Genomic DNA, 57671 nt, shown 5'->3' on the forward strand with positions numbered 1-57671 from the left:
CGCAGAGCACCGGCACGACCCAGATGACGGCGGGTCCCGCCGACAACTCCGCCGACTCCGACGCCCTGGCCGCCGGCGGCGACCGGCTCACCTCGGTGAACGTCAAGCCGGGCGCGGTCCGTACGTTCCTCTTCGCCATCCCCACCACCTGGCTGTCCGTCGCCGAGGTACGGCACCACGTGAAGGACAGCCGGCTGGGCAGCGCGGCCCGCAGCGTCTTCGGTCACCCCCGCCGCGGGCCGCAGGCGAGGGAGACCGACACCACGGTCCTGGCCTGGGTCCGTGAGGACGTCGCCCGCACCCTGGGGCTGATCGACGACTCGGGCTTCCCGAAGCAGGTGGCCGAGGCATGGGACGCGGTCACCCAGGCCGACAAGGAATGGACCGCCGCCGACAAGAAGTACTGGGACCTGCGCCGGGACAACGGCGACCGGCACGACAGGGAGCTGAGCGCGGCCGAGCAGCGGTCGACGGCGGCGCAGTCGGACGTGACCGCCGCCGAGGAGGCGATCGCCCGCCTCGACGCGGAGGACGCGGCGGGCGCCGAACCCGCGCACGGGGACAGGGCCGACCTCCACGACAGCGAACGCCGGAGCGCTCAGGAGCGGCTGGCGGACGCGCGGCGGGAGGCCGCCGACGCCTCGGCCGTCCTGGACACCGCCCTGGCCCGGCAGGCCGCCTTCGCCGACAGCCTGCGGGCCCACCGGGACTTCGCCGAGGCCCTCGCCGAGGAGTACGCCCGGGTGCGCGAGGCCACCGACCGACTGACCCGCTGGCACCAGCTGCACGCCACCGCGGACGGCCGCGGACGGCTCGGCAGCACGCCCGAACCGGATGCGGTGGCCTTCGAGCCGCCCGCGGCCCCGAAGCCGGAGGAGCAGACGGAGCAGGAGAAGCCGGAGAAGCAGGAGAAGCAGGAGAAGGACGGCGGCGAGGGCAGCGCCTCCGGGAAGGGGAAGGCGCGGGAGGAGACGGCCCCGGAGGAGAAGGCTCCGGAGCAGGAGTCGCCCCGGGCGGAGACCGCGACGCCCGGTCCGCGGCACGACGACGGCGCCCCGCGGCCGGAGGCCGAGCCGCTGCCCGCCCACCACCGCCCGCCGTGGCAGCCCGGCGGTGCCGTGGGCACGGGTGCGCGCCGCTTCGACACCGTCACCGACCACCGCACCCTGACCGCCACCGACCCCGACGGGAGCACCCATGTGTACGACCTGTTGGCGCCGGACGACGACGGCAACGGCTTCTACGCCGCCGTCCAGGGCGCCCGGGGCCGCGACGCCGACCGGACGCAGGGAGCCGACCTCGCCCGTCTGGTGGCCTTCGGCCGGCTGCCTGCCCGGGCGGCGCTCGACCCCGGGGCCACCTTCCACGTCGGCGAGCTCACGGAGCGGCTGGACCGAGGCTTCCGGAGCGACCTGGCACTGCAGGCCGCGATCGAGGAGCGGGGCGGTGTGCTGCCCGGCGACCTGCACGCCGGTCTCACCGGCCCGCAGCGCCGGAACCTGGTGCGGCTCAACCTCCGGACGGCCCGCCGGTGGGACACCGCGACGGCCGGCCTGGCCGCCTCGCTCACCGCGCGAGCCCTCCGCATCGGCCTCACCGTCGTCGACGAGGACGGCGGCTACCGGTACTTCTCCGGTGCCGGGCCGGACACCGACCGCGCGCTGCCGCAGGTGACCGTGTACCGGCGGGGCGACGACTACCTCGCCGCCCGCCCGCGCGGGACCGCCCCGGTGCCGGCTCCCCCGGACGCGCCGCTGCACCCCGACATGCTGGACGACAAGGGCGAGTTGACCGAGCCAGGTGAGCCGACCGAGCCCGGCGAGCCGACCGAGCCCGGCGAGCCGGACCCGGCGGACGGACCGCGGGCCCCGGCCGGCCCGTCCACGGTCGCCGACCGTATCGTCGAGATCCTGACGGGCCTGGAGCCGGGGCCTTCGGAGACCGCCGGGCACACCCGGCCCGGCATCCCCGACTGACCACCCGGCCCGCACCGTGCGGCAGCGACACCCGCAACCACCAGCACAGAGAACCACCGAGAACCGAGGAGGACCGGCCCGTGGCACGCCAGCTTCTGACCGTAGGCCAGGACGGCACGGGCGAGTTCCCGACGATCGGGGAGGCGCTGGCCCGGGCCCATTCCGGCGCGGTGATACGGATCCTGCCCGGGAGTTACGCGGAGGCGCTGACCGTCCGGACCCGGGTGACGCTGGTCGCCGAGGGCCCCCGTGCCTCGGTGCGGATCGAGCCGGTGCGCGGCAGCGCGATCACGCTCGCCGCCGACGCCGTGCTCCTCACCGACCTGGTGCTGCGGGCGGGCGAGGGCGACCTGCCGGTGGTGGACGCGGTGCGCGGCCAGGTCGCGCTGGACGGCTGCGAGGTGACCGGCGGCGGCTGGACGGCCGTACTGAGCCGCGGCACCGGCTCGCTCGCGATGCGCGGCTGCCGGGTCACCAACCCGGTCGGCGCCGGCATCGTGGAGACGGCCGCCGCGGGCAGCATCATCGAGGGCTGCCTGGTGGAGAACCTGGGCACCTCGGCGATCGTGATCAGCGAGCAGGGCCGGGCCACCGTACGGCACTGCACGCTCCGCGACGCCCGGGGCAACGGCCTGCTGGCGAACGGGAGTTCGCGCGGCTCGGTGGAGGACTGCGAGATCTCCTCGACGGACAAGCCGGCGCTGGCCCTGGAGGGCGGCACCGCGCTGTCGGCGGCCCGGGTCCAGGTGCACGGCGGTGCGATCGGCGTCTATGCGGCGAGTTCGGCGCGGGTGTCGCTGACGGACGTACGGGTCGACGGCACCCGCGGGCACGGTTTCGTGGTGGCCGCCGGCAGCGACCCGCAGCTGCGGGCCTGCGGCAGCGCCCGCACCGGGGGCGGCGGTCTGGTGGTCACCGAGCGGTCCCGGGGCACGTACACGGACTGCGAGTTCACGGGTGCGGCCGAACCGGGCGTGTACGTGGGCGAGTCGAGCGCGCCGGTGCTGGTCGGGGTGCGGGTCGCCGACTGCGCGGGGATCGGGGTGCAGCTGGTGGACGAGTCGGCGGCCGAGTTCGACCGGCTGACGGTCGCGGACAGCGGGGGGATCGGGGTGTCGATCCGCTCCGGTGCGAATCCGCTGCTGCGGCGGGCGCTGGTGACCGGCGCCCGGGGTCCCGGTGTGCTGGTCGCGGAGGACGGGCGGGGCCGTCTGGAGGACTGCACCGTCGAGTCGGCGGGCGGGCACGGGCTGCGCACGGAGGGGCACGGCAACCCGCACGTCGGGGACTCGGTGATCCGCGGGGCGGGCAAGTCCGGTGTGTCGGTGGGCGCCCGCGGGCTGGGCTCGCTGCGGGACTGCGAGGTGAGCGGCTCGGCCGACTCCGGGGTGACGGTGGAGGAGGGCGGCGAGGTGGCGCTGGTACGGCTGCGGGTCGCCGGTTCCGGCCGGCACGGGGTGCTGGTGGCGGCCGGGGGGCGGGCCGCGCTCAGCGGCTGCGAGGTCTCGGAGAACGGCGCGGACGGTGTCCGGATCGACAGCGGCGAGCAGGTGTCGGTGACCGGGTGTGCGGTGCGCGGCAACAAGGGCGCCGGGCTGCGGGCCGGGAAGCCCGGACCGCGGCTGTCGGTGTCCGGGCTGACCAGTACGGACAACCACCGGCCGGACGCCTGGCCGGGCGCCGAGCCGGGACCGCTCGCGGAGGGCGCGGAGGGCGCGGAGGAGGAACCCGCCGAGCCGCAGGGGCCGTTCGCGGAACTCGACAACCTGGTCGGGCTGGCCGGGGTCAAGCACCAGGTCAACACCCTGGTGAACCTGGGCCGGCTGGCGCAGCGCCGGGCCGAACTGGGCATCCCGGCACCGCCGATGAGCCGCCACCTGGTCTTCGCCGGTCCGCCCGGCACCGGCAAGACCACCGTGGCCCGGCTCTACGGCAGCATCCTCGCCGACCTCGGCATGCTGTCCTCCGGGCACATCGTCGAGGTGTCCCGCTCCGACCTGGTCGCCCAGGTCATCGGCGGGACCGCCATCAAGACCACGGAGGTCTTCGAACGGGCCCTGGGCGGTGTGCTGTTCGTCGACGAGGCGTACACGCTGCTGTCGGACAGCAAGGGGTCGGGCGCTGACTTCGGGCGGGAGGCGATCGACACCCTGGTGAAGCTGGTGGAGGACCACCGCGACGAGGTCGTGGTGATCGTCGCCGGGTACTCGAAGGAGATGCAGGACTTCCTGGCCGCCAACCCGGGCCTCGCCTCCCGGTTCACCCGCACCATCGAGTTCGCCAACTACTCGGTGGACGAGCTGGTCACCATCACCGAGAACATGTGTGCCGCGCACCGCTATGTCCTCGACCCGCTGGCGATGCAGGCGCTGCACCTGCACTTCGGCCGGATGCAGCGGGACGCGACCTTCGGCAACGGCCGTGCCGCGCGCCGGGTGTTCGAGGAGATGGTGGACCGGCAGTCGTTCCGGCTGGCGTCGCTGCCCGAGGCGACCGAGGCCGACCTGCTGCTGATCCTGCCCGAGGACGTGGGCGAGGCGGAGGCCGCCGAGGTCCGCGGCGGCGGCACGGCGGCGCCCGGCGACTCCGACGTGCTGGCCCGGCTGAACGGCATGATCGGTCTGGGCGCGGTCAAGCGCGAGGTGCGCGGCATCCTGGACCTGCTGACCACCACCCGGCAGCGGCAGGCGGTCGGGCTGCCCACCCCGAAGGTCAGCCACCACCTGGTCTTCTCCGGCCCGCCCGGCACCGGCAAGACCACCGTGGCCCGGCTCTACGCCGACCTGCTGCGCTCCTTCGGGATCCTGCCGCGCGGCCAGCTGGTCGAGGTGGCCCGCGCCGACCTGGTGGGCCGCTACATCGGGCACACCGCGCAGCTCACCGCCGAGGCCTTCGAGAAGGCCCTCGGCGGGGTGCTGTTCATCGACGAGGCGTACACCCTCACCCCCGAGAACGCGCCGCAGGACTTCGGCCGGGAGGCGGTCGACACGCTGCTGAAGCTGATGGAGGACCACCGCGACGAGGTGGTGGTGATCGTCGCCGGCTATCCGCGGGAGATGGGACGGTTCCTGGACTCCAACCCCGGTCTGGCGTCCCGGTTCTCCCGGCATGTGCGGTTCGAGGACTACACGACGGCCGAACTCCTGGAGATCGTCGGGGAGATGACCGCGAGCGCCGGCTACAAGTGCGCCCCGGCCACCCTGGAGGCCCTGCACGCCCACCTGGACGCGGTTCCGCGCGACCGGTCGTTCGGCAACGCCCGGCTGGCCCGCCGGCTGGTCGAGTCGATGATGACCCGGCAGGCGGGCCGGCTGGGCGGCATCGCCAGCCCGGACCTGGAGGCCCTCACCCTGCTGCTGCCGCAGGACCTGCCGCACACCGAGGAGCAGGGGGCGCAGGCCGGTCTGCCGGGCTGACGCACAGGTCCGCGTCCGCCCGGCCCCGGACGGCGGACATGTGTCCCGGGCGGACCGGGAGCGGTGTCAGGCTCCGGCCTCCGGTGCCGACAGGGTGTAGAAGACCGCCCGGCCCTGCTTGGTGCGCCGGACCCGGTTCCTGGCGACGAGGTTCTCCAGCGTCGTACGGATCACCGTCGTCTTGATGGTGCGGCCGGGCTGACCGGCCCTGATCGCCTCGGCGACGTCGGTCGCGGAGCGCGGCTCGCGCTGCTCGGCGAGATAGGTGTGGACGGCCTCGACGAGGCTCGGCTTCGGCCCCGCGGGGCTCGGCTGCGCGGAGTCGGCGCGGTGCGGCGCGGGCTCGGTCCGCTGGTGCGGGACGGCGGCCTCGACGGCATCGGTGACGTCGGCCGCTTCGGCGATCCCGGCGGCCCCGGCGGCCCCGGGTACGGAGGCGGTGGCCTGCGGAGTGAGCGCCTGCTGCAGCCGCTCCAGCACCACCCTGTTCTCCCGTACCGCGCGCAACCGCTCTTCCAGGGCGGCGATCTCGGTGGCGAGACGGTCCTGTTCCGCTGTGTTGAGTTCCAGGTCCTGCGCGATCCGCGCGCTGTACTCGGACGCCAGCTCGGTGCCGGATGACTCGGACATGCGGTCGTGCCTCTCGTCGATGTGCGCCACGCGGGGACGCCGTTGTGCTCCGCGCGGGGCTACAGCGTACGCACACGGAGCGTGCCAGGGGCGTGACTCGGGCCGACGGGTGTCTCAACCGGTGGCGGTGGCCCGCTCGATGACATCGACGACCACCTCGGGCCGCGACACATAGATGGCATGGCTGCCGGGCACCTCGACGACCGTGGCGCCCGCGCGCTCGGCCATCGACCGCTGGGCCAGCGGCGGGATCATCCGGTCGTCGGCCGCGACCAGGTACCAGCTGGGCCTGGTCCGCCACGCGGGTTCGCCGACGCTCCCGCACAGCGCCTCGGATCCCCACGGCACCTGCGAGTCGGCCATGAACCGCGCCCGCGCCTCGGGCAGGTCACCGGCGAAGGAGGCGTGGAACCGGTCGCGGTCGAGCAGCACATAGCCGTCGCGCATCGGCAGGAACGGCGGCACCGACACGCCCGGCGGCGGGTCGGCGATCAGGGAGTCGACGGACTCGCCGCGGTCCGGCGCGAACGCGGCGACGTAGACGAGGGCGGACACCTTGGGGTCGACACCGGCCTCGGTGGTGACGACACCGCCGTAGGAGTGCCCCACCAGGGTCACCGGCCCGTCCTGCAGGGCGATGAGCCGCCGGACCGCCGCGACGTCCTCGGCGAGGGACCGGGTGGCGTTCTGCGCGACGGTGACCCGGTATCCCGCGCCGACGAGGCGCTCGTGCACCCCCGCCCAGCCGGATCCGTCCACGAACGCGCCGTGGACGAGAATCACGTTCCGCACAGATCTTCCCCTTGTCGTGACGGGCCGTCGGGCTCCGCACCGTGTCCGGGCCGCTTCGCCGTCCTCACTGTACGAGGCCGTGACATGCGCCGTACCGACAAGATGACCTGATCGCCCGCACGGGCAGGCAGGACAGCCCGTCTGTCACTGTGACGCACGCCACTACGGCACGTCCGAACTTTCGGCACCGGTCCACCATCCAGTCGCAGAGCCCGAACCCGAACCCGAACCGAACCCGGCCCGACTCGATCCGGTCCGACCACGATGGGAAGCTGTTTCATCATGTCGTCCCCCACACCCCCGGCCGCGGAAGACGGCGAACACCTCGCCGGCGACCCCGGCGTACCAGGCGGTCCCGGCGTACCAGGCGGTCTCGTCGGGCGTTCGGCGGAGCTGGCGCTCCTCGACGGGTTCTTCGGTTCCGTCGCCGCGCGGGGCCGGGCGCTGATGCTGACCGGTGAGGCGGGGGTGGGGAAGACCGCCCTGCTGGACGCGGCGGCGCGGCGGGCGCGGGACGCGGGTTTCCAGGTGCTGCGGGTGGTGGGTTCGCAGTTCGAGGTGAGTGTCAGCTTCGCCGCCCTGAACCAGGTACTCCAGTCGCTGACGGCGGAGATCGCCGATCTGCCCCCGTGGCAGGCGGAGACGCTGCGGGCGGTGCGCGGGGTGTCGGACGAGCAGCCGACCGAACTCCTCGCCGTCGCGGGCGCGGTGCAGGTCCTGCTGTCCCGGAAGGCCGCGCGCAGCGGGCCCGTGACGATCGTGATCGACGACGTGGCGTGGCTGGACCGGCCCAGCGCCATCGTGCTGGGCACCGTCGCCCGCTACACCCAGAGCGCGCCGGTGGCGCTGCTGGCGGCGTCCCGGACCGGTGACGAGTCCTTCCTGAGCACTACCGGGATACCGGCGCACGAGGTCAGACCGCTGGACGAGGCTGCCGCGCACCAACTGGTGGCGCAGCGGTTCCCGGCGATGGCGCCCCGGGTACGGCAGCGGCTGGTCACGGAGGCGGCCGGCAACCCGCTGGCCCTGCTGGAGCTGCCGGGCACCCTCAACGAGGCGCAGCAGCAGGAACGCGGGCCGCTGCCGGCCGTGCTCCCGTTGCCCGAGCGGCTGAAGAAGGTCTTCGCCGTACGGGTCGGCGCGCTGCCGGACCGGACCCGGGAGCTGCTGCTGCTCGCCGTGCTCGACGGATCGGGCGGGCTGCACATCCTGGAACGGGCCCTGGACGGGGGCGATGTGCTGACCGGGCTGGGCCCGGCCGAGCAGGCGGGCCTGGTGCGGGTCGACTCCGCCACCGGCCGGCTGGCCTTCCGGCACCCGCTGACCCGGTCCGCGGTGATGGAGCTGTCGACGGGCGGGGAGCGGCGGCGCGGGCATCTGGCGCTGGCCCGGGAGTTCCCGGAGGGGTCCGAGCACCGGGCCCGGCACCTGGCCAACGCCGCGGTCGGCCCGGACGACGAGGTGGCCGCCCTGCTGCACGAGGTGGCCTACAGCACGCTGCGCCGCGGGGACGCCGTCGGCGCCATCACCACCCTGCTGCGCGCCTCCGACCTGAGCAGCACGGGCGGGGCCCGGGGGCGGCTGCTGGCCGAGGCGGCCTGCCTGGGCGCCAACATCACCGGTGACCTCCGCAACGTACACGCGCTGCTGGACAACGCCCTGCTCGCGGACCCGGTGGGCAGCGGTTCGCTCGCCGCCGCGACCGCGGCCGCCAGCCGGCTCATCAACAGCGAGGGCGACGTGGACACCGCCCACCGACTGCTCACGGGGGCGGTCCGCAACCACGCCGGGACGGGCGGTGCCGACGACGACATCCTGAACGAGGCACTGCTCACCCTGCTCATGGTGTGCTTCCACAGCGGCCGGCCCGAGCTGTGGCGGCTCTTCGACGCCGAGGTGGCCAAGGCCCAGCAGCTCTCCCCCGACCACCTGCTGTGCGTGCTGCGCGGCACCTTCGGCGATCCCGCGCACGTGCCGCCGCACGTCCTGGACCTCCTCGACGACATGGTCGCGGACCTGCACCGGGAGACCGACCCCCGGCGCATCGCCCGTACGGCGGTCGCCGCCGCCTATGTCGACCGGCTGCCCGGCTGCCGCAGCGCGCTGCGGCGGGTCGTCGACGACGGCCGGGACGGCGGCGCCATCACCATGGCCATCGAGGCGTTCTTCCTGCTCGCCAACGACGCCTACTTCAGCGGCCAGTGGGACGACCTGCCCAAGCTCACCGAGGAGGGCCTGCGCTGGTGCACCATGTACAACTACCGTCTGACGGCGGAGCCGGGCCGGTTCCTGCGGGGGCTGCTGGCGGCCGCCCAGGGTGACACCCACACCGCCCAAAGGACCGCCGACCGCCTCGTGGCCTGGGGGAACCCGCGGGGACTCGGGCTGCTGCGGGTGTACGCCGCGCACATCCGGGCGCTGTCCGCGCTCGGCGCCGCGGACTTCGAGAGCGCCTACTGCCACCTGCGGTCGGTGATCACCCCCGGTGAGATTCCGGCGCACCTCCCCCACGCCCTGTGGCTCTTCCTGGACTTCGCCGAGGCCGCGGCCCGCACCGGCCGGCACGCCGAGGCGGCCGCGCACGTGGCGGCGGTGCGCGGGACCGGGATCCCCGCCGTCTCGCCGCGGCTGGCCATGATGGCCGACGCGGCCCAGGCCATCGCCACCCCCGACGTCATCGACCACGAGCTGTTCCGGCGGGCCGTCGACACCCCCGACGCGGAACGCTGGCCGTTCGAGTGGGCGCGGATCCGCCTGGCCTACGGCGAGCGGCTGCGCCGGGCGAAGGCGGGTGCCGAGGCCCGGGGCCATCTGGACGCCGCGCTCGGCACGTTCCGGCGGCTGGGGGCCGAGCCGTGGAGCGCGCGGGCCGCGAACGAGCTGCGGGCGAGCGGCATCCCCGTCGGCGCCGCGGCCCCCGGCGCCGGCCGGCCCGCACTGCTGACCCCGCAGGAGCTGCAGGTCGCCCGGCTGGCCGCCACGGGGCTGACCAACAAGCAGATCGCCGCCCAGCTCTTCCTGTCGCCCCGCACGGTGGCCGGGCACCTGAGCAAGGCCTTCCCGAAGCTGAACGTCACCTCCCGCGCGGGCCTGCGCGACGCGCTCACCGGCCTGGCCCCGGAACAGACCGCCTGAACCGTCAGGAGGCCAGCGTGGTGCGGGCCAGCTCCTCCCGCGCGGCGTCGAGCATCCGGCGCGCCTCGGTCCGGCTGGCCCGGACCCGTTGCCCGGCGTCGCCGTGCGGGGCGTCCGCGGTGGCGGCCAGCGCGACGGCGAGTTTGGCCCGCCCCTGGCTGAGCCGGCTGCGCACGGTGCCCAGCGGGATCCCGCAGGCGAGGGCGATCAGCTCGTACGAGGCGCCCTCCGCGGTGAAGTAGCGCAGCACCAGCGGCATGCGCAGCACCGGGGAGAGTTCCTCCAGCGCCGCCCAGAGCCAGTCCCGCACCGCGTTGCGCTCCAGCCACTGTTCCGGGCCGGCGTCCTGCGACGGCGCGGCCAGCTCCTCCACCGGCAGCACCAGGGCGGAGTACCGCAGCACGGACCGGCTCCCGTTGCGCACGATCATGCGCAGCCAGGCGCCCACCGCCGCCGGGTCGCGGACGTCTCCGATCCGCAGCAGCGCCGTCAGCGCCGCGTCCTGCAGGACGTCGTCGACGTCCGCCGCCCGCCCCAGCACGCTCAGCGCGACTGCCCGCATGCCCGCCCGGTGCCGCTCCAGCAGCACCCCCAGCGCGGCGACCTCGCCCGACTGGGCCGCCCGCGTCAGCACCGCGTCCTCGGCGCCCGCGCCCTCCGCGGCTTCCCGAACCATGAGATCCCCCTCCTGCCCGGCACCGCTCCCCCGGTCGCGCCGACGCCGGCACCCCGCGGAAACGACCCGGACGGCAGGCCGTGACCGGTCAGCCGGCATCCGGCAGCCACCTGACGGGGAGACCGGCGGCCCGGCACCGGGACGGGCGACCGACGTCGGCTTCGGTTTCGGCTTCGGGGATCACAGGGCCGGTGGTCTCGTCCGGCAGCGGTGCGAGGGGCGGCGGGGTCTTGCTCGTGGTCATGGGAACTGCTCCTTCCGGCGAAGCGGTCGGCGTGGGCGGTGGTCAGGAGGTCGCGGCCTGCCGGGCCCGCAGGGCCTGCACGCGGGCCTGGACGCGGGCCCGGACGCGGGCGGGGTGGCGGGCGGTGAAGACCGCGGGGCCGGCCACCGCTCCCCAGCGCCAGTCGGCGGCGGTCACGAACCCTGCGGCGATCCAGGGGCAGAACCCTCGTGCGTAAGCCACGAAGCCCACGATGTGTGTCCTTGGATTCGAGATTCCAACGTTGACATGTGGAACGTAGAAGTTCCTTCGCCAACATGTCAAGGCTGGAATGTGGGATGCGACCTGTCAACATTGGAATAAGAGAGTTAGAGTGAGGGACATGAGCCTTCGCCACGCCCTCTTGGGCCTGCTTGTCTTCCGCCCCGGCAGCGGCTACGACCTGCTGAAGATCTTCAACACCTCACTGGGCCAGGTCTGGCCGGCCAGGCAGAGCCAGGTCTACGGCGAGCTGACGAAGCTGGACGCCACCGGCCTGATCACGGTGACCGACGAGGGCCCGCGGGGCCGCAAGCAGTACGCGCTGACCCCCGAGGGGCACGCGGAGGCGCGCCGCTGGCTGGCCGAGCGGGAAGAGCACCAGCCGCAGCGCAACCCGATGCTCCTGCAGACGTTCTTCCTGGGGCTCCTGCCCCCCGAGGAGGCCGTGGCGCGCCTCCTGCGGTACGCGGACACCGCGGCCAGGGAGTACGACGACCTGGTGGCGCTGCGGGACGCGGAGCCGTGGGACCGGGACGCGATGGCCGAGTGCGGCCGGCTCGTCCTGGAGTACGGCCTGCGCCAGCGCGCCCTGGAGCAGGAGTGGGCCCGCTGGGCGGCCGAGCGGCTCCGCGAGAGGCGGCTCACCGCGCCGGCCGCCGGGCAGCCGGAGATACCGGAACCCGCCTAGGAACGGGACGGCGCGGTCGTACCCCTCAGGTCACGGGCGGCAGAGCGGGGCCGGTGGTGCCGAGCTGCTCGGCGGCGACCACCTGCGGCACCGGCCAGGTCACCCCGGGCGGCGGCCAGCTCTGCCCGGTCTCCCGGAGGAAGGCGGCCGGCGGCTGGTAGAGCGGCGGCTGGGTGCCGTCGGGAATCATCGACGCCCAGGCGACACCCTGGGTGCGGTCCTCGAACTCCTGCCGCATCGCCGCCAGTCGGTCCGGCTGCTCGATCAGGTCGACGGCGGCGGCCGCCAGGTACCGGGCCGCGGAGAGCAGCGCCTGGTGGCCGATGTTGGTGGCCGCGGTCGCGGTGACGCCCCAGTTGTGGTTGGGGATCCCGGGCGGGTAGGCGGCGGACAGCAGGACGGCGGTGGGTGCCTGCCAGCTGATGTCGGCCGTGTCGGTGGACAGTCCGCCCGTGTACGACGCGGCCGGCGGGGTCAGCGGGGTCAGCTCCGTCGGCATGCCCGTCTCCGGCTTGCCCAGCGACTTCTGCACGGCCTTCGCCAGCGCGTGGTCGGCGTCGGTGAACCGCGGCGCCCCGATCTGCCGCATGTTGTCGTTGAGCAGCTCCGCGCCGGCCTTGTTGGCCAGCAGGTTCCAGGTCGCGGAGTGGAACCTGTGCACCAGCCGGGTCTGGCTGGCCTGGGCGGCGGCCTGCGCACACGCCACGATCTTGTCGTAGAGGACGCGGGCGCGCTCCGGGCTGCCCTCGCGGACGAAGAACCAGATGGAGCACATGTCCGGGGTCACGTTCGGGGCGCCGCCCCCGTTGATGACCGCGTAGTGGAAGCGGCCGGAGGCGGCGACGTTCTTCTCCCGCAGGTACTCCGACATCGTCGCCATCAGCAGGGCGCCGTCCAGGCCACTCTTGTTGCCGAGCGGCGAGCCGCCGTGCCCGGAGGCGCCGAGGAAGGTGAAGGTGGCCGAGATCAGGGCGCTGGTGGTGTTCCAGAACGGCATCGTGACGTTGAAGGGGTGCCAGTCGAGGAAGGCGTCGAGGCCGTCGTAGACACCGGCCTTGACGGCGTACGCCTTGCCGACGAGCTGCTCCTCGCCGGCGCTGCCGAACAGCTTCACGGTGGCCTTCAGGCCGTGCGTGCGGATCGCGTGCGCCGTCGCGATCGCCGCCGCGGTGCCGCCCGCGCCGAGGGTGTTGTGGGCGTCGCCGTGCCCGGCGCCGTACGAGGGGCCGTAGGCGTCGTAGTTGTAGGCCAGCGGGTCGTGGCTGCCTGCGCCCTTCTTCTGGGACAGGCCCGGCAGGGCGTCGTACTCGGCGTTGAAGCCGAGGACCGGGCCGCCCGGACCGCCGTTGCCGTAGGTGGCGACGAAGGCGGTCGGGAAGCCGGCGGGGCCCCAGGTGATGTCGAACCCGTTGGCCTTCAGCAGCCGGGCGGTGGCGAGGGAGGAGTTCCACTCGCGCAGGGACAGTTCGGCGTGCTCCCACACCTCGTCGCTCAGCCGCGTTATCGCGCCCTCGTGGGTGCCGATCCAGTCGAGCGCCGTCCGCTTCGCGTCGGTGTCCTCGGCGAGACCCGTGGGTGCCCGGTAGTCGGCGGGAGAGACCCCGGTCCGCTCGTCGTATCCCAGGGTCGCCGCCAGCACCGGGTCCGCCTGGAGTACGGCGGCCGTGGTCGCGGTGGCACTCAGGCCGAACATCTTCAGCAGGCGTCTGCGGCCCATGGTCACGTCTGTCATGCGGTCTCTCGTTTCACCGGGAGCGTGGGGTGAACCGCCGTACGGCGGGCGTCGGTTCGGGAACGCCGTTGCTCGGCCGACGACCTGCGGCCCATGGCGGACTCCGATGACGTGTGGGGGGATGCCCTGCCGGTATATCAGCCGTCCCGGACCACGCCCCGGGCGTCCCGCACGCCGCTGGCCGAAGGTGAAAGGACTCGGTGCGAAAAGGCACCCGGGTGCCGGTCCCGGCTGCCTGCCCGGTGTCCCCTGCCCGGTGTCCCCTGCCCTGCCTACCCGTCCAGTCGCTCCAGTTGCTCCAGTGCGTCGCGCAGGGCGGCGCGGGAGGTGACGCCCAGTTTGGGGAAGGCCTGGTAGAGGTGGGTCGAGACGGTGCGGGGGGAGAGGAAGAGCCGTTCCGCTATCTGCTTGTTGGACAGGCCTGCGGCCGCCAGGCTCGCGATCTCCCGTTGCTGCGGTGTCAGCGCCGGCAGGTCCCGGGCCCGCGCCGGGGCGCCGCAGGCGCGCAGTTCCGCGTCGGCCCGCTCGGCCCACGGACGGGCGCCGAGCCGCCGGAAGGCCTCGGCGGCGGCCGCGAGTTGCTCACGCGCCCGGGCCGACGACCTGCCGCGGCGCAGCCGTTCGCCGTAGTAGAGCCGGATACGGGCGTGGTCGAAGGGCCAGCGTTCGGCGCCCTCGACGGCCAGCGCCCGGTCGAACCCGCGGACCGCCGCCGCACCGCTCCCGGCGGCCAGCGCGGCGGAGCCGAGCAGCACCATGCGCAGCCGCGGTGACACCGCATCGAGCCCCGCGTCCCGGGCCGCCCGGACATGCTCCACGGCCTCCTGCCGGCGGCCGGTGCGCACCGCGGCCTCCGCCAGGTCCAGGATCGCCCACAGCGCGTGTCCCGCGAACGGCGCGAACGTCCCGGCCGGCGAGATCGTGCACACATGCCGGTAGGCCGCCTCGAAGTCGCCCTGCGACAGCGCGATCAGCGTCCTTGCGTGGGCCGCGTAGCAGCGGACGGCATGGCCCCGGCGGGAGCCGGCCCACTGGTCCATCTGGTCCGCGAACCCGCGCGCGTCCTCGAAGTCACCGCAGGCCGCGGCGGTACAGGCCAGGACGAACTTGCCGGTCCAGGACCGCAGCGGGTAGTCGAGATCCTCGCACCAGCGCAGGCCCTGGTGGGCCACCCGGCGCAGCTCCGGCCACTGGCCGGTGAACCAGGCGTGGCTGGCCCACAGAAACGAGGCCTGGATGGCCGGGAAGATGTTCTCGCCGCGCAGTCCGCCGCGGGCGGTGAGCAGCAGCGGCTCCTCGATCGCGCCGAGCCGGTCCGCGTAGGCGCCGGCCGTGGCGATCCGTACGATCCGCACCGGGTCCGGCGTGCCGGGCAGCGCCCGGACGGCGGCGTCCAGCCGGGCCCAGTCGGCCGGGCGGGCCCGGGCCGGGTCGCCGAAGGTGGCCCGCATCAGCCGCACGGTGTCCGGGACCGAGGTGCACTTCGCCAGCGTCGCGTCGAAGTCCGCCCACAGCTCGGACCGGCCGGCGTGCACGCACACCATGAACAGGGTGCTGAGCGCTTCGAGCAGCGTGACGTCGGAGAGGTCGTACGGCTCGGGCTGCAGGGCGATCGCGCCGGACAGCAGGCGGTGTGCGGTGTCGATGTCGCCGTAGCTGTTGAGGAGGTGCAGCGCGGCGGCCACCGCGACCGCCGGGGACTCCGCGTCCGGGGCGGCCTGCCGGGCGTCGTCGAGCAGCCGGGGTACGTCGCGCACGCTGCCGGTGAGGTTCGCGCCGACGTACGCCGCCTTGGCCAGCCGCCGGGCGTACCCGGAGCCCGCCGGGCTCAGTTCGGCGGCACGCACCAGGGCCGCGACCGCGTTCGGCCCGTCACCGCGATGGGCGGCGACCTCGGCGGTCTCCTCCAGCAGCTCGGCGATCCCCTCGTCGGGTTCGACGGCGGCCTGCGCCAGATGCCAGGCCCGCTGCTCGGGCACCCCGTACCAGGCTTCGGCGAGCGCGCGGTGCACGTTGCGCCGCTGGTCGCCGGTGGACAGCTCCACCACGGCCGAGCGGATGAGCGAGTGCCGGAAGGCCAGCCGCCCGGCCGTCTCGTCGACCCGTACGAGCCGCGCGCGTTCCGCCGGGACCAGGTACTTCAGGGCATGTCCCCAGGCCCCCGCCCGGCGCACGACCACCAGGTTGCCGCTGCCCTCCAGCGCGGCCACCAGCAGCAGGTGCCTGGTGAGGGGCGGCAGTGTCCTGATGCGGGCGGCGAAGGTCGACTGGAGCCGTTCGGTCAGCGGAATGCGGGCCGGCAGGGCCTGGGACGCGATGCGCTGGGACTCGCTCAGCGCGGCCGGGAGTTCCAGCAGCGCCAGGGGGTTGCCCTCGGCCTCGGCGATCAGCCGCCGCCGGACCCCTGACGCCATCTCCGGGAACCGTCGGCCGAGCAGCGCGCCGGCGGCAGTCTCGCCGAGCGGGCCCAGTTCGTGCGACGGCAGCCCGCTGTGGTCGAAGAAGCTCTCCTCACCGGGCCGGGCCGCGCAGACCAGCCCCGTTCCGGTGCCGGCGAGCCGGCGCGCCGCCTGCCCCAGGACGACGGCGCTGGCCCGGTCCAGCCACTGGGCGTCGTCCAGCACGAGCAGCGTGGGCATGTCATGGGAGAGCTCCGCGGCAAGCGCCACCACGGCCTCGGTGACCGCGTCGGGCCCGGGCGCCGTGCCCCGCTCGAAGCCGAGGGCCCCGGCGAGGACGGGGCTCCGCGCCGCCCTCGACTGGATCTCCGGCGCCGACGTCAGCAACTGCTGCAGCGCGCCGTAACCGGTCTGCGCCCGGTACTGCACCCCCGCGGCCTGCAGCACCCGCAGCCCCGCGGCCTCGCCCCGGCGGACGGCCTCGGCAAGCAGCGCGCTCTTCCCGGCCCCCGGGTCCCCCAGCACCACCAGCGAGCCGCCCTGCCGCGGGATCCCGGCGAGGAAGCCGTCCAGCCGCTCCAGGTCGGCCTCGCGTCCGAGCAGAGGCTCTTCGCTGTGGGCAAAGTGCTCGGCGGCCCGGCCGTCGGTCATGCGCGGGCTCCTGACGAAGGGGTGCGGGCAGGGATGTCCCATGATGCGGGACGGGATGCCGATCGCCCTCATCGTTCGTCGTCTCGTCCGTCGTCTCGTCCGTCGTCTCGTCCGTCGTCGCGGACGGGCGCGTGCCGTCCGGTCCGCGGCGCCCGCGGAGCCCGGGGCCGGGCCGACGGCCCCCAGGAGGTGGCGGCGGCCCTCAGGAGGTGGCGGCGGACCGGCCGATCGTCGCCCGGATGTGCTTCATCAGCGGCTGGTCGCTCTGTTCGCTGTAGTCGCACAGGGCGATCAGCACGTTCATCTCGGGCATGTACCCGGCCGCGCAGCCGCGGGGCAGGTCGTACGGAACGGCGAGGAAGCCGTTCAGGACCCGGGTGCTGCCGTCCTTGGCGGTACTGGTGATGTCGACCGGGTCGAACTCCTCGATGCCGCGTTCGCGCATGTCGGCCGCGTTCATGAAGACGAGGGTGCGCAGGTTCCTGATCCCCCGGTAGCGGTCGTCGTCGGAGTAGATGGTGGTGTTCCACTGGTCGTGCGAGCGCATGGTGCCGAGCGCCAGGGTGCCGGGCGCGGGTACGACGTCGGGCAGCGGCGCCGAGGAGAACTCGGCGCGCCCGGAGGGGGTACGGAAGACGAGTTCCCGCGCGGGCTGCCGGATCCGGAACCCCAGCGGCAGCCGTACCCGCCGGTTGAAGTCCTCGAAGCCGTCCAGGACCTGCGCCATGGTGTCGCGGATCCGGTCGTAGTCCTCGACGTACCAGGCCCAGGGCGTACGGCTGTCGGGGAGCGCCGCTCGGGCGATACCGGCGATGACGGCGGGCTCGGACAGCAGGTGCCCGGAAGCCGGCTTCTTCATGCCGACCGACAGATGCACCATGCTCATCGAGTCCTCGACCGAGCTGCTCTGGACGCCGCAGCGCTGGTGGTCCTTCTCGGTACGGCCGAGGCAGGGCAGGATCAGCGCCTGCCGGCCGTGGACCAGGTGGCTGCGGTTGAGCTTGGTGCTCACCTGGACGGTGAGTTCGCAGGAGCGCAGGGCCTCGTAGGTGGCCCGGGTGTCGGGCGCGGCGAGGGCGAAGTTGCCGCCCATGCCGACGAAGACCCTGACGTCGCCGCGTTGCATCGCCCGGATGGTGCCGACGGTGTCGAGCCCGTGCTCGCGGGGCGGATCGATCCCGCACACCTCGGCCAGCCGGTCCAGGAACTGCGGCTCGGGCCGGTGGTCGATGCCGCACGTACGGTTCCCCTGCACGTTGCTGTGCCCGCGCACCGGCGAGGGACCGGCGCCCTCCCGTCCGAGGTTGCCGCGCAGCAGGAGCACATTGACGATCTCCCGCACGGTGTCGACCCCGTGCTCGTGCTGACTGACACCGAGGCACCAGCAGACGATGGAGCGGTCGGCGTCCCGGTATACCCGGGCCGCGCGCAGAATGTCGGCCCGGCCGATCCCGGACTGCCGCTCGATCTCCTCCCAGGGCGTGGCCTCGCACAGCTTCCGGTAGTCCTCGAAGCCGCTGGTGTACCGGTCGATGAACTCCTGGTCGAGTGCCTTGGGATCCGACGTGGCCTGGTCGAGGACGGCCTTGGCGATCCCCCGCAGCAGCGCCATGTCACCGCCGACGCGCACCTGGAGGTCGAGGGTGCCGGTGCGGGTGGAGTGGAGAGAGGCCATGTCCACGAAGTCGTGCGGGATGATCGCCCGCCGCGACGCCGCCTCGATCAGCGGATTGACGTGCACGATCTGGGCGCCGCGCCGGTAGGCGTCAGAGAGGGCGGTGAGCATCCGGGGCGCGTTCGACGCGGCGTTCACGCCCATGATGAAGAGGGCGTCCGTGGCGTCCCAGTCCTGGAGGTCGACGGTGCCCTTGCCGGTGCCCAGCGAGGCGGCGAGGGCCCGCCCGCTGGCCTCGTGGCACATGTTGGAGCAGTCCGGCAGGTTGTTGGTACCGAGTTCGCGGGCCATGAGCTGGTACAGGAAGGTGGCCTCGTTGCCGAGCCGCCCGGAGGTGTAGAAGGCCGCCCGGTTCGGATCGCCCAGCCCCCGCAGCACCTGCCCGACCAGCGCGAACGCGTCACACCAGCTGATCGGCCGGTAGTGGTCCGACTCGGCGTCGTACACCATGGGCTCGGTCAGCCGCCCCTGGTCCTCCAGCGCGAAGTCGCTCCACTCGGACAGCTCGCCGACGGAGTGGGCGGCGAAGAACTCCCGCCCGACCCGCTTCCGGGTCATCTCCCAGGTGACGTGCTTGACCCCGTTCTCACAGAGATCGAGCCGCAGCCCCTTCATGTCGTCGGGCCACGCGCACCCCGGACAGTCGAACCCCTCGCCCTCGTGATTCATCTTCATGATCGCGCGGGGCCCCTCGACGAGCGCCCGCTCCCGCAGCAGGAACTTGCTCACGCTCTTGGCGGCGCCCCAGCCGGCGGCGGGATGGTGATACGGGTGGAAGAACGGCTCGCCCTCCGGCCGGGGCCCGACCTGCTCCCCCTCGTTGCGTCGCAGCCGCTTCTGCTCGTCGTGGGAGGTGCTCACGGCTCTCACCCTTCACCGTCGAGAGCGCACACCGCCGGGCCCGACGGCGTCCTTCCCATGCTAGGCACGCCGATCAGGGGAGGCGAGGCGAGCCGGGAGAGGCCGGACGAGCCGCGAGAGGCGCACGACAGGCGCGTATCACTCTGTGTGAAGGCCGCGTCACGACTGCCGCGGGACGGCGGAGCGGCCGGCCCTCGGGAGGGGTCAGGTGGCGGTCCCGAACTCCGACTGGCCGAGGTCGAAGTAGTCCACCCAGGAGGTGAACTGCCGGAAGTCCGGCGTCAGCTCGAAGACACCGACGATCGGGAGGTCGACGTCGTGGTCGGCGTTCGTGTAGCGGTACGAGTCGACGCGTATCGCGATGACCGTGTTCCGCCAGGAAACGGCCTTCTGGATGTGGAGGGTGGTGTACCGGAGAATCCGGATCTGCTCCGCGAGGGCCTGCTGGATCGCGTCGCGTCCCGTGATGACACCCGGCAGGGGAACGTTCTGGTAGGTGGCGTCCTGGGCGAAGAAGGCGGCCAGTTCGGCGGCGTCCAGGTTCGACCACGCGGCACAGAACCGCTGGACGAGGGCGGTTCCCGGGCCCGGTTCCAGCGCGCCGCCGGTCTCCGGGAGCGACGGCGCCGCCGAGGCGGGCCCCCCGGCCGTCCCTAACCCGATGACGCCGAGGGAAGCACCCCCGGCGGCCCGGAAGAGTCCTCTTCTGGTGGAGCGGATGGCCATGCCGAACTCCGTTGCTCGTGCGGCGGATTGTGCCGCCTGTGTAGCAGCGGGCGGCCATGGCGCCGTGAACGTGACGCGGGTAGCCGACCGAAGGGGAAGAGGCTCCGCCCGAAGGGGAGCCTCTCCGGGCTATTTGACCGACCCCGCCATCACGCCCTGCACGAAGTGCCGCTGGAAGGCGAAGAACACCACCACGGGCACCACGAGGGACAGGAACGCGCCCGGCGCCAGCACGTCGATGTTGCTGCCGAACTGCCTGATCTGCGACTGGAGTTCGACGGTCAGCGGCTGCGAGGAGCTGTCCGCGAACAGCAGGGCCACCAGCATGTCGTTCCAGACCCACAGGAACTGGAAGATGGCGAGGCTGGCGATCGCCGGCCGCCCCACCGGAAGCACAAGGCGGGTGAAGATCCGCCACTCGCTGCCGCCGTCCATCCGGGCGGCCTCCAGCATCTCCTTGGGCATCTCGGCGAAGTAGTTCCGCAGCAGGAACACCGCGAACGGCAGTCCGTACGCCACGTGGAACAGCACCACACCGGGAATCGTGCCGAACAGGCCCAGTTGCCCGAAGAGTTTGGCGACGGGCAGCAGGCCGATCTGCACCGGTACCACCAACAGGGCGACCACCAGCAGGAACACGGGTTCACGGCCCGGGAAGTCCAGCCAGGCGAAGGCGTATCCGGCCAGCGCCGCCACCACGACCACCAGCGTGGTCGCCGGTACCGAGATCAGCACGGTGTTCCAGAAGGCCTGGGTCATGCCCGAGTTCTTCAGCAGGGCCGAGTAGTTGTCGAAGGACAGCTGCCCGGGACTGGTGAACGCCGTCCACCAGCCGCTGCTCGCCGAGTCCTGCGAGGACCGCAGCGAGGACAGCAGCAGCCCGGCGAGGGGGGTGAGCCAGACCAGCCCGACCACCACGAGGAAGGCCTGCACCACGGCGTTGCCCAGGCCGCGCCTGATCACGTTCATCGCTGACTCCTCCGGAAGCGCCGGACGTTGAAGGCCATGGCCGGGATCACCAGGACCAGCAGCAGCACGCCGAGCGCGCTGCCGAGCCCCTGGTTGTTGCCGCCGCCGAAGGACACCAGCCACATCTGGGTCGCGAGGACGGTCGCGTCCTCCTGCACCGGCCCCGGCGCGATGATGTAGACGAGGTCGAAGACCTTCATCACGTTGATGACGAGGGTCACGAACACCACGGTGAGCACCGGCGCCAGCAGCGGCACGGTGATGCGCCGGAAGATCTGCCACTCGTTCGCGCCGTCCATCCGGGCGGCCTCAAGGGCGTCCCGGGGCAGAGCGGCCAGCCCGGCGCCGATCAGCACCATCGCGAACCCGGTCCAGATCCACAGGTAGGCCCCGATGATGGCGGGTGTGACGAGGGCGGGTCCGAGCCAGGAGACGCCCTGGTAGGGCTGGGCGAAGTTGGAGGCGGGCAGCTCGACCCCGTAGGAGCCGGCCGCCAGTCCCGTGAAGCGGAAGGAGCCGTCGGCCGCGGTGCTGGTGCTCGCGACCGTCTTGCCGTCGTCGGCGCGCACCGCCTCGACCTTCATCCGCGGCAGCCCGCTCTCCTTGCGGTCGACCACACCGGGTCTGCCGCCGCCGCCCGGGGTGAAGTCCAGGTAGACCACCCCGCTCAGTTCACCGGCCGCGGCCCGGCGCTGCGCCGCCGGGTAGGCGGGCCGCGCACCGCCCGGCAGGTCCTTCGGTGCGACGCCCACCAGCCCGAGGTTCACCGTGTCGCCCGGTCCGAGGTTCGCGGCCGTGCGGTACGAGCCGTCCTTCTCCGCGGTGAGGTCCTGGCCGGTGCGGGCGCGGGCGGTCGGGTACTCGGCGGTGCCCTTGAACGCGTTGTGCACGGTGACCACGGCCGCGTTGAGCACGCCCTTGTGCGGGTCCTCGTCGTAGGCGAGCCGGAAGATGATGCCGGCGGCCAGGAAGGACACCGCCATCGGCAGGAACAGCAGCAGCTTGAAGGCGGTCGCCCAGCGCACCTTCTCCACCAGCACGGCGAGGATCAGGCCGAGCCCGGTGAGCAGGGTGGGGGCCACCAGCACCCAGATCACGGTGTTGCGGATGGCCTTGAGGGTCGCCGGGTCACTGAACATCTCGGTGTAGTTGTCGCCGCCGACGAACCGGGTGCCGGACGCGTCGAAGAAGCTGCGGCCGATCGAGAACAGCACGGGGTAGACGACCAGCGCGCCCAGCAGGAGCAGGGCCGGGAAGACGAAGAGCAGGGCGATGATCCGCCCGCGGCGCCGGGTCCGCCGGGCGCGTTCGGCCTGCCCGGTGACGGGTGGTCCGGTCTGTGGAGCCACAGTCGCGGTCACGGCCGTCAGCCCTTGTACGCCTTGGCCGCGGCGGTCTCCAGCTGTGCGGCGGCCGCCTTCGGGTCGGACGGGTCGGCGAGGAAGTCCTGGAGGATCTTCCACTCGCCGGCGCCCTTGGTGCCGCCGAAGGCCGCGGGTGCCTGGTCGGACATGTCGAAGCGGACCGAGTCGCCGCCGCCCACCAGGGACTTGGCGATCTCCCGGGTGACGTCGTCACTGTAGGAGGACAGGTCCAGGTTCTTGTTCGGGGACAGGAAGCCGCCCTCCTTCGCCCAGACGGCCGCGGCCTCCGGAGTGGCCAGGTACTCCAGGAGCTTCATGCCGGCCGTGGTGTTCTTGCCGGCCTTCAGGACGACCGCCGCGTCACCGCCGCTGACCACGGGCGCCGTGCCGCCGTCGACGGCCGGGAAGGGGAAGAACGTGGCGTCCGTGCCGATCGTCTTGCCGAACTGGTCGTGCGCGACCCCGGCGACGAAGTCGCCCTCGTAGACCATGGCGGCCTCCGGCTTGGGCCCGAAGACCTTCTCGACGGAGCCCGGGAAGTCGGTGTTGAGGGCCTCCTTCTGGCCGCCCGCGATCAGCTGCTTGTCCTTGAAGAGGGTGCCGAGCGTGCCGAGTGCCTTGACCACGGACGCGTCGGTCCACGGGAGCTTGTGGGCGGCGAGGGCGTCGTACTTCTCGGGGCCGGCCTGGGAGAGGTAGATGTTCTCGAACCAGTCGGTGAGGGTCCAGCCGTCCTCGCCGCCTATGGAGAAGGCGGCGAGCCCCGAGTCGGAGACGGTGTGCCCGGCCTTCAGCAGGTCGGCCCAGGTGGTGGGCGGCTTGACGCCGGCCTGGTCGAGGGCGTCGGGGCTGTACCAGACGGTGGACTTGTCGGCGGCCTTGAAGTAGAGGCCGTAGAGAGTGCCGCCGACGCTGCCGTAGTTCTTCCAGACCGGCGCGAAGTTGCTGTCCACGGACTGCTGGGTGGTCTTGGAGAGCGGCTTGAGCCAGCCGCTCTTCGCGAACTGCTGGAGCACGCCGACCTGCGGGACCATGACGACGTCGGGGGCGTTGCCGCCCTCGATCTTGCTGCCGATGACGGTGGAGACGTTGTCGCCGGTGGAGACGAACTGGGTCTTGGCGCCGGTCTTCGCGCTGAACGCGTCGAGGACCTTCTGGAAGCTCTTCAGTTCGTCGCCGGACCAGACGCCGGCCACGGTGACGGTCTGGCCGCTGAGCGCCTTGTCGCCGCCGCCGGCCGAGACCGGGCCGCCGCTGCCTCCGCAGGCGGTGGCGCCGAGCGCGAGGACGAGGGCGGTGCAGCCGGTGAGAAGGGTGGTACGTCGTCGCATCATCGTTGATGTCCCTTCGGAAAAGCACGAGTTGAACGGGGGCGGGGTCAGAGGTCGTTGATCCACCAGGCGGCGGTGGAGCCGGGCAGTACTCCGGCGGGGCAGGGGCCGCTGGCGAGCAGGGGGGTGCCGGAGACGGGGGCGGGGGTGGGCGCCGTACCGAAGTTGACGGCGCAGACCAGGCCGTCGCCGCGGTTCAGGCCGTCGCCGCGGACGAAGCCGAGGACGCCGGGCGGGGTGTCCAGCCACTCCAGCGCGCCGTCTCCCAACTGGGGCAGCCGGGACCTGAGTTGGAGTCCGTCGCGGTACAGGTGCCAGAAGGAGCGGGTGTCGGCGAGGGCGCGGTCGGTGGCGTACTCGGCGAAGTAGTCGGGCTGCGGCAGCCAGGGCCGGGCCCCCTCGGCGCCGGAGGTGAAGCCGAACGGGGAGGCCTGGCCCGACCACGGAAGCGGGACCCGGCAGCCGTCGCGGATCCGGGCCCGGCTGCCGGTGCGCCGGAAGATCGGGTCGGTGAGCACGTCGTCGGGCAGGTCGACGACCTCGGGCAGGCCCAGTTCCTCGCCCTGGTAGATGTAGGCGGCGCCGGGCAGCGCCAGCATCAGCAGGGCGGCGGCGCGGGCGCGGGCGGCGCCGAGTCCGCTGCCCTCGGGGGTGGGTTCGCCGTAGCGGGTGACCGTGCGGACCTGGTCGTGGTTGTTGAGGACCCAGGTGACCGTGGAGCCGGTGCCGGCGATGTCCTGCATGGCCTCGCCGATGACCTTGCGGAAGGCGTCGGCGTTCCACGGCGCGCTCAGCAGGTCGAAGAAGAAGGCCTGGTGGAGCTCGTCGGGGCGGACGTACAGCGCGTGGTCGCGGGCGGTGGGCACCGACACCTCGCCGACGAGGAGGCGTTCGCGCCCGTCGCGTGCCGTGTACTCCTCGCACACCGCGCGCCAGTGCCGCCAGACGTCGTGCACCTCGGGCTGGTTCCAGGCGAGGGGGTTGACCGAGTCACGGGTGCGGGCGTCGGCCTCCGGGTCCGGGGAGTCGGGCAGTTCGGGGTGCTTGAAGAGGCCGGCGGCGACGTCGACACGGAAACCGTCGACGCCCCGGTCCAGCCAGAAGCGGAGCACCTGGTCGAACTCGGCGGCGACCTCGGGGGTGCGCCAGTTCCAGTCGGGCTGCTCGGGCGCGAACATGTGCAGGTACCACTGCCCGGGCCGGCCGTCCGCCTCGGTGACCCGGGTCCAGGCCGGGCCGCCGAACATGGAGTGCCAGTTGTTGGGCGGTTCGGAGCCGTCGGGACCCCGGCCGTCGGCGAAGTGGAAGCGGCCGCGCTCCCGGCTGCCGGGTGCGGCGGCGAGGGCCTGCCGGAACCACGGGTGCTCGTCGGAGCAGTGGTTGGGGACGATGTCCAGCAGCACCTTCATGCCGAGCCGCCGGGCGGCCGCCGTCAGCAGGTCGAACTCGGCGAGGTCGCCGAAGAGCGGGTCCACGTCGCAGTAGCCGGCCACGTCGTAGCCGTGGTCGTGCTGCGGCGAGGGATAGAAGGGGCTCAGCCAGATCCCGTCGACACCGAGCTTCTTCAGGTACGGCAGCCCGGCCCGGACGCCGGCCAGATCGCCGATGCCGTCGCCGGTGCTGTCCAGGAAGCTGCGGACGTACACCTGGTAGATCACTGCGTCACGCCACCAAGGGTGCCGGTTCAACACGTTGTTCAACCCGTTGACCTGTCTCTGCGAAGGGCAGCAGTTATGCATGCATGTTAAGTAGGCGTGTCGAGAGGGTGTCAACGAGTAGAGCAGAAGCTACTGCCAAGTTGGGCGGCCATGTCAGGAAATATTGCCCCTCGAAGGACACAGAAGAGACCGTCGCGTTACCTAACAAGTAACTAGCGGCAGGTATCTATCGATCGGAGAGGGCGGCCAGTTCCCGTGCCAGTCGGCGCACCGCCGCCGCGGGCGTCTCGTGCCCGGTCATCGCGTCGTGCACGACGGCCTGCACCACCAGGCTGACCTGGTCGTAGCGCGGGCTCTTGGGGCGCGGCCGGGCCGCCTGCACGCTGGCCCGCAGCGTCGGCAGATAGGGGAACTCCCGGATCAGCGCGGGGTCGTCGTACAGCGCGGCGCGCACCGGCGGCAGGGCGCCGCGGGTGAGGACCTGGCGCTGCACGGGCGCGCTGGTGAGGTACGCGATCAGCCGCGCGGCCGAGTCGGGGTGCCGGGCATGCGTGTTGACGGCCAGGTTGGAGCCGCCGAGGACACTGGTCCCCGGCCCGTCGGGCCCGGGCAGCGGTACGGCACCGATCTTGCCGGCGACCGCGGAGCCCCGGGCCGAGGCGCCGACGTACGCGTACGGCCAGTTGCGCAGGAAGAGCAGGTGGCCGTCCTGGAAGGCCTGCTTGGACTCCTCCTCCGTGTACGTCAGCGCGGCCTTCGGGATCCAGCCCTCCCGCACCCCGCGGGTGAGGAACCCGATGCCCTCGCGGGCCGCCGCGGAGTCGACGGTGACCTTGGCGCCCTCGTCCCCGAGGATGGTTCCGCCGGCCGAGTAGACGGCCTCGGCGGCGTTCACGGTGAGCCCCTCGTAGGGCAGAAACTGGCCCGCGTAGCCGCCGAGTCCGTACTTCGGCGCGATGGTCTTCGCGTCCTGCTCCAGCTCGGCCCAGGTGCGCGGCGGGCGCACCCCCTCCTTGGCGAGGATGTCCGCGCGGTACAGGAGCAGGCCGGCGTTGGTGACGTACGGGACCGCGTACAGCCGTCCGTCGTAGGTCGCCGTGTCGACGACCCTCGGCAGGAAGGTGCTCAGCGGGAAGCGGTCGCGGGGCAGCGGCCGGATCCAGCCCGCCGCGGCGAACTCCGAGGTCCAGGCGACGTCGATGTTGAGGACGTCGAACCGGCTGCGGTCGCCGCCGCGCAGGTCGGTGACCATCTGCGCATGGGCCTCGTCGGCGGAGTCGGGGAGTTCGACGAGGGTGACCCGCTCGCCCGGGTGGGTGCGGTTCCAGCCCTCCAGGAGCGGGCCGAGGTAGCCCGTGAGGTCCCCGGCGGTGGCCACGGTCAGCGGGCCGCGCCCCCCGCCGGCCCCCTGTCCGGAGTGTGCGCCGGAGGCGACGTATCCGGTCATGACCACGACGAGAGCGAGGAGGCCCCTACCCGCGGCACGCAACCACCGCATAGGTTCCTCCCTGTGCACCGCGACCGCACGGGGCACCTTCACCCCGAGTCGGAGGCCATGTATACCTGTTAGGTATGGGCGATACTAGGGTGCGGAGCACAATCGGTAGACAGGAGGACTGCACACGTGCGCCTGCCCCTCCTGGCACTCCTCGCGCGCGGTCCGGCCCACGGCTACGAGCTGAAGCAGGACCTTGAGCAACTGCTGGGCTCCGCGTACCCTCAGCCGAACATCGGCCAGGTCTACGTGACCCTGGGCCGCCTGGAGAAGCAGGGGCTGATCGAGGGCGAGGACGTCGAGCAGTCCAGCCGTCCCAACAAGAAGGTCTACCACCTCACCGAGGCCGGGCAGGACGAACTCCGCGCCTGGTTCGAGAAACCCGAGGACGAGCCCCGGGTGCGGGACGAGTTCTTCATGAAGCTGGCGCTCGCTCCGCGGACCGGACTCGCCGACCAGATCGCCCTGATCAACCGGCAGCGTCGGCAGTACCTGACCACCATGCGCAGCCTGTCGAAGCTGGCCGCCGCCGAGAACCGCGACAACCGGATCGCCCACCTGCTGATCGAGGGCGCGATGCTGCACCTGCAGGCCGACCTGGACTGGCTGGAACGGTGCCAGGAGGAACTGGAGGAGTTGGAATGAGCGAGACTCCCGCTCCTGCGCCGCGCGCCGAGGGCCCGGCCACTCCTGTGCTGCGCGCCGAGGGCCTGGTCAAGACACACCACGGCGAGGGCGCCTCGGCCCGTGCCGTACGCGGGGTGGACCTCGCCCTGCGGCCGGGCGAGTTCGTCGCCGTCACCGGTCCGTCCGGGGCCGGCAAGTCGACGCTGCTGCACCTGCTGGGCGGACTCCAGCGGCCGGACGCCGGCAGCGTCTGGCTGGACGGCACCCGCGCGGACGACTGGAGCGAGGCCCGCTGGGCCGTGGAGCGCCGCAAGCGGATCGGGATCGTCTTCCAGTTCTTCAACCTGGTGTCGAACCTGTCGGTCGCCGACAACGTGGAGCTGCCCGCACTGCTCGCCGGTGTCCCCCCGAAGCAGGCGCGCGCCAAACGCATCGAACTCCTGGCCGAACTGGGCCTCGACGGCAAGGACCGCAGCCTGCCCGGCGAACTGTCCGGCGGCGAACAACAGCGGGTCGCGCTCGCCCGCGCCCTGGTCAACCACCCCCCGCTCCTCCTCGCCGACGAACCCGCGGGCAGCCTGGACAGCAAGGGCACCCGCGAGGTGATGCGACTCCTTTCCCGCTTCCACGGCCGCGGCCAGACGATCCTGCTGGTCACCCATGACGCCCGGCTGGCCAGCGCCGCGGACCGGGTGATCAGCTTCTTCGACGGCCGGATAGCCGACGACGCGGAACTGGACGGCATGCCCACCCGCGGCACCGGGATATCCGGCGTGCTGGAACTGACGGACTGACGGACCGACATGCGGACGTACGACGTCCCCCGAAGGGGCTGAGCCGTATGCGGGCGACCTTGCGCTGGGCACACTCCGATCTGCGCACACACCGCGGCGAGGCGCTGTTCCTGGTCCTGGCCACGGTAGGAATCGTCCTCTCCCTGCTCCTCGCAACAGCCCTGTTCGGCTACGCCACCAACCCCTGGCAGCGCGTCTTCGAGCAGAGCCGCGGCGCCCACGTATGGCTGCACACCTCCCGGTCCGCACAGCTGTCGAAGCTCACCGGGCTGGACGGCGTCGAATCCGAGGCCGGCCCGTACGCCACCGAGACCACCACCCTCACCTCCCACGGCACCCGAGCCGCCGTGGAACTCCGCGCCACCCCCCAGCACCTCACGATCGCCCGCCCGCTCCTCCTCTCCGGCCACTGGCTCGACCCGGCGAGCCCCGACGGCGTGGTCCTGGAGAGCCATCTGGCCCGCGCCCTGCTCGCCGAGCCCGGCGACACGCTCACCCTGCTGGGCACCGCCCGGACGGTGACCGTACTCGGCATCGCCGACAGCGCCGAGCCGCGCTACGACCCGGACGAGCAGCCCGGCCTGGTCTGGGCCCCTCCCTCAGTCGTCCACACCCCGAACGGCCAGGTCATCGGCCTGCGCCTGACCAACCCCGACGACACGGACTACGCCGTGCAGCGCGCCGTGACCGTCCTGGGCGCCGGCGTGATCGGCGAGGTCGCCACCTGGCAGCAGGCGCGCGCCGAGGCACAGGGCGACAACCGGCTGCTCGGCCAGGTACTGGGCCTGTTCGGCCTGGGCGCACTGATAGCCGCGGGCCTGGCGGTCCACGGCGCGATCACCACCCGCATCCGCGGCCACCTCCGCGACATCTCCATCCTCAAAGCCATCGGCTTCACCCCGGACCAGGTGGTCCGCGTCTTCCTCCTCCAGCACATCGCCTACGCACTCCTCGGCGCGGTGACCGCAGCCGCCCTGACGCGATCCCTGGGCAGCAGACTCCCCGGCCGCCTCGGCGACGCGATCGCCCTCTGGCAGAGCCTGCCCGGTCACGCGGTGACACTCGTGGCGATCCCGGCCGGCGCGGTCCTGTTCATAGCCGCAACCACAGGCCTGGCAGCCTGGCGCGCGGGCCGCGTCCCACCGGTACCGACACCCCTCCCCTCGGTCCGGGGCGGCGCCGCCACCCCGCAGGCGGGCGCGCGGCTCTCGGCCCTTGCCCGCCGCGCCCTGGGCCTGCGGGTACCCCCCGCACTGGTCCTGGGCTGGCACACCGCCTTCGCCCGCCGCACACGCTCACTGACGACAGTGGCGCGTCTGGCCCTCCCCCTCCTCCTCATCGTCGTGGCGATGAGCGCGTGGACCACGATCAGCCGCTTCCACAGCGAACCCGGCCGGATCGGCCTCCCGGCCGCGCTCACCGTCCACGCGGACGCGGGCCTCGACGACCGGGACACCCGCGCCCTGCTGGCCCGCGACCCACAGGTCGCCGCCGCCTACCCGGGCGTAGAGGTGGCCGCACTGGTCCCGGGCCAGACGGCCACGATCGCCCTGCGCGGCTTCGGCACCCACCAGGCCCCCTACCCGTACGCACTCGCCGAAGGCCGTCCCGCCCGCGGCGCCGACGAGGCGGTGGCCGGCCAGGGCCTGCTCGACCTGCTGGACGTGCGCGTCGGCGACTGGGTACGGATGACCGTCAGCAACCAGCCGCAGATCCTGCACATCGTCGGCCGCAGCATCGAGACGGAGAACGCCGGCCGGGTCATCTCCACGTCCCTGGACACCCTGCGCGAGAACGACCCCACGCTCACGCCCACCCTCTACCAGGTCCGACTGCGCCCCGGCACCGACGTAAGCCAGGCCGCCCACCGCCTGACCACCGCCGGCCACGGCCGCCTGGACGTGCACACCGTGACCAACCCGGCGGACGGCCTCTCCCCCCTGCGCGGAGTGGCGGCCGGCGTGATCGCCGTCCTCGCCCTGATCGGCCTGATCGAACTCCTCACCACCATCGGCGGCACGGTACGCGAGGGCGAACGCGACCTGCTCGCCCTCAAGGCCATAGGCCTCTCCCCCCGCCAGATCACGGCGATCACCGTCACGGCCACCGGCTGCACAGCTCTGGCCGCGGCCCTGGCGGGCACGGCCCTCGGCACCCCCCTCGCCCACTGGCTGATCAACACCCAGGGCAGATCGAGCGGCATCGGCGCGGGCATCGCACAGGGCCCGCCGCTGGTACTGCTGGCCGCGTTCGGCACGGCGGCGGTCGTCGGCGCGGCGGCCCTGTCCGCCCTCCCGGCAACCCGAGCGGCCCGCCGCCGCCTGACGGACACGCTGAGCGCGGTGGCCTGAGCCGCACTCCTAGCGTTACGGCTTCCGCACGTTACGGCTTCCGCGCAAGCCCACCATGCTCGGCAACGACCTCCTGAGTGCCCGAACCGCCCTCACCAGCCTCCGGCCGCCACTCCGTCACCGACACGACACCGGGTTCGACGAGCTCCAGCCCCTCGAAAAACATGGTGATCTCATCAATGCTGCGCAGGTTGTACGGCACGGCACCGCTGTTGTTGTAGGCGTCCTGGGCCTGCTCGAAGACGGGGTCGATGCCACGCGACCCGTCGTTGATGGAGAGGTAACTGCCCGAGGGCAGCGCTTCCATCAGCGTGGCGACAATGGAACGGGCCTGGTCGTGGTCGGCGACGTGCCCCAGGATGTTGCTGAGAATGAGCGCGGTGGGACGACCGAAGTCCAACGTCTTGGCGGCGACCTCCAGAATGCGCCCCGGGTCCGTCACGTTGGCGTCGATGTACGCGGTCGCCCCCTCCTTGCTGGAGTAGAGGAGCGTGCGGGCGTGCGCGAGCACCATCGGATCGTTGTCGACGTACACGATCCGAGCCTCGGGAGCGAGCCCCTGAGCGACCTCGTGGGTGTTCTGCGCGGTAGGAAGCCCGGTACCGACATCCAGGAACTGCCGGATACCCGCCTCGGCCACGAGATACGCGATGTTCCGCCGCAGGAAGGCCCGGCTGGACCGGGCGATGGTGACGATCCCCGGGAACACCTCGGTGTACGCGTCACCGGCCGCTTGGTCGACGGCGTAGTTGTCCTTGCCACCGAGCCAGTAGTTCCAGATCCGGGCGGAGTGCGGCACCGTCGTGTCGATCTTCTGCTGCTCGGCCGGGTCGGGCGTTATCACGTGGTCGGTCATGGGTCGGGCACGTCCTTCGGCCGGGGCGGGATCATTCGCGGCACATCCTACGAGCGAACTCCCTTTCCACGCTTGCTAGTTCATGTCTTCCTTCCGGCTGGCCGGGACAGCGACGCGCGGTCCTCGATCGACCGGGGTTCAGCTCGCTTCGCGGCCACGCCTCTGCTCGGGGCGGGCAGGCGCGATGATGGTGGGAGCCTGTCCGGGAGGCAGGAGGCTGTCCGCTCCAAGTACTTGGCAGCGCGCCAGTCCGTGCCGGGACCACAGTGCGGCTGTCCACGCACAGAGCAGCGCGTCGATGAGATCTTCCCGATGCTTGTAGTCGGCCGCCTTGTGGGGTGAGGGCTCAGAGAGCAGCCGACGGGAGGCCGGGTGGGAGGAGAGCAGGAGGGGCGGATCGGTGGCGGCCAGCCCCGCCACGCGCGCGATCAGCCTGTCGCACTCCGCAGCCCGTACCGCTCGCCACTTCGCCGTCGGAACTCGTGCCGGCCGACGCTTGTACGTAGGGCGTTCCTCCTGGTCGTAGCCCAGTTCGGCGGCTCCGACCAAGGTCGTGTACGGATAGCACTCGGAGAAGACCCGACCGCCGGTCGGCGGTCCGCTCCTGCCGTCGTCGTAGATCCAGCCCGACTCCTGCAGCCATTCCCGTAACAGCACTCCAGCCTGTCGAGGAGAGCTCTGGTTGGTGCTGTTCACGCTCACCTTCCAACGGCCGTACCGCTGGCCGACCTCCCGCTCGCACGTCCGCTGGCCAACCGGGTTGTCGACGACCAGCGGTGCGTCGACGAATGCCAGGGTCGATCCGTCGACAGCTGTCCTGGCCAGCCATGACATCGTCTCTTCGAGTCCGCGGGTCCAACCGCATGCGATCACGATGCCATGCCTGTCGACGGTGGCTACGCTGGTCTCATTGGGCTTGGTACGGGCTCTGCTCTGCGCCCAGGCGAGGTCGATGCCGATGAACCGTTCAATCCCCATGCATCCGTGGTACCAGAGAACCGGCCACCGGCATGGCGTGGTCTTCTTCTTCCTCGCTGATCAGCCGGCACGCACCGCTCCGACGGGATCGCGAGCGGTCCCCAACCTCTGTATCTCGTCAACCGAACGGCGTCCTCCCCCTCAACTGGTGTCGTCGACGAGCCGGGAAGGAACAGAAGTGCGGGAATGGACCTGGCCCTTCCCGGTCGCCGTTACATGATCGACCGTGAGGCACCCGACCCCGATAGGGGCCGACAGTCCCTTCCCGGGCCCGCCGATAGGGCCGAACGGCCCTTCTTCGCGCCGCCGAGCGGACAGGCGCACCTCCCCCGCACCGCGGCCGCACGCTGCCGGGACCCGACCGGCCCGGGAGCGCCCCCCCCCGCCGGCCACCGATCCCTTTACGAACCCATGACGAGCCCAAAAGGTTCTACGGAACCCTCGCATCCGTATGTCTGTGTGTGCGGGATCCGAAGAACCGGATCAGGAGACACGGTGCTCTTTTCACGGAAGGCGGCGGGAACTCTCTTCGTGGGTGGTGCGATCAGCATGACCCTCGGCTCCCTCCTCTACCCCTCCATGCTCGGAGTTCAGAAGGTCAGCAGCGCTCCAGAGCGAGTCGTCGCCACCCCGGCGACCGGACCGCTGACGGAAGCCGACCGGGATTTCGTGGTCAAGGTGCGCTCGGCAGGACTGTGGGAGTACCCCGTCGGTCAGAAGGCATCGAAGAAGGGGACGACGAAGGCAGTCAGGAACGCCGGGAAGCATCTGGTCGACGGGGACGCCTCGTTGGACGCCGCCTGTCGCGATGTCGCCAATCAGCTGGGCATCACGCTGCCCAACCAGCCGTCGCCACAACAGCAGGGCTTCGAATCCCGGTTGAGTGCGGAAAGCGGCAAGCAGTTCGACGCAGACATGGCCACCACGGTGCGCGCGACGAACGGCCAGTTCCTCACCACGATCGCGAGCATCCGCTCCACCACGAGGAACTCGCTGGTCCGCGCACTGGCCGACCAGGCCAACGACACCGTCCTGGACCACATCACGGTCGTGGAGAAAACCGGCCTGGTCGACTTCGCCCAGGCCCTCGCCCAGGAAACCACCTCGCCCAACCTCCCGGCCCAGGACCTGACCCCACCACCCGCGGTCGCGGGCCAGCCACAGGTCGTCCTCACTCCACCGGCAAACAGCACGGCCTCACCGAGTCCTACGGTGGGGTGAGGACCTGGGCCGAGCCCCCTACGCCGGCCAAGCCGCCGCTGTGTTCGGCCCCAGCCTCCCGCCGTCCCCCGGCAGCGCGCTGCTGATCGGCACCTCTCCGGGCGGCGGGTCCACCGCCGTACCGGAGAGGCCCGTCAGGCACGGCCGGCCGATTTCCGCGGCCGCGGAAACAAAGAGCGGCAGACGAGTCGGGCTGTACGCCGGGGAGAGTCACCGCAACACTATGACCTGCACAAACGTGCAGGGAGGGCGCTTGTGTGGCTACCTTGATGGCTACGCAAGACGACTTCCCGCCCCGAAGCACTCCGGACGGGGTCTTCGTCGCTATTGGGGTCAGACAGTCTGCTCGATGCGCTCGACGATGCCCGGGTCCGACTCCATTCGGCCGCCTTCGCATACTGCAGCAAACCCGACGCTGGTCACGTAGACCGCGAGCCCATCAACGGCTGGGCAGAGCGGAGCCTCAGCAGGAGCATGGACACGAGGTGGTTCCCCAGGGGACAAGTGACTCCTGCGGGTGGGGGTATGTCCTCGCGCAGGGGAAGCCTGTCGGTCCGCAATCGGTGCGAGTGTTCTTCGTTACCCATGGACGTGTTGGACAAGCCCGCTACGCGGCCAGGCGGCGGATTCCCGCCCGGCTCGGGGTCGCCGTCGCAGCCTGGATCCCGGTGACCTCGACCGCGACGCCCCACGCCTCAAGGATCTTGGCCGTCTGTACGAGGGTGACCTGTGAAAACGGGAAGAGCGTATCGGCAGTGAGGTCGGTTCCGTTCTTGAGCAGGATCGCGAAGACGACCTTCGAAGGCCGGAAGCCTTCCGGCAGCCCGTTGCCAGGTCGAGCCGCGTCCACCTTCCGAGCGAACCCGTCCACGGCCTCCGGCGAGTGCAGCAGGGTCTGCACCGCGACCACGCCCTGGCCGAACAGATGGCTCAGCGCGTCGGACCCCTTGGCCCGCTTCACCATGACGAGGACGTTGTCCGGGCTCAGGAGGTCGCAGATCTCCACGCCGTTACCCCGGTGCAGCGCCGTCCGGACGTTGTCGCGGTCGAAGCAGACGTATCCGGGCCGCAGGTCGGGCACCGACTCGTTGTAGTCCCGCTCCTTGTCCCCGAGCACCCAGGCCGGAAGGTCGACCGAGGGCGTGCCGGTGATGAGCCGCTCGACCTGCGAACGAATCGCCGCCAGATACGCCTCGCCGATCTCATACCACTGCCCGTCCAGCAGGAAGAACCGGCGGGCGCCGAGCGCCACCTCCGCTTCGATCCAGCGCAGCACGTGCGAGGTCCGGATGACGTCGTCCTTCGCCGCCCGGGTGTGCGAGTGGAGGGTGACCGTGCCGTCCCGGAGCGCGGCGAAGCGCGTTCCGGGCCTCTGCGCACGTGCCCGGTTGAGGACGTACTCCAGGCTGAAGTCGTCGGTGAGGTACGCCTCCGGGCTGTGCACCTTGGTGGCGAACGCCTGGGCGGCAGCGTAGTCGTCCCAGTGGTCGGACGGGACGGCGACGGCGATACGTCCGTCAGGCGGCTCGCCGAGCATGTCGTCGAGCCGCTCCTCCAGCCGCGTGACGAGGTCGCCGTCCTTGACCGGGACGATGTGCTCGACGAATTCCAGTGCCTGACTCGGGTCCTCTTCCCGGAGAACACGGGCGATGGCCCTGATGTCCGCGACCAGGTCCGCGGGGTCGACGCCGAGCCGCATCCGCAGCCCGGTGCCGCCCTCGACGCTGGAGACCTTCGTACGGTTGTCCCGACCGATCGTGAGCTGCATCCGCTCCAGCCGACCGCCCAGCCGACGCACGATCTGCGCGTGCTCGTGGACACCCAGACTCCAGACCGGAGTGCCGCCCGGCACGAGGGTGATGTCGGTCCGGCCGCCGCCCGGCGTATGGGCGACCAGGTCGCGGATCTGGGCGGGGTCCACCCTGCGGATCACGAAACTCAGTCCGAACCGCCGATCCTTGACACGGTCGGGCACCAGGCGGAACCCCTGGTCGTAGCCGATGGCGTACACCTCGCCGTCGACCGCGAGCATCAGCAGCCCCGCCGACCGGTTCACCGGCCGCGACACCTCGCACCCGGTCGTGCGGTTGATCTCGCCGCACCAACTCGCCTCGGACTGCTCGAAACTGCCCGAAACCAACAGTGCCGGAACCCCCAGGTGCTCCTCCGGGAACTGCAGTTCCGCGTCGACAGCTTCGAGCTGCTCGGGGTCAAGAACGTCGAACATCGCGTCGACCGTGGGAGCGACGCCCGTGAGCCGGTACAGGGTGCGCTTGGAGGTGCTGGAGGGACTGGAGGTCCTGGTTGCCATGGTTCTGATCCGTTCGAAGGTGTTGTGGGCAGAGGGATGCCCGGGAGTCCCGGGGAAGCCGGGAGGCCGGGTGAAAGCACTCCCAGTACATCTCCAACAGAAAGCACTGTCAAACGATTCACATCAGTGAGGCGCTGGTATAGAGTGGGACCGTCCAGCCCGCCCACCCCTACGTCACCGGCAGGAGCCCATGAACCAGCAGGCCAGTGCCCTCGTGACCGCCGCCGACATCTCCCGGCTGGCCGGGGTCACCCGTGCCACGGTGAGCAACTGGCGCCGTCGGCACGCGGACTTTCCCGCCCCGGCCGGAGGCACGGACACCAGCCCCACCTACGACGTCGACGCCGTACGCGCCTGGCTCTCGGCCCGTGGCCAACTCCCCGAGGACACGCCGGCGGACGAACTCCGCACCGCGTTGCGCGCCCACCCCGGCGACGCGGACCTGGCCCTCCACCTGCTCCCTGCGGTGCTCGCAGCCGCCCGACTGGACCGGAGAAAACGCGAAGCCCTCCCAGAACTGCGTGACGACGCGCTGCTGCGATGGGCCCGAGCGGTGACGGCCGACAAGGCGGATGACGTTCCCGGATTCGCAGGCCTCGCATACGGCGCCGACGCGGCCGGGCCGCTCAGGGCCTTGCTGCGAAGCGTCGCCGCGGACGGTGCCGAGGCCACGACGGACGTCCTGGCCGAACGTCTGCTGGAGGACGCCGGAGGCACAGGCACTTACCGCACGCCGCGCCCCCTGGCCGACCTCATGGCCCGGCTTCTGATCAACAGCACGGGCGACGACTTCCCCGCGAGCGTTCTCGATCCCGCGTGCGGCACCGGCTCGCTGCTCGCCGCGGCGGCATCCGCCGGGGCGACCGAACTGCGCGGCCAGGACATCCTGGTCGCCCAGGCCGCCCAGGCCGCCGCGAGGCTCCGGCTGAGCGCCCCCGAGGCGGTGATCTCCGTACGTACCGGGGACAGCCTGCGCTCCGACGCCTTCAAGGGCCTGGCCACGGACGCCGTCCTGTGCAATCCGCCGTACGGCGTCCGTGACTGGGGGCACGAGGATCTGGCCTACGACCAACGCTGGGCGTACGGCGTGCCGCCCAAGGGCGAGCCCGAACTCGCCTGGGTCCAGCACTCCCTGGCGCACCTCGCGCCCGGCGGCCGTGCCGTGCTCCTCATGCCGCCCGCCGTCGCGGAACGCACCGCCGGCCGGCGTATCCGAGCGCAGCTCGTACGCGACGGAGCCCTCCGCGCGGTCGTCTCGCTTCCCCAGGGCGCGGCCACCCCGCTCCACATCGGCCTGCACGTGTGGGTGCTCGAACGGCCCGATCCGCAGGCCGAACCTCCGGGGACGGTTCTACTCGTCGACGCCGCCGCTGCCGAGAACCGGGACCTCGACTGGGCGGCCATCCACAACACAGTGCTCTCAGCGTGGCGGCCTTACCTCGCCGACCGGGACGGCTTCACAGGGGTCCCGGGCATCACGGGTGCCGTGCCGATCACGGACCTCCTCACCGAGGCCGTGGACCTGACCCCGGCCCGCCACATCCGAACGGCTTCCCGGCAGGCTCTACGCCCTGCCCTGCTGGCCCGGCAGGCATCGGAGTCGTACGGCCGACTCCGCCGAGCCGCGCAGGATCTGACCGACCTCAGCGCCGACGGCGACTGGCCACCGGCCGACGACCGTCCCCGCGACTGGCGTACGGCGACGGTCGCGGATCTTCTTCGCGGCGGCGCTCTCACTCTGCTTCGCACCGCGCCCGCGAGCCGCCGGACTCGTAGCGTCGAACCGCTGCCGCGGCCCGAACCAGAACCCGGCGGAAGGCCGACGCTCACAGCCACGGATGTCGTGAAGGACCGACCCGCCTCCGGAACGAAAGCGGACCTGCCCGCCGATGCCCCCCTCCCCTCGATCCAGGAAGGTGACGTGCTGCTCACGGAGACGCTCCGCGTAGGACACAGCACCGTGGCCCGGGTCGTCGAGCCGGACGAGTCAGGCTGTTTCCTGGGGCCCCATCTGCTCCTCTTCCGTCCGGATCAACGCCGTCTCGACCCCTGGTTCCTGGCCGGGTTCCTGGCAGCGGAACAGAACGTCAACGCCGCGGCCACCGGTACATCCATCGTTCGGGTGGACCCCCGACGACTCCGCGTTCCCCTGCTCCCGCTCGCCGAACAGCAGCGCTACGGCGCGGCGTTCCGCCACCTGCACGAACTGCGCACCGCCGCACGTCGTGCCGACCAGGCCGCTGAGGACGTCACACGTCTCCTCGGCACCGGACTCACGGGCGGCGCGCTGTTGCCGAACGGCCACGGATCGGCGTGAAACCTTCGGCCCGGCACCGTGAGCAGCCAGACTTGCCCTCTCCGTCCTTCGAGGACGGCGAAACTCCGGAAGGACAGTGTTGAACAGCAGTAAGCACACGGAACTGGCGAACCACGCGTGGTCGGTCGCCGACCTCCTGCGCGGCGACTACAAGCAGTCCGACTACGGCAAGGTGATCCTGCCGTTCACGGTGCTGCGGCGCCTGGAGTGCGTCCTGGCTCCGACCAAGGACAAGGTCCTGGAGGTCGCCGCCCGCTACGAGAACCAGGACATCAACCCCGACCGCTTCCTGCGCAAGGCGTCCGGCCACAGCTTCTACAACACCAGCACGTACACCCTGAAGGCCATCACGGGCGACGCCTCACACGCGGCGAAGTACCTCAACGAGTACTACGGCGCCTTCTCCCCCAACGCGCGGGAGGTCCTGGAGCGGTACGACTTCGCCCAGCAGATCAAGCGACTGGCCGCGGCGGACCTGCTGTACCAGGTGGTCGGGCGGTTCGCCGACCTCGACCTTCGGCCGGTGAAGAGGGACGAAGACGGCGAACTCGTGCTCGGCGAGAACGGCAAGCCGATCGAGATCGTCACCAACCATCAGATGGGCTACATCTTCGAGGAACTGATCCGGCGCTTCGCCGAGCAGTCCAACGAGACGGCCGGTGAGCACTTCACACCGCGGGAAGTCATCAGGCTGATGGTCAACCTGCTCGTCGCACCGGACACCGACGCGCTGGCCCTGCCGGGCACCGTCCGCACGGTCATGGACCCGGCCTGCGGCACCGGCGGCATGCTCAGCGCGGCCGAGGAGCACATCACCGCCCACAACCGGGACGCCACGGTCAAGGTCTTCGGCCAGGAACTCAACCCCGAGTCCTGGGCCATCTGCCGGTCGGACATGATGATCAAGGGCCAGGATCCGGAGAACATCAAGTTCGGCAACTCCTTCAGCGACGACGGCCACGCCGACGCCACCTTCGACTACCTGCTGGCCAACCCGCCGTTCGGCGTGGAGTGGAAGAAGGTCAAGGACGCGGTCGAGGACGAACACGAACGCCTCGGTGACAGCGGGCGGTTCGGGGCCGGCCTGCCGCGCATCAACGACGGGTCGCTGCTCTTCCTCCAGCACATGATCTCGAAGATGAAGCCGGTGGACGCGTCGGGGGCGGGCGGCAGCCGCATCGCGATCGTCTTCAACGGCTCCCCGCTGTTCACGGGGGCGGCGGAGTCGGGTGAGTCCAGGATCCGGCAGTGGATCCTGGAGAACGACTGGCTGGAGGGCATCGTCGCCCTGCCCGACCAGCTCTTCTACAACACCGGTATCTCCACGTACTTCTGGGTGCTCAGCAACCGCAAGGCCAGGGACCGGCGCGGCAAGGTCGTCCTGCTGGACGCGCGCGACTACTGGCGCAAGATGCGAAAGTCGCTCGGCGACAAGCGCAAGGAACTGGGCGAGCAGCACATCTCCGAGATCACACGGCTCTACACGGAGGCGCTGGCGGTCGTCGACGCGGCGAAGAAGGGCGGCGGCCACGACCTGGCCGACCGCGCCGGGAAGGTCAAGGTCTTCCGCAACGAGGACTTCGGCTACCACCGGATCACCGTCGAACGGCCGCTGAAGCTCCGCTTCGAGGTGACGGAGGAGACGCTGACGGCCCTCACCGCGTCCAAGCCGATCACACGGGCCACGGACGCGGAGGCGTTCGCGGAGGCGTTGCGCCCACTGGTCGGCAAGTCCTGGACGACGAAGTCCGACGCGTGGATCGACCTCAAGGACGCGGTCGTCGCGGCCGGCCGGTTGTGGCCGACGGGCGCACCGTTCGGCAAGGCGCTGCGGGAGGTGGTCGGCGTGCGGGACCCGGGGGGTGAGGTCCAGTACATCAAGGGCGAGAAGGAACCCGATCCGGAGCTGCGGGACTACGAGAACGTTCCGTTGGAGGAGGACGTGGAGGAGTACTTGCGGCGGGAGGTGCTGCCACATGTTCCGGATGCGTGGATCGACCACAGCAAGACGAAGATCGGGTACGAGATCCCGTTCACGCGGCATTTCTATGTGTACAAGCCGCCGCGGCCGTTGGGGGAGATCGACGCGGAGCTGAAGGCTCTGGAGGGCGAGATTCAGGCGCTGCTTGGGGAGGTGACGGGATGACTGATCGTCTCCCATTGAGGCGCATTGCCCGCCTGGCGTATGGGGACGCGCTTTCTGCGGACATTCGCGTCGAAGGCAAGTACGCAGTCGTGGGATCAGGTGGCACGTCTGGAACTCACAACTCCCGTAATTTCCGGGCTCCGGGAATCGTCATCGGCCGAAAGGGTAGCTACGGCTCCATTCACTGGGTTCCCGGCGGCGGATTCGCCATCGACACCGCGTATTTCATTGATGAGACATGCACATCGGCGGATCTCCGCTGGCTCTATTACGCACTCCAAGCAGTGGATCTACGTGGAGTGTCGCAAGACGTTGGCGTTCCTGGGCTATCCAGGGAGTCGGCCTACCAGGTACTGCTACCTGCAGCACCGTCACTGGAGGAGCAGCACCGCATCGCCGACTTCCTCGACGCCGAAACCTCCCGCATCGATGAAGTCACCAATGCGATGCAGTCAGAGATTGGTTTGCTTATCCAGCGCCGGGTGCAGACCATCGATCGGATTTGGGGGCACGTCAACAGCGTCCCTCTCATGAGGCTCGGATATGCGACCAGCCTCGTGACAAGCGGATCACGCGGATGGAGTGACTATGTATCCGATTCGGGCGCACTCTTCTTCCGCAGCGCCAATCTTCGACCTGACAGAATCCAACCAAAGCTGACAAATTCAGTCTATGTTCAGATTCCCTCCGATTCTGCAACAGAGGCCACCAGGGCACGCATCACTGACGGCGACGTCCTGGTGGGTATCACAGGCGCAAATTGCGGCTGGGTCGCACTCGCGAATGGTGCGGTCGCTGGCGGATACGTAAGCCAGCATGTCTGTTTGGTACGCCCGGACAGGCACCGAATCAGCAGCAAGTGGCTTGCATACCTCATCGCTTCGCGATCAGTGCAGGACAGACTTATGGGCAGTCAGTACGGCGGGACCAAGACCCAATTGTCGCTTCCAGACATTCGCGATCTACGCGTACCAGTCATTCCTATTGCGGATCAGGAGAAGCTGAGCGGCGAGATCACACTGCAAGTCAACCGGATCGACAGCCTGCGCAGTCTAAGATTCCGTCAGCTCGACCTCCTCGCCGAACGCCGCCAAGCCCTGATCACCGCCGCCGTCACCGGTCAGATCGACGTGTCCACCGCCAGTGGACGAGGGATCGAGGAATGATCGCGCCATGAGTGCCGCCGTGCCCCACCGCCCGTTGCCGTTCATCACCCGTGTCCGGATCGAGAACTACAAATCCATCGCTCATTGCGACGTGACTCTCGGCCGGTTCACCGTGCTGCTCGGGCTGAACGCCGCAGGTAAGTCGAACTTCCTCGATGCCCTGCGCTTTGTCCGCGACGCGTTGGCGAACGGCCCGGCCGAGGCCGTGGCGATGCGCGGCGGGTGGGAGGAGGTGCTGCGCCGGGTCCCTGAGCCGGCAATCTCCTGCACGATCGGGCTGGAGTTTCATCTGCCGACGATCGCCCATGACGGGGAGCCCTGGGTAGGGCGGTACGAGATCACCCTCGCACCGGCGACAGCCACCAGGCGGGGGCGAGACGCGGGGTCCGGTGTCCGTGTCCAGCGTGAGTTCTGCGAAATGCGTCACCCTGGTGCCAAGGGCGGGACTGACGCCGAGCGATTCCTGGTGCGAGACCGCGCGGAAACGGGACGTCGTCTGAAGCTGCTGAGGCTTTCACGAATGTCTGGCACAGAGGCGTTCGGTGACCTTCACGAGACTCTCGCGGAGATGTTTTTCTACAGCCCTGACCTGTCCAGCCTTCGTAAGGCCCGCCCCAACCCCGTGTTCTTCGAAGGCCTGGGCGAAGAAGGCGGCGACCTCGGCCCGGCCTTGGCCGCGCTCGGGGAGCAGGAGCGTCACCGCGTCTCGCAGTACCTGGGGGCGATCGTGCCCGGAGTCGTGGAGGTCGGTCCCACCGACCCCGCCGCCGACTACATCGCGGCGCGGATCAGCTTCGCCATCGACGGCGAGAGCGAACCGCACGTCTTCCGGGCCGAGTCCATGTCGGAAGGGACTATCCGAGCGATCGGTCTGCTGACCGCACTCTTCCAACCCGCTGCCCGCGAAGGCTGGATCCCACTCATCGCCATCGAGGAGCCCGAGTTGGCGCTGCACCCACTCGCGGCCGGAGCCCTCTACGACGCGCTCACGGAAGCAAGTGAGCACGTACAGGTCCTTGCCATCACGCAGAGCGCGGAACTGTTCGACCGTAAGGAGGCCGATCTGTCGGCCATCCGCGTGGTCGCCGCCGAGCACGGGGTGACAGTGATCGGCGAGGTGGACCCCGTAAGCCGGTCGATCGTCGCCGACGGCCTGGCCACCACGGCCGAACTGCTGCGCTCCGACCAACTGCGCCCGGTCGTCGAACCCCCAGCCCGACCGGACGAGCAACCGGAGGCTGAGGAGTGAACCAGCCGAGAGTCACGATCGCCTCCGTCGTCGAAGGCGAGGGCGAGATCAGCGCGCTGCCCGTCCTCCTCCGGCGGCTGATGTACGAGGCGGAGATCTGGGACGCCGACATCCAGCCGCCCTTCCTGGTCGACCGTGGCCGACTCGTCCGGCCAGGCGGCGTGGAAAACGCAGTAGAAGCCCAGGCGCGACGCGTACCCGCCGACCACCCGGGCGGCATTCTGGTCGTGATCGACGCCGACGACGACTGCCCGGCCAGCCTCGGGCCTGCGCTCCTGGCCAGGGCCGAGGACACCCGCTCGGACCGCCGCACGGCAGTCGTCCTCGCGAACCGGGAGTTCGAGGCCTGGTTCCTCGCCTCAGCGCCCTCACTCGGCGGCCGGGCGGGGCTAGCCGAAGACCTGGAGGTCCCGGCCGACAGCGAAACACGACGCGACTGCAAGGGCTGGCTGACCCACCACCGTGAGGACGGGGTGCGGTACCGCCCCCGCGTGGACCAGCCGGCCCTGACCCACGCCATCGACCTCGACCTTGCCCGCGCCAACTCACCGTCCTTCGACAACTTCTGCCGTGACATCACGTTCCTGATCACCGGAAAGCGGGGGGAATAGCAGCTCATGTCCGTCCACGACGAAGCAGCCTTCGGAAACGCCATAGTCGCCGCCTTGCTTGAGCGCGGTTGGACTGAGGGAAACAAGCACGACTACCGACCCCAACTCGGCCTGGACACCGCCCAGCTCACCGAGTTCATCGGCAGGACCCAGGCCGACGACTGGGCCGAACTGATCGCCCTCTACGGCGACGACGCCAACGCCGCCCAGGCCGGGTTCGCCAAGCGCGTGGACCAGGCGATCGGAACCGACGGCGTCCTGGACGTCCTCCGCAAGGGCGTGAAGGACCACGGCATCCTGATCAGGCTCGCCTACTTCAAGCCGTCGCTCGTCGCCTCGGACGCCGTCCTGGACGACTACCGGGCGAACCGGCTGACCTTCGTCAAGGAGTTGCAGTACGCGGCGAAGCAGGCGGACAAGGGCAACGAGTTGGACCTCACCCTTTTCCTCAACGGAATCCCGCTGGCGACCGCCGAGTTGAAGAACGCCCTCACACGGCAGGGGGCGGAGCAGGCCAAGGAGCAGTACCGACTCAAGCGGGACCCCACCGAGCTGATCTTCGCGCGCCGCGTCATCGCGAACTTCGCCATCGACACCGACGTGGTCTACGTCGCGCCCGAGCTGCGCGGCAAGCTCACACGGTTCCTGCCGTTCAACACCGGCTCGGAAGGCCCGGGGAAGCCCGGCGGCGCGGGGAATCCGGAGCCCACCGTCCCCGGGACGTACGCGACTTCCTACCTCTGGGAGCAGATCTGGGAGCGGGACACCTGGCTCGACCTGATCGAGCGGTTCGTGCACCTCAGCAAGGAGAAGGGCCCGGACGGGCGGACGCGGAAGAAGCTGATCTTCCCGCGCTACCACCAGTGGGACATCGTCACGAAGCTCACCGGCCACGCGGCCCGCCACGGCGCCGGTCACAACTACCTCGGCATGGCCTCCGCCGGTTCCGGCAAGTCGAACACCATCGGGTGGCTGGCTCATCGCCTGTCGTCGCTGCACACGCCGACCAACCCCGCCGAGATCGACCCCGACGCCCTGGCCGATGGCCTCAAGCCCGGTGCACCCGTGTTCGACAAGGTCGTGATCATCACCGACCGCCGCAATCTCGACGCCCAACTCCGCGAAACCGTCGGCAGTTTCGAGAAGAACGCCGGTCTGGTCGTGAAGATCGACGAGAAGCACGGCGCGAAGTCGGAACAGCTCGCCAAGGCACTGTCCCGCGAGACCGGGAAGATCATCACGGTCACGCTGCACACTTTCCCCGCCCTCATCGACTACCTGCGCCGCAGTCCGACCGAGATACAGGGCCGCAACTTCGCGATCATCGTGGACGAGGCGCACTCCTCCCAGTCCGGCGACGCGGCGACAGCCGTACGCGCGGCACTGCGTGACCTCGGCCTGGACTCCGACTCCGACGACGCCGGGGCAACCAAGGTGGAAGCAGAGGCGGCCACCACCGACGCCAAGCTCATCCGCAAGGCCACCCAGCGCGGCAAGGCCTCCAACCTGTCCTACTTCGCGTTCACGGCCACGCCCAAGGCCAAGACCCTCGAACTCTTCGGCACCCTGGACACCGTCAACGGCAAGCCGGCGTACGTCCCCTTCCACACGTACTCGATGCGCCAGGCCATCGAGGAAGGGTTCATCCTCGACCCCCTGCGTACCTACGTCACGTACGACACGTACTGGAAGCTGGTGAACAAGAACCCGGACGAACGCGAGGTGGACCCGTCCAAGGCGAATCCGCTGCTCGCCCGGTACGCGCTCACACACGACTCCACGGTAACCCAGCAGGCGCAGGTGATCGTCGAGCACTTCCGCACGCACACCGCCGGCCGACTCGGCGGGCGCGCCAAGGCCATGGTGGTGACGGCCTCCCGGCACAGCGCCGTGCAGATGGCCCGCGCGATCAGGAAGTACGTCGGCGACAACGCTTACGCCGACCCCGGCGTCCTGGTCGCGTTCTCCGGCAGCCTGACGTACGACGGCGAGGAGACGACCGAGCCGAAGGAGAACGGCGGGCTGGCCGAGTCCGCGCTGCCGAAGGCGTTCGCGTACACGCGCAAGGACGACAAGGCCGTGCGCACCGGCGGGACGGCGACTCAGCGCGAGTACCGCATCCTGGTCGTCGCCGAGAAGTACCAGACCGGCTTCGACCAGCCGCTGCTCACCACCATGTACGTGAACAAGAAGCTCGCGGGCATCAGCGCCGTCCAGACCCTCTCCCGGCTGAACCGCACCGCAGACCGCAAGTCGCAGGCGGACCTCGCCGTACTGGACTTCGTCAACGACGCCGAGGACATCAAGGAGTCCTTCCGCCCGTACTTCGAGGAGGCCAACACCCTTCCCTCCGACCCCAACCTCCTCTACATCGCGCAGAGCCAGGTCATGCAGCCCGACATCCTCGTCGAGGAGGAGATGCGGGAGTTCGCGGACGCCTATCTGGCAGCCGAGGAGAAGGCGGCGGGCTCGGCCGCCCGCTGGGAGAGGCTCCACGCGGAGCTGTACCGGCAACTCGCCCCCGCCGTCGGGCGGTTCACCGACCTGCTGGACCGCAGGGACGAGGCGGGCGACCCCGACGAGGAAGCCGCCGAGGCCGCCGAGAAGTTCCGCGCGGATCTCAACGACTACGTACGGAAGTACGGCTTCCTCTCGCAGATCGTGCCCTACCGCGACGCCGACCTCGAATGCCTCTACCTGTACGGCCGCCACCTGCTCAACCGCCTGCCGCGACGCGGTGACGGCGGTGTCGACATCGGGGACGTCGACCTCAGTCATCTGCGCATCCAGAAGACCGGCGAGCACGACCTCACCCTGACCTCCGAGGGAGCGGCGGAGCTGCGCGGCTTCGGCGAGGGCGCGGGCGGCGCCAAGGAGCAGGAGAAGTCGCTCCTGTCAGAGCTGATCGAGAAGTTCAACGACAAGTTCGGCACCGACTTCAGCGATCAGGACGTGATCACGCCGTTCTCCGAGGCGAAGGCGGACCCGAAGGTCCGCGCCGCCGCGGTCAACGACGAGGAGAACTTCGGACTCGTCTTCGACGAGGTCTTCGAGGACAAGATGGCCGAACACATCGACACCATCGCCGACATGGGACGCCAGTACTTCAGCCACGACGACAGCTTCAAGCAGTCGCTCAACCAGAGTGCGCGCCGGGCGGCCTGGCGGATGATCCGCCGGGAGGAGAACATCGACGACGAGGCGGCCTGACCCGCCCGGCCTTCCGTCCCCTCCCTGCCGACCACTCCCCCCTGGTCAGCCTCCCTGGCGGAACGAGAGCCCCGCGATCACGGACGTTCCGCGCATGGGGCGGGGCCGGACGGTCCAGGCAGTGGCGAGGCCTTCGACGAGGATCAGGCCCCGGCCGCTCTCGGAGTCGGCGTCCGGGTGCGCCAGAGCGGGCTTGCCGGCACCCGGGTCGGAGACGGCCAGCCAGTAGTGGCCGTCGGCCGGCCACAGAACGAGTTCGATGAGGTCCTCGTCCTCCCGGTACGCGCCGTGCCGAATGGCGTTGGTGACCAGTTCAGAGGTCAACAGGCCCAGGTCGTCGCCAAGGTGAGGACGGAGAGCGTCCGGCAGCACTTCGACGACGGCGTGCCGGGCCCGCCGTACGGAGGCGGGCTGGGCAGGGAAGCGCCAGTGAGCGGGTACGAGGGGGATCTCGGGCATGGCGAACTCCACGACTCTGTGAGGGGTTTGGGGTCGCCGGTGGCCTACCGCCCTGGTCGCGGACACACCCGTCCCAGGGCGGACGGGCATGCTCACGCGGTGCACTTCCGGCGTTGCGGTGTGTAGCGTGCACGGTACTCACAGTAGGGCAACGGGGGTACATGTGCTACCAAGTCCCGAAGGTCCGTTGGAACGAACTTCGCTTCGCGGCAAACTGAGCCGCACGCGACGAGAGGGAACCGATGCCGCCGAGGAGCAATCCGACCGCACGCCAGCAGCGTCTGGGCGCAGAGCTTCGCAAGCTACGGGAAGGGGCGGGACTGTCCACCGAACAGGCCGCCATACTGCTGGACACGAAACGAACCGTGATCACCAGCACCGAGGCGGGACGTCACGGCGTCAGCCCGGAGCGTGTCCGGCGCATTGCCTTCCGGTACGAGTGCACGGACCAGGCTCTGGTAGACGCGCTGGTCTCCATGTGCGGCGACCGCACGACCGGCTGGTGGGAGGAGTATCGCGACCTCCTGCCCGCGACATTCCTGGACATCGCCGAGTTGGAGTGGCACGCCCGAGGCTTGCGTGTCAGCACGATGACACACATGCCGGGCCAGCTGCAGACCGAGGCATACGCACACGCCCTCTTCCAAGCTGCCATCCCGCCGCTGCCCACCGAGGAGTTCGAGGCCAGGGTCGCCCACCGCGTGCAAAGGCACCAGGCCATCGACCGGCCAGGGGCTCCGGACTACGTGCTGATCATCCATGAGGCCGCCCTCCGGATCGAAGCAGGTGGACGCGCGGTGCTACGAGACCAGCTTGGTCACCTCATGACAGCCGCAGACCGCGACAACGTCACAATCCAGGCCATCCCCTTCTCCGCAGGGGCGTTCCCCGGTTCAGGCCAGTCGATCCTGTACGCCCTCGGCCAGATGCCTCCACTCGACACCGTGCAACTGGACCGCGCCACGGCAGGAGAATTCCTTTATTCAGGTGCCCACTTGTGCAAGTACCGTCTGCAACTCAACGAGATGCAGAGGATCGCGCTCAAGCCTGAGGAGACCCTCGATCTCATGCACGCCATTTCCCAGAGCCTTTAGGAGAGTTGGTCATGCCTGCTATCAGCTGGGAAGCACCCTTCTGCCAGGACGCGAGCAACTGCTTCCGCTTCGGTACCGATGCCGAAGGCAACGCCTACATAGCCGTCAACGGCCAGGAGGATCACCACCTCACTGACTCCCTCGAAGCCCTGCGCACCCTCATCACCGACATCAAGGCGGGCAAGGCCGACCACCTGCTGTAGGACCTCTGTAGGACCTGCCGCGCACCCCGCCAATAGGTACCGTGTACAGCGATCGACTGACGAGGCATCAGGACGACGGGGGCGCAACGCGTGTCGCAGGCAAGGAGAATCGGCGAGCAGGGCCGCTACGAGCTGATCGAGGAGATCGAGTCCGGTGGCATGGGCACGGTCTGGCGCGGCTACGACGCCGTTCTCGACCGGGAGATCGCGGTCAAGCTCATCCGGCCCGACGTCGTCGCGTCGCCCGCGCAGGCGCAGGAGTTCGCCCGCCGCTTCGAACGTGAGGCGCGCGTCACCGCTCGGATTGGGCATCACGGGGTGCCGCAGGTGTTCGACGCGGTGCTGGACGAGGCGTCGTACGACCGGCTGTACCTGGTGATGGAGTACGTGCGCGGGATCTCCCTGCGCAGGCTGCTGGCAGGCGCGGAGGACGAAGCGGCGGCCCGGCTCCCGGTGAGCTGGGCCGCGTCGATCGCCGCGCAGATCTGCACCGTCCTGTCGTACGCGCACGCCATCCCGGTCGTGCACCGCGACCTGAAGCCGGACAACGTCCTGATCGCCGCTGACGGCACGGTCAAGGTGCTGGACTTCGGCATCGCGAAGCTGTTGCGTACGGATGTCACCCGGCTCACGGCCACCGGCAGCCGGATCGGTACCAGCCGTTACATGCCGCCCGAGCAGATCGACGGCGCGCAGATCACCCCGCTGAGCGACCTCTACGCGCTCGGCTGTGTGCTGCACGAACTCCTCGCCGGGGAGCCGGTGTTCAGCGGCGACAACGAGTACCAGCTTCTGCACCAGCACATGAAGGCGCCGCCGAAGCCGTTGCGCACACTGCGGCCCGAGGCACCGGAGGACCTGGAGACGCTGATCCTCGACCTGCTGGCCAAGGTGCCCGAGCAGCGTCCGGCCGACGCGTACGCGGTCTACGAGCGTCTGTCGCCACACCTGCCGCAACCGGGCTCGGCGGCTGCCCCCGTGGTCTTCACCGACGGTGATTCCCCCTCCGTCGTTCCCGACCCGACGGTGGTCTACCGGCAGCCGAACGCGCCCCTGCGGCGGACCACGGCGCCCTCGCCCGCACCCGAGCCGACAGCGCCCGTGCCAGTCCCCGGGCGGGTCGACACCGCGCTCCGGGACGCCATCCGGGACGCCTACGCCCGGTCCGCGGACCTCGCCGAAAGCGGACGGTTCGCCCAGGCCGCGGACGTCCTCAAGGCCGTGATCGCCACGGCCGCCACCGCTCTCGGCGAGCACAACCCCCGTGTACTCGGCCTGCGGCGGCAGCGCGCGGCGGTCCTCATGGCCGGCGAGGACTTCCGGCGTGCCTTGCCGGAGTTCGACGCGCTGGCCGCCGTCTACGCCCGTACGGCGGGACCGGCCGACGAAAACACCCTGGAGTGCCGTCGGCACGCCGCCCACTGCCGGGCCAACCTCGGTCAGGCCACGGTCGCCCTACGGGAGTTCCAGGAGGTCCTGGAGGTCGTGTCCGACGCAGCCGGGGACGCCTCCGAGACCGCTCTCGACCTGCGCCGAAGCATCGGCCTCCTCCTCTTCTCCGAGGGCCGCCGCACCGAGGCCGAGGGTGTTCTCGACGCCCTCCACGAGGACATGTGCGTACTCCTCGGCGAGGACCACGAGGAGACCCGCGAGATTGCCGATCTCCTCGCCCGGCTGCGCGGCCCGGAGGGCTCGGGCCCCTACTGACGGCCCGCCGGTAGCGTCACGCTTCGCCTTCTTCTTCCTCTTCGCTGTGGATGCCCTTCGCCAGGTCCCACAGGCTGCGGCCGTCCGCGAGGAGCCAGCGAGTCGTCCCCTGGTTGGCCACCGGCCGTTCGTCCCATTCGGCATCCGCCCACATCTTCGACACCAGCCCGGACGGCGAGTACTGCTGCTCGTCGTACGCCCACAGGATCGACTTGGTTCGGTGATTGACCCAGGTCGCCTGACGCCGCCGTTCGTCCTGGACAAGCCACTCTTCCATGGCGTCGCGCTCGGGCTCGTTCTGAGCCACGTACTGGAGAGGGGCTCCGTCCTTGATCACACGGCGGTCGACCAGGAGCGGCACGGTGTTCGGGCGACGCTGCTTGCGCTCCTTCGCGGGAGGTACGGGAACGGCAACGCCCTCGGCCAGGTCGCCGAGGACGTGCTTCGCTAGCTCTCGGCACGTCTCCGCGGTCTGGAAGGCGGTCCTGATCTGGGGACGTGGCCCGTAACGAGCGACGATCTGGTGCGTCAGCCGACGCACCAGATCCGGTACGAGGGCAGGGATCTTCTCCAGGACCTCGCTGTCCCAGTCGAAGTCGGGGTCATCAATGCTCGTGGCACCGAGATGCTGGAAGATCAGGTGGGTGACGAGAAAACCACCATGCTCCGCGGTTGCCGCCTCGCGGCTGTTCTGCCCACTGCCCAGTTCGTAGACCGCGCTCCGTGCCGCGCGCAGCGTGAGCACGGACCGCCACACCTTCTGCGGCGAGGGTTCACGTTTGAACAGCAGGGTGTGGCTGCCCTTGGGGCCCTGCTCCCAGAGGTTCTCCGTGGAACTGGCGGCCCGGGCGGCCTGTTCCGCATCCGGGTGCAGGCACGCGAGTGCGAGAGCGACTTCGTCCAGTGAGCAACCGGTCTCGGGCGCAGCAACCGGCTCGCCGCGCTTGATCACGTACTGCTTGCGCAGCTCGGCGCGCAGGTTGGCCTTGATCGCCTGGTGCACCGGTTCCAGCGCGATGTGATCGCGCTGCTCGATGGCGTTCTGCCGGTTCGCCGCCTGCGAGACCTGGACGCCGAATTCCCGGTCTTTCTGCGTGTTGATGACCTTGATGCTCAGGGTGGCGTTGGCTGCGGCCTCACCATCGTCGTGCATCGACCTGGCGACAGCCCGTACCGTCTGAGCGCCGTTGACGATGCTCGCCCCCGTCACGGTGAGAGTGGTCGGCTTGCTCTGCGGTGCCCTGGCGCTGTCGTTCTCCGCCGTGAGCGAGTCGCAGATCATGGTGATGCCGTTGTTCAGGTGCCAGAACCTGGTGGGATCGGAGGTAAGAGTCAGACCGATCTCCGCATTGGTGACGGTGGTCCCGAGTGGGGCCCGGAGATTCTGCTCGAACAGGCCCGTACCGTGCGTCTCGTACCACTCGGCGACGCTCTCGGCGGATACCGTGCCCTGATAAGCCTTGAGTGGTCCCTTCTGCTCGTACCAGTCGTCAAGGCGTACCTTCAGACAGATCGGCTCCGGCCGAAGATCCGCATGGATCTGGTCATGGAAGTCCGCGGCGTACAGCACCTCGACGCTCATGCGGGCACCATGCTTGTTGAACTCGGCGAGAGCGTTGTCGAGAACCTCGCGCGCGGGTGGAGAGGGCTCTACAGTGCCCATCAGCGCGATGACCAGAGTGGCTCGCTCGTTGATGATGAACGGCCGGGCCTCCAAGGCGAGCGCGCCGGCACGCTGGTTGAACTGGTCGTACAACTCGTTCTCGATACGGTTCAGACCGTCCACCATCGCCTTGGCGGCGCCCACGTCGAAGGTCGCCGTGCCCTTGTCGCTCCACTTCGCCTGGACGAGCAGAGCCCGCCCGCTGTCTGGCAGGGGAGCGATGGCGTCCATTCCCTGGTCCGCGATGCCGTCCGTGACGAACCGAGCCGCCTCGGCCACACTGCACTTGGCCACGCGTCGTACCGCGAGGGCTGCAAGAGCACGGGAGAGAAAACGCTGTTCGTAGTTGTCGCCTCGGAAGTGGGCGATATCGCTGTCGTCTATCACCCCGTCGAATGTCTCGTGCAGCTGCTCGCGCACCTGCGTGACCTGGCGAGGTGTGTCCGCCCCCGAGGTGGCCATGAATGATTGCCTTCCCACTGATGGTGTCTTGTTGATGGCCTGGGCCAGCGCCTAGATCCCCGAGCCGTTGCCACGCTGCCGGAGGCTGAAGTCCACGACCAGCAAAGCAACGCCAGCCGTGTCGATCGAGGCCTCCACCCACTCCAAGGCCACCTGGAAGGGCACGCCGCTCGCGCCGAGCCAACCGTCGCGCACCAGCCCGGCAAAGCTGGTGTGTGCCAGGTGGCGGGTGAGCACGCGCAAGGAAAGGCCGGGGAGACCGGTCTCCCCTGCGTCCGAGATCGCTCCGGCGAACTGGCCGTAGGGGTAGATCGCACCGGAACTCGTCCGGTGCAGAGCGGCGGTGAAGGGCTCCGGCTCATGAACGCGGAGGAAGAGAGGGTCGTCCAGCAAGCTGTAATCGTCGGCGCTCCGCCAGTCGCGTGTCGACAGGCGGTGAGCACGGCTGCGGAACTCGTCCAGGCCGCGCCAGGTGTCAGGGGAGAGGAATCCGTTGGGGCCGGGACGCAGGTAGCGCAGCGTGACGAGCGTCCGGGTGTCGAAGTGGTAGTAGTGGGCGTCGAGGGAGCCCTCCCCGCCTTCGACCACCCGCTGATCGGTTATCGACGTGGCTTCCAAGTCATAACTATGGCGGCCTTTGCGATTCGAGAACGCGCGGACGACGACCTCTCCGGCACCACGGAACCTCTCCGCCGCCTGCCCACGGACATCGTCGAACATCGGCTGAATCTCAGTCCCTGTCAGCCCGCTGACAAAGGCTGCCCGGGCGGCTGTCCTGTCCCAGCGACGCACCTCGGAGAAGTCGCTCGGGGTCAGCCCGGCTATCTTGGCGAAAAGCAGAAGGGCGTCGCGCTCATCACGCCAGCGGAGCTCTCCCTCGCTCCAGCCTTCGGCTTCGTCGAGCAGCGGCAGCAGCCTCTGGACTTCGGCCTCGACATCAGGGGAGATCCGCCTCAGATTGGCGAACACGGTGCCCGCACCGACCGTGACAGGACCGCTTTCCGGTAACGACACGGAGAGCTCGGCGTCTGACTCGCCGTCGGCGCACCAGAGCCCTGAGACAGGCACCAGGCTTCGAAGGCTTCGTGCACGGGTAACGACGACCTTCCGGTCTCGGTCGGTCTGTCGAGCAGGGCGCACGATGCCCAGGCCCCAGATCCGCTCCTGTTGCTCCCGGTCGCGTTCATCGCCCTGCTCGTCGGAAGGAACAAGCAGGATCGCGAGGTGTGACTTGACCTCGGGCCAGTCACGGCAGGACTCGGAGTAGGACCTTTCCTTGGTGCGGCCTTTGGTGAGGTCCTCAGCGAGCAGACGAAGAAAGCCACTGTCAGGGCGCAGAATCGCCAGCCGCGGCGATCGCGCCGAAGACGGTAAATCTGCCCGCCTCGGTTGTGCGAATGTCATCCACTCCCCCGAACCGCCTGCCACCACGCCGAGCCAGGCTCAGGGGGATGGTAGCGCGCCAGTTCCAGCATCCGGCTTACACGTCCCTAGTTCTCGCCGTTCTCGCCGCCCCGGCCGGCTCCGTTACGTCTTCGCCCAGTTCCTCGGGGACCGGGCCGACGGACTCACCGTTTGCCTGGCACGCGCGCAGGTCGCCGTCCCCGCGTCAAACGGCCCCCTGGAATCGATGTTGTCCCGCATGGTCGTCGAGCCGATCGAAGAGACTTCGGCCACCACTCTGCGGTCCTTCGTCGCCAATTGAGGCCCGCACGGGACAGGTGCGCCATCGACACCATGTCCGGCTCCGCCACCTTCGCCGCACATCCCCCGTTCACCGTACTCACCCCGACCCCGTCCACCTCACCACCCAATGCACCGGACTCATCACCTTGATCAAGCCTGACGCGCTCGCGGGCGACATCCCGCGCCACTCTCCACTCGACAACGCGTGTATGGCTGCCCAAATCCCACACAGCCGTTCTCCAACCTGGCGCACTACGGCTACTTTGATGGCTACGCACGTAGCCGCGCGACCCCGTTTGAACGGGTACGGAACGGGGTTTGATCAGCCCCTCTCTTCCAACAATAAGGGCTCTGACCAGCAGATTCGCTGGCCAATGGGCCAGAGCGGCAGACGAGTCGGGCTGTACGCCGGGTTCTGTACCCCGGTCCCTCGCGGGTGCCGGGGCGACGGCCATCCATCTAGGGCCGGTGTTGCCACCGGCCTCGTGCGGTCTACCCGGGGGCTCGGGCGGGCAGCCCTCGAACGTCCCCGCAGAAGCACCGGGGTGCTTCCTCTTGACCTTGCTCCGGGTGGGGTTTACCTAGCTGCCCAGGTCGCCCTGGGCACTGGTGGTCTCTTACACCACCGTTTCACCCTTACCGAGGACCGAGGTCCCCGGCGGTTTGCTTTCTGTGGCACTGTCCCGCGAGTCGCCTCGGGTGGCCGTTAGCCACCACCCTGCCCTGTGGAGCCCGGACGTTCCTCGGGAAGCCCCCCGTCAAGGGGACTCCACGCGGCCGTCCGCCCGGCTCGTCTGCCGTGTCGACCATGTTACCGGGCGGGCCGGGGTCTTCGGTGCCGAGGACGCCGTCGCCAGCACCGAACCCGCCAGGATCAACGCGAAGGACACGGCGATCGTCGGGGTGAAGCTCTCGCCCAGGAACAGCGCGCCCGCCGCCACCGCCACCGCCGGGTTGACGTACGTGATCACCGTCGAGCGGGTCGGGCCTATCTCCTTGATCAGTTCCAGGAAGGCCACGAAGGCCACCGCCGTGCACAGGACGCCGAGGGCGAGGAGGGAGAGCAGCGCGTTCGTCGAGGGGAGGGAGGAGGGCCAGGTCGCTGCCGCCGCCGGCGCGTAGACCAGGGTCGCCAGGGTGAGGCACGGCGCTATCAGCTGCAGGGTCGGGACGTCCTTCAGGCGGCGGGCCGCTATCAGGGGCGCTGTCGCGTAGCCGATGACCGTCAGGAGGACCTCGCCGAGGGAGCGGGCGTCGCCGCCGGTGAGGTGGGGGACGGTGAGGACCGCCACTCCGGCGAGGCCGATCAGGAGGCCGGTGATGCGTCGTACGCCCAGGTGCTCGCGTTCGCCGCCGAAGTAGCGCGCCGCCACCACGCCCACGATCGGTACACCCGCTATCAGCAGGCCCGCCGTCGAGCTGGACAGGTGGCGTTCCGCGTCGGTCAGGGTGAACCAGGGGCCCATGATCTCTATGCACGCGAAGGCCAGCATCGGGCGCCAGTGGGTGCGGATGGTGAGGAACAGGCCGCCCTTGCGGATCGCCAGCGGGAGGAGGAGCAGCGCGCCCACCGCGCAGCGGGCGAAAACCACCATCGACGGGGACACCTCGTCCACCGCCACCTTGATCATCAGATAGGGGATGCCCCAGATCACTCCCATGAGGGAGAACAGGAACCAGCCGCGTGCAGTCATGCGGCAAGCTTCGCTGTCAGTACCGTGACGCGTCTTGAACGCTGTTGCGGTACGCCGCCGGGGTCACCCCCAGCACCCGGCGGAACCAGCGGGTCATGTGGGCCTGGTCCGCGAAGCCGACGAGCGTGGCGGCCTCCGCGGGGCGCAGGCCCGAATCCAGGAGGGCACGGGCCCGGGTCACCCGGTACTGGGCCAGCCAGGCGTACGGCGGGACGCCCATCGTCGTACGGAAGGTCCGGAGCAGCTGGTAGCGGGAGAGGCCCAGGTCGGCCGCCAGGTCGGCGAGGGAGGGCGGGCAGGTCAGTTCGTCGGCGAGGCGGTCTCGGACGAGGAGGGATATGCCGTGGGCTCCGGGGACCTCGTCCCGCGCCGGTCGCGCCGTGGAGTGGCGGTGGGACAGAGCGGTCAGCAGCCAGGGGAGGCGGGTTTCGGCCTCCAGCGGGTCCGGGCAGGCGGCCAGCTCGGTGTGGGCCCGGCGGAAGGCCGCGGCCAGTTCCGGGTCGTCGACGACCGGGTCCCGGAAGTGCGGTACGGCGTCCAGCGTGCCGTCCGCCAGCAGGGACGGGTCCGCGTACAGGGCACGGTAGGCGTAGCCCTCGGTCGGGGTGGCCGGGCCGCCGGTGTGCATCTCGCCCGGGGCCAGGACGACGATCGAACCGGGGCCGGTGTGGATGTGGCCGCCCCGGTAGGCGATCACCTCGGAACCGTCGACGCACACCCCGATCGTGAACTCGGCGTGCGCGTGCGGGGCGTACACGTGCTTGTCGAAGCGCGCCGTCAGCATGTCGAGCGACGGGCCGCAGCGGCCCAGCCGTGCCCTTGTCCACCGTGCGTGTTCAGCCACCTTCGGCACCCCCTTGCGCTAAGGGTGCAACGTCCTCAGGCCCCGTTTCCATGCCGCGTCCAGGTCGGCGTCCTCCGGGAAGCGACCGTGGATCTCCAGGATCACCATCCCGTGCGCGAATGCCCAGGTGGCACGGGCCAGGTCGAGATCGCCGCCGCAGGCCCGCAGCAGGGGGCGAGCGGCCCTGTCCTCCAGGCCGGGCGGCAGAGCAGCACGCGGCAGGGGGCGTTCCGTGGCCAGGCAGTAGAGGTGGGGGTGGGCCAGGGCGTACACGCGGTACGCCTCCGCCAGCGTCTCCAGGGAGCCGGGGGTACGAGACTCCGCCGCCTCCGCCGCCTCCGCCGTCTCCGCCGCCTCCAGCGCCTCGGCCGACTCCTCCAGCATCTGCGCGATGAGTTCGACCTCCACGGCGTGCTTGTCGGGGAAGTGCTTGTAGAGCGACGGGGCCTTGATGCCCAGGCGGTCGGCCAGGGTGCGCATGGTGAGGACAGCGGGGCCGGACTCCTCCAGCAGGTCCCGGGCCGCCGCCACGATCTCCCGCGCCCTCGGCGTCAGCCGGTCGGGCACGTCGGTCACGTCGGGCACGTCAGTCACGTCAGTCACGTCAGTCACGTCAGTCGCCTCGGTCGCGTCAGTCACGCTGGAAACCCTCCTTCGTCCGCAGTCCGTAGCCGAAGGCGCGATCGTACGAGATGTGGGCCAGCCAGCCGCAGAGCGCGGCGAACGCTGGGGGCCAGGAGAAGTAGGGCTGCGCCGCGTACGCCGCCAGCAGGCCCAGCGGCACCAGCGCCCGGTGCATCGCGTTGTAGTACGGCACCGCGCGCGGCGCCAGCTGCCCCTTCGCCATCCGGGGCGCCTCGTCGAGGGCGACCAGGAAGGTGAGGTCCGGGAGGATCAGGAAGAGCACGGCGAGGGCGCCGGCGAGCCAGCCGTGGTGCACACCCTCCAGGACCGCGAACGCCGTCCAGAACAGGGCGGCGGCCAGCCACGCAGTGCGGCGGGCCACCACGGTGGCGGTGCGGAGGGCGGGGGTGACGTTCGTGGTGCTGGACATGGCTGCCTCCCGAGGGCAATTCAGCTAACGCCGTTAGCCACGACGGTACGGCTAACGGCGTTAGCCGTCAAGCGAGTGCGGTGCGGTCACGGCACCATCCGCTCCAGCGCGTCGAACGCCGCCCCCATCCGCTCCCGGTGGTCCTCGACGATCTCCGCGAACCGGTCGCCCGCCAGCTGGCGGCGTACGGAGGCCACGCACACCGTGCGGTACGCGGCGACGGTCACCGCCGCCACCAGTTCCGGATCGGCGAGCCCGGCCTCGGCCAGCGCAGCGGCCAGCGCCCGCTCCACCTCCTCGACCGCCTCGC

Annotated in this window: 41 protein-coding genes, 1 other RNA gene and 1 pseudogene (2 of these 43 running past the window's edge); 17 read left to right on the forward strand and 26 right to left on the reverse strand. The window is 70.5% G+C overall.

The window, feature by feature from the left end; all coding sequences use genetic code 11:
• Together SSP29_RS16135 and SSP29_RS16140 are read left to right on the forward strand one after the other, a co-directional pair.
• Nucleotides 1-1976 carry the 3' portion of a hypothetical protein gene (locus tag SSP29_RS16135; protein ID WP_089101323.1) on the forward strand. The gene continues 13129 nt to the left of window position 1, outside the view, so the window shows 1976 of its 15105 coding nt (coding positions 13130-15105); its start codon lies beyond the left edge, outside the window; the stop codon is at nt 1974-1976.
• Between the two features lie 80 nt (nt 1977-2056).
• Entirely contained in the window at nt 2057-5392 is a 3336-nt protein-coding gene (locus SSP29_RS16140; RefSeq protein WP_089101324.1) for a right-handed parallel beta-helix repeat-containing protein, read from the forward strand.
• A 66-nt stretch (nt 5393-5458) separates the two neighbouring features.
• Here SSP29_RS16140 and SSP29_RS16145 read toward each other — a convergent pair whose 3' ends face one another.
• Together SSP29_RS16145 and SSP29_RS16150 are read right to left on the reverse strand one after the other, a co-directional pair.
• Nucleotides 5459-6022, reverse strand: a complete 564-nt coding sequence (locus SSP29_RS16145; RefSeq protein WP_089101640.1) for a hypothetical protein — start codon at nt 6020-6022, stop codon at nt 5459-5461.
• Between the two features lie 114 nt (nt 6023-6136).
• Nucleotides 6137-6814, reverse strand: a complete 678-nt coding sequence (locus SSP29_RS16150; RefSeq protein ID WP_150134274.1) for an alpha/beta fold hydrolase — start codon at nt 6812-6814, stop codon at nt 6137-6139.
• Between the two features lie 282 nt (nt 6815-7096).
• Here SSP29_RS16150 and SSP29_RS16155 point away from each other — a divergent pair, with 282 nt between their 5' ends.
• Nucleotides 7097-9949, forward strand: coding sequence for an AAA family ATPase (locus SSP29_RS16155; RefSeq protein ID WP_089101325.1), 2853 nt, complete (start codon nt 7097-7099; stop codon nt 9947-9949).
• A gap of 4 nt (nt 9950-9953) precedes the next feature.
• Here the strand turns inward: SSP29_RS16155 and SSP29_RS16160 are convergent, their stop codons facing one another.
• From SSP29_RS16160 to SSP29_RS16165, 3 genes are all read right to left on the reverse strand, one after another.
• Nucleotides 9954-10625 (reverse strand): RNA polymerase sigma factor, encoded by a 672-nt coding sequence (locus tag SSP29_RS16160; protein ID WP_089101326.1) that lies wholly within the window; start codon nt 10623-10625, stop codon nt 9954-9956.
• 88 nt (nt 10626-10713) lie between these two features.
• The gene (locus SSP29_RS58460; RefSeq protein WP_167449923.1) at nt 10714-10869 is read right to left on the reverse strand and encodes a hypothetical protein; all 156 of its coding nucleotides are present in this window, start codon (nt 10867-10869) and stop codon (nt 10714-10716) included.
• A gap of 42 nt (nt 10870-10911) precedes the next feature.
• A complete protein-coding gene (locus SSP29_RS16165; protein WP_145968900.1) occupies nt 10912-11091 on the reverse strand; it encodes a hypothetical protein in 180 nt (59 codons plus the stop codon).
• A gap of 139 nt (nt 11092-11230) precedes the next feature.
• On the opposite strand from SSP29_RS16165, the gene SSP29_RS16170 reads away from it, so the two are divergent.
• Nucleotides 11231-11797, forward strand: a complete 567-nt coding sequence (locus tag SSP29_RS16170) for a PadR family transcriptional regulator (RefSeq protein ID WP_089101328.1) — start codon at nt 11231-11233, stop codon at nt 11795-11797.
• Nucleotides 11798-11822: 25 nt separating this feature from the next.
• On the opposite strand, the gene SSP29_RS16175 is transcribed toward SSP29_RS16170, so the two are convergent.
• The 9 genes from SSP29_RS16175 to SSP29_RS16215 form a co-directional block, all read right to left on the reverse strand.
• Nucleotides 11823-13529, reverse strand: a complete 1707-nt coding sequence (locus SSP29_RS16175) for a zinc-binding metallopeptidase family protein (RefSeq protein ID WP_089101329.1) — start codon at nt 13527-13529, stop codon at nt 11823-11825.
• Nucleotides 13530-13801: 272 nt separating this feature from the next.
• Nucleotides 13802-16579 carry an ATP-binding protein gene (locus tag SSP29_RS16180; RefSeq protein WP_167449924.1) on the reverse strand — a complete coding sequence of 926 codons (2778 nt, stop codon included), beginning with the start codon at nt 16577-16579 and terminating at the stop codon, nt 13802-13804.
• 202 nt (nt 16580-16781) lie between these two features.
• The gene (locus SSP29_RS16185; RefSeq protein WP_245883111.1) at nt 16782-19115 is read right to left on the reverse strand and encodes an FdhF/YdeP family oxidoreductase; all 2334 of its coding nucleotides are present in this window, start codon (nt 19113-19115) and stop codon (nt 16782-16784) included.
• 204 nt (nt 19116-19319) lie between these two features.
• A complete protein-coding gene (locus SSP29_RS16190) occupies nt 19320-19841 on the reverse strand; it encodes a nuclear transport factor 2 family protein (protein WP_089101331.1) in 522 nt (173 codons plus the stop codon).
• Nucleotides 19842-19970: 129 nt separating this feature from the next.
• A complete protein-coding gene (locus SSP29_RS16195; RefSeq protein ID WP_089101332.1) occupies nt 19971-20810 on the reverse strand; it encodes a carbohydrate ABC transporter permease in 840 nt (279 codons plus the stop codon).
• On the reverse strand, nt 20807-22171 hold the full coding sequence (locus SSP29_RS16200) for an ABC transporter permease (protein WP_089101333.1): 1365 nt from the start codon (nt 22169-22171) through the stop codon (nt 20807-20809). The genes SSP29_RS16195 and SSP29_RS16200 overlap by 4 nt, the downstream gene beginning before the upstream one ends.
• Before the next feature lie 5 nt (nt 22172-22176).
• Nucleotides 22177-23508, reverse strand: a complete 1332-nt coding sequence (locus tag SSP29_RS16205) for an ABC transporter substrate-binding protein (RefSeq protein ID WP_089101334.1) — start codon at nt 23506-23508, stop codon at nt 22177-22179.
• 44 nt (nt 23509-23552) lie between these two features.
• On the reverse strand, nt 23553-25244 hold the full coding sequence (locus SSP29_RS16210; RefSeq protein WP_150134279.1) for a glycoside hydrolase family 13 protein: 1692 nt from the start codon (nt 25242-25244) through the stop codon (nt 23553-23555).
• Nucleotides 25245-25389: 145 nt separating this feature from the next.
• Complete coding sequence (locus SSP29_RS16215) at nt 25390-26661, reverse strand: ABC transporter substrate-binding protein (RefSeq protein ID WP_089101335.1); 1272 nt, start codon at nt 26659-26661, stop codon at nt 25390-25392.
• A 126-nt stretch (nt 26662-26787) separates the two neighbouring features.
• Between SSP29_RS16215 and SSP29_RS16220 the strand changes: the two genes are divergently transcribed.
• The 3 genes from SSP29_RS16220 to SSP29_RS16230 are packed head-to-tail and all read left to right on the forward strand — an operon-like array spanning nt 26788 to nt 30430.
• Nucleotides 26788-27303: a PadR family transcriptional regulator gene (locus tag SSP29_RS16220; RefSeq protein ID WP_089101336.1), complete on the forward strand. Its 516-nt coding sequence runs from the start codon at nt 26788-26790 to the stop codon at nt 27301-27303.
• Complete coding sequence (locus tag SSP29_RS16225; protein ID WP_089101337.1) at nt 27300-28079, forward strand: ABC transporter ATP-binding protein; 780 nt, start codon at nt 27300-27302, stop codon at nt 28077-28079. The genes SSP29_RS16220 and SSP29_RS16225 overlap by 4 nt, the downstream gene beginning before the upstream one ends.
• 47 nt (nt 28080-28126) lie before the next feature.
• Nucleotides 28127-30430, forward strand: a complete 2304-nt coding sequence (locus SSP29_RS16230) for an ABC transporter permease (protein WP_089101338.1) — start codon at nt 28127-28129, stop codon at nt 30428-30430.
• Between the two features lie 31 nt (nt 30431-30461).
• Here the strand turns inward: SSP29_RS16230 and SSP29_RS16235 are convergent, their stop codons facing one another.
• Together SSP29_RS16235 and SSP29_RS16240 are read right to left on the reverse strand one after the other, a co-directional pair.
• Complete coding sequence (locus SSP29_RS16235) at nt 30462-31286, reverse strand: SAM-dependent methyltransferase (RefSeq protein WP_089101339.1); 825 nt, start codon at nt 31284-31286, stop codon at nt 30462-30464.
• Between the two features lie 138 nt (nt 31287-31424).
• Nucleotides 31425-32264 (reverse strand): DUF429 domain-containing protein, encoded by an 840-nt coding sequence (locus tag SSP29_RS16240; protein ID WP_089101340.1) that lies wholly within the window; start codon nt 32262-32264, stop codon nt 31425-31427.
• 531 nt (nt 32265-32795) lie between these two features.
• On the opposite strand from SSP29_RS16240, the gene SSP29_RS16245 reads away from it, so the two are divergent.
• The gene (locus tag SSP29_RS16245; RefSeq protein ID WP_089101341.1) at nt 32796-33485 is read left to right on the forward strand and encodes a DUF4142 domain-containing protein; all 690 of its coding nucleotides are present in this window, start codon (nt 32796-32798) and stop codon (nt 33483-33485) included.
• A gap of 607 nt (nt 33486-34092) precedes the next feature.
• Here the strand turns inward: SSP29_RS16245 and SSP29_RS16250 are convergent.
• Nucleotides 34093-35796, reverse strand: coding sequence for a TIGR04141 family sporadically distributed protein (locus SSP29_RS16250; RefSeq protein WP_089101342.1), 1704 nt, complete (start codon nt 35794-35796; stop codon nt 34093-34095).
• A gap of 190 nt (nt 35797-35986) precedes the next feature.
• Here SSP29_RS16250 and SSP29_RS16255 point away from each other — a divergent pair, with 190 nt between their 5' ends.
• From SSP29_RS16255 to SSP29_RS16280, 6 genes are all read left to right on the forward strand, one after another.
• Nucleotides 35987-38113, forward strand: coding sequence for an N-6 DNA methylase (locus tag SSP29_RS16255; RefSeq protein ID WP_089101343.1), 2127 nt, complete (start codon nt 35987-35989; stop codon nt 38111-38113).
• Between the two features lie 79 nt (nt 38114-38192).
• Complete coding sequence (locus tag SSP29_RS16260; RefSeq protein WP_089101344.1) at nt 38193-40259, forward strand: type I restriction-modification system subunit M; 2067 nt, start codon at nt 38193-38195, stop codon at nt 40257-40259.
• A complete protein-coding gene (locus SSP29_RS52525) occupies nt 40256-41425 on the forward strand; it encodes a restriction endonuclease subunit S (protein ID WP_145968901.1) in 1170 nt (389 codons plus the stop codon). Before SSP29_RS16260 ends, SSP29_RS52525 begins: the two co-directional genes overlap by 4 nt.
• A 7-nt stretch (nt 41426-41432) precedes the next feature.
• Nucleotides 41433-42674: an AAA family ATPase gene (locus SSP29_RS16270; protein ID WP_089101346.1), complete on the forward strand. Its 1242-nt coding sequence runs from the start codon at nt 41433-41435 to the stop codon at nt 42672-42674.
• Nucleotides 42671-43285, forward strand: coding sequence for a DUF4276 family protein (locus SSP29_RS16275; RefSeq protein WP_089101347.1), 615 nt, complete (start codon nt 42671-42673; stop codon nt 43283-43285). Before SSP29_RS16270 ends, SSP29_RS16275 begins: the two co-directional genes overlap by 4 nt.
• 6 nt (nt 43286-43291) lie before the next feature.
• The gene (locus SSP29_RS16280; protein WP_089101348.1) at nt 43292-46495 is read left to right on the forward strand and encodes a type I restriction endonuclease subunit R; all 3204 of its coding nucleotides are present in this window, start codon (nt 43292-43294) and stop codon (nt 46493-46495) included.
• A gap of 45 nt (nt 46496-46540) precedes the next feature.
• Here SSP29_RS16280 and SSP29_RS16285 read toward each other — a convergent pair whose 3' ends face one another.
• Nucleotides 46541-46954 (reverse strand): ATP-binding protein, encoded by a 414-nt coding sequence (locus tag SSP29_RS16285; protein WP_089101349.1) that lies wholly within the window; start codon nt 46952-46954, stop codon nt 46541-46543.
• Between the two features lie 242 nt (nt 46955-47196).
• Between SSP29_RS16285 and SSP29_RS16290 the strand changes: the two genes are divergently transcribed.
• The 3 genes from SSP29_RS16290 to SSP29_RS16300 all read left to right on the forward strand — a co-directional run bounded on the left by SSP29_RS16290 (nt 47197) and on the right by SSP29_RS16300 (nt 49958).
• Nucleotides 47197-48048, forward strand: a complete 852-nt coding sequence (locus SSP29_RS16290) for a helix-turn-helix domain-containing protein (protein ID WP_089101350.1) — start codon at nt 47197-47199, stop codon at nt 48046-48048.
• A gap of 11 nt (nt 48049-48059) precedes the next feature.
• A complete protein-coding gene (locus tag SSP29_RS16295; RefSeq protein ID WP_089101351.1) occupies nt 48060-48251 on the forward strand; it encodes a hypothetical protein in 192 nt (63 codons plus the stop codon).
• Nucleotides 48252-48341: 90 nt separating this feature from the next.
• Entirely contained in the window at nt 48342-49958 is a 1617-nt protein-coding gene (locus tag SSP29_RS16300) for a serine/threonine-protein kinase (RefSeq protein ID WP_089101352.1), read from the forward strand.
• 16 nt (nt 49959-49974) lie between these two features.
• Here SSP29_RS16300 and SSP29_RS16305 read toward each other — a convergent pair whose 3' ends face one another.
• From SSP29_RS16305 to SSP29_RS16340, 8 genes and pseudogenes are all read right to left on the reverse strand, one after another.
• A complete protein-coding gene (locus SSP29_RS16305; protein WP_089101353.1) occupies nt 49975-52083 on the reverse strand; it encodes an AIPR family protein in 2109 nt (702 codons plus the stop codon).
• 51 nt (nt 52084-52134) lie between these two features.
• On the reverse strand, nt 52135-53487 hold the full coding sequence (locus tag SSP29_RS16310; protein ID WP_145968902.1) for a hypothetical protein: 1353 nt from the start codon (nt 53485-53487) through the stop codon (nt 52135-52137).
• A 670-nt stretch (nt 53488-54157) separates the two neighbouring features.
• Nucleotides 54158-54562: RNase P RNA component class A (gene rnpB, locus SSP29_RS16315), an RNA gene on the reverse strand.
• Between the two features lie 118 nt (nt 54563-54680).
• Nucleotides 54681-55463, reverse strand: a pseudogene (locus SSP29_RS61210) (DMT family transporter); the annotation flags it as partial.
• A gap of 16 nt (nt 55464-55479) precedes the next feature.
• A complete protein-coding gene (locus tag SSP29_RS16325; protein WP_089101355.1) occupies nt 55480-56247 on the reverse strand; it encodes an AraC family transcriptional regulator in 768 nt (255 codons plus the stop codon).
• A gap of 78 nt (nt 56248-56325) precedes the next feature.
• Nucleotides 56326-56862, reverse strand: coding sequence for a TetR/AcrR family transcriptional regulator (locus SSP29_RS16330; protein ID WP_089101644.1), 537 nt, complete (start codon nt 56860-56862; stop codon nt 56326-56328).
• Nucleotides 56863-56938: 76 nt separating this feature from the next.
• On the reverse strand, nt 56939-57361 hold the full coding sequence (locus tag SSP29_RS16335) for a DUF4260 family protein (RefSeq protein ID WP_089101356.1): 423 nt from the start codon (nt 57359-57361) through the stop codon (nt 56939-56941).
• Between the two features lie 86 nt (nt 57362-57447).
• A protein-coding gene (locus tag SSP29_RS16340) for a TetR/AcrR family transcriptional regulator (protein WP_245883112.1) crosses the window boundary here: on the reverse strand, nt 57448-57671 show its 3' portion. Its footprint extends 394 nt past the window's final position; only the last 224 of its 618 coding nucleotides appear in the window; its start codon lies beyond the right edge, outside the window — the gene reads right to left on this strand; it ends in the stop codon at nt 57448-57450.

Source organism: Streptomyces hyaluromycini (assembly GCF_002217755.1).
GTDB lineage: Bacteria > Actinomycetota > Actinomycetes > Streptomycetales > Streptomycetaceae > Streptomyces > Streptomyces hyaluromycini.

What these genes read in the sequence shown, in the direction of transcription:
- SSP29_RS16145 (WP_089101640.1), bottom strand. Translation starts at nt 6,022, where the DNA reads ATGTCCGAGTCATCCGGCACCGAGCTGGCGTCCGAGTACAGCGCGCGG.
- SSP29_RS16155 (WP_089101325.1), top strand. Translation starts at nt 7,097, where the DNA reads ATGTCGTCCCCCACACCCCCGGCCGCGGAAGACGGCGAACACCTCGCC.
- SSP29_RS16160 (WP_089101326.1), bottom strand. Translation starts at nt 10,625, where the DNA reads ATGGTTCGGGAAGCCGCGGAGGGCGCGGGCGCCGAGGACGCGGTGCTG.
- SSP29_RS58460 (WP_167449923.1), bottom strand. Translation starts at nt 10,869, where the DNA reads ATGACCACGAGCAAGACCCCGCCGCCCCTCGCACCGCTGCCGGACGAG.
- SSP29_RS16170 (WP_089101328.1), top strand. Translation starts at nt 11,231, where the DNA reads ATGAGCCTTCGCCACGCCCTCTTGGGCCTGCTTGTCTTCCGCCCCGGC.
- SSP29_RS16175 (WP_089101329.1), bottom strand. Translation starts at nt 13,529, where the DNA reads ATGACAGACGTGACCATGGGCCGCAGACGCCTGCTGAAGATGTTCGGC.
- SSP29_RS16180 (WP_167449924.1), bottom strand. Translation starts at nt 16,579, where the DNA reads ATGACCGACGGCCGGGCCGCCGAGCACTTTGCCCACAGCGAAGAGCCT.
- SSP29_RS16190 (WP_089101331.1), bottom strand. Translation starts at nt 19,841, where the DNA reads ATGGCCATCCGCTCCACCAGAAGAGGACTCTTCCGGGCCGCCGGGGGT.
- SSP29_RS16195 (WP_089101332.1), bottom strand. Translation starts at nt 20,810, where the DNA reads ATGAACGTGATCAGGCGCGGCCTGGGCAACGCCGTGGTGCAGGCCTTC.
- SSP29_RS16205 (WP_089101334.1), bottom strand. Translation starts at nt 23,508, where the DNA reads ATGATGCGACGACGTACCACCCTTCTCACCGGCTGCACCGCCCTCGTC.
- SSP29_RS16210 (WP_150134279.1), bottom strand. Translation starts at nt 25,244, where the DNA reads ATGCATAACTGCTGCCCTTCGCAGAGACAGGTCAACGGGTTGAACAAC.
- SSP29_RS16215 (WP_089101335.1), bottom strand. Translation starts at nt 26,661, where the DNA reads ATGCGGTGGTTGCGTGCCGCGGGTAGGGGCCTCCTCGCTCTCGTCGTG.
- SSP29_RS16225 (WP_089101337.1), top strand. Translation starts at nt 27,300, where the DNA reads ATGAGCGAGACTCCCGCTCCTGCGCCGCGCGCCGAGGGCCCGGCCACT.
- SSP29_RS16230 (WP_089101338.1), top strand. Translation starts at nt 28,127, where the DNA reads ATGCGGGCGACCTTGCGCTGGGCACACTCCGATCTGCGCACACACCGC.
- SSP29_RS16235 (WP_089101339.1), bottom strand. Translation starts at nt 31,286, where the DNA reads ATGACCGACCACGTGATAACGCCCGACCCGGCCGAGCAGCAGAAGATC.
- SSP29_RS16240 (WP_089101340.1), bottom strand. Translation starts at nt 32,264, where the DNA reads ATGGGGATTGAACGGTTCATCGGCATCGACCTCGCCTGGGCGCAGAGC.
- SSP29_RS16250 (WP_089101342.1), bottom strand. Translation starts at nt 35,796, where the DNA reads ATGGCAACCAGGACCTCCAGTCCCTCCAGCACCTCCAAGCGCACCCTG.
- SSP29_RS16255 (WP_089101343.1), top strand. Translation starts at nt 35,987, where the DNA reads ATGAACCAGCAGGCCAGTGCCCTCGTGACCGCCGCCGACATCTCCCGG.
- SSP29_RS52525 (WP_145968901.1), top strand. Translation starts at nt 40,256, where the DNA reads ATGACTGATCGTCTCCCATTGAGGCGCATTGCCCGCCTGGCGTATGGG.
- SSP29_RS16270 (WP_089101346.1), top strand. Translation starts at nt 41,433, where the DNA reads ATGAGTGCCGCCGTGCCCCACCGCCCGTTGCCGTTCATCACCCGTGTC.
- SSP29_RS16280 (WP_089101348.1), top strand. Translation starts at nt 43,292, where the DNA reads ATGTCCGTCCACGACGAAGCAGCCTTCGGAAACGCCATAGTCGCCGCC.
- SSP29_RS16285 (WP_089101349.1), bottom strand. Translation starts at nt 46,954, where the DNA reads ATGCCCGAGATCCCCCTCGTACCCGCTCACTGGCGCTTCCCTGCCCAG.
- SSP29_RS16290 (WP_089101350.1), top strand. Translation starts at nt 47,197, where the DNA reads ATGCCGCCGAGGAGCAATCCGACCGCACGCCAGCAGCGTCTGGGCGCA.
- SSP29_RS16295 (WP_089101351.1), top strand. Translation starts at nt 48,060, where the DNA reads ATGCCTGCTATCAGCTGGGAAGCACCCTTCTGCCAGGACGCGAGCAAC.
- SSP29_RS16305 (WP_089101353.1), bottom strand. Translation starts at nt 52,083, where the DNA reads ATGGCCACCTCGGGGGCGGACACACCTCGCCAGGTCACGCAGGTGCGC.
- SSP29_RS16310 (WP_145968902.1), bottom strand. Translation starts at nt 53,487, where the DNA reads ATGACATTCGCACAACCGAGGCGGGCAGATTTACCGTCTTCGGCGCGA.
- SSP29_RS16325 (WP_089101355.1), bottom strand. Translation starts at nt 56,247, where the DNA reads ATGCTGACGGCGCGCTTCGACAAGCACGTGTACGCCCCGCACGCGCAC.
- SSP29_RS16335 (WP_089101356.1), bottom strand. Translation starts at nt 57,361, where the DNA reads ATGTCCAGCACCACGAACGTCACCCCCGCCCTCCGCACCGCCACCGTG.